The following is a 56,574-nucleotide window of genomic DNA, read 5'->3' as shown; positions in this document are numbered from 1 at the left end:
TGCTCGACGCGTTGGAGATGGCGTTGTGGGCCCGCGGGCACACGGGTCACCCGATCGCGGCAGGGTTGATTCACCACTCGGACGCGGGCAGTCAAGGTGGATTCAACTGGTCGTCGCAACACCCTGATCTCGGAGGTGTGCGACGTGGTGACGGCGGACTGGAGTAAGAAGACCGGTGATGTTCCCGAGGGCTTGCGTCGGCAGTGGCGTGCTGATCGGGCACTTCGGCCGGCGATGCGCTCGCCTGGCCGGCCGGACCCGTCACGGGTGGTGCAACGCCAGTTCTGGCGGCTGATCGCCACGGGGGTCACGACGGTGGAGGCATCGTTGGCGGTCGGCGTGTCGTGGCCGGTGGGTATCCGCTGGTTTCGTCACGCTGGCGGCATGCCGCCGATCTCGCTGGCTGAGCCTGCGGGCCGCTACCTGACGTTCGAGGAGCGTGAGGAGATCGCGATCCTGCGTGCGAAGGGCGCCGGGGTGCGCCGGATCGCCCGCTCTCTGCAGCGAGACCCGGGGACGATCTCCCGTGAACTGCGCCGTAACGCCGCCACGCGCGGTGGGCGGCAGGACTACCGCGCGACGGTCGCCCAGTGGAAGGCACAGCAGGCCGCCAAGCGCCCGAAGGTCTCCAGGCTCGTCACCAACGACCGGCTGCGCGAGTACGTCCAGGAGCGTCTGGACGGCACTCTGCGCGGCGCTGACGGCACGGTCGTGGCAGGGCCGGGCGCAGCCGGGTGGAAAGGGCGCAAGATGAAGCCCCACCGAGCAGATCGGCACTGGGCGACGGCCTGGAGCCCGCAACAGATCAGCCACCGCGTCAGGCTCGACTTCCCCGATGATGAGTCCATGCGGATCAGCCACGAGGCGATCTGAAGCGCTCCGGTTGTGGTGGAGGTTCCATTCCTTGAGAGGATGGAGTCATAGCACGACCTTCACGGCACCCGGTCGAGGTGCGGGAGGGCGCGGTACGTCTGATTCGGGAGCACCGTGACGAGTACCGGTCGGAGTGGGCGGCGATCTGCTCGATCGCGGAGAAGTTCGGGGTTTCCGGTGAGACGCTGCGCAACTGGGTGCGGCAGGCCGAGGTCGATGGCGGACAACGTCCGGGGACCACGACGGACTAGGCGGCGGAACTCAAGCGGTTGCGGCGCGAGAACGCGGAATTGAAGCGGGCCAACGAGATCCTGAAGTCCGCGGCCAGCTTCTTCGCGGCGGAGCTCGACCGCCCACACACCAGGTGACCGCCTACATCGACGAGTACAGGGAGCGATTCGGGGTCGAGCCGATCTGCGCCGTCCTGCGTCAGGCGGGAGTCGCGATCGCCCTGAGCACCTACTACGCGGCCAAGTCGCGTCCGCCGTCGGCGCGGGCTCGCCGTGACGAGCGGCTGTCGGTCGAGATCACGAACGTGTGGAAGGACAACTACGAGGTCTACGGGGCGCGGAAGGTATGGCAGGCGTTGTGCCGCAAGGAGATCGGTGTGGCCAGGTGCACGGTCGAGCGGTCGATGCGCAAGTTGGGCATCACCGGCGCCACGCGCGGCAGGGGCCAGGCGCACCACCGTTCCCGCCGCGGACGGCGTGCGCGCGGGTGACCTGGTCAATCGGAGGTTCACCGCAGAACGACCGAATGCCTTGTGGGTGGCCGACTTCACCTATGTGGCCACCCGGTCGGGCACCGTCTATGTCGCGTTCGTGATCGACGTGTTCTCCCGCCGGATCGTGGGCTGGAAGGCCGACACCCGGATGCGGACCGGCCCGGTGCTCGACGCGCTGGAGATAGCCTTGTGGACCCGCGACCACGCCGGCCGTCCCGCAGGCCCCGGCCTGGTCCACCACTCCGACGCGGCAGTCCGGCGGCGTCGGCGAGTTGGTGGAAGTGCCGGAGGACGTTGTGCTTGCCGAAAATGTCGTCCGTGCAGTTCAGGCGGCAACCTCGACCATGATCAAGGCGCAGGGCACGCAGCGTCGACCAGACCAAGAAGTTGATCAGTTAAACAGCGGCAGATCCACTCGTTCTACAGTTCCTGGTCGAAAGCGTCGAGTTGCCGTTGTACGCGTTGGGCGTCGGTGTCGCGGCCTTGTTCCCGATACAGTTCCAGCGCTTCCCTCCACACTGCGCGGGCCTGCTCGTGCTCGCCGAGGGCGCTGTAGGGATGACCGAGGCTGTCGAGGGTATTGGCAGTCTGGTAGGTGTGACCGAGAGCGCGGTCCAGGTCGAGGGCTTGGCGGTAGTGGTGGACGGCCTGCCGGTGGTTACCTGTGTGGTGCTCGATGTAGCCAAGGCTGTCCAGGGTATCGGCCTCGCCGTCGGGGTTTCGGTGGCGGCGGTGCAGAGCCAGGGCGGCTTGGCAGTGTTCGCGAGCGGTTTCGTAGTCGTCCAGGCGGGCGGCGAACCATCCCACCATGTTGAGCGTCGATGCTTCCCATACCGGGTTGTCTAGAACGCGGTAGAGGTTCAGAGCGCTTCGGGTGTGTTCGAGGGCCGTGCGGTCGTCGCCGCGCTGTTCCCACGCCTGTGCGAGCTCGTGGTGGGTGTGTGCTTCCTGGGTGGTGTCGTGGTGCTGCTTGGCCAGAGCGAGTGCTTGGTGCAGGTGCCGAATAGCCTCGTCGTGTCGGACTAGCCGGGCCTGGGCGGCGCCGAGGTGTCGATGGGTGCGGATGAGGATGCTGGGGTCGGACAGATGGCCGGCCGAGTCCAGCGCGGCCCGCCACGCCGCCACGTCGTCATGCAGGTGTCCCCGTCGTCGGTGGAAGTCGGTCAGGATCCACGCCAGGCACCAGGCGGTGTGGTGCTGGTGCTGTGCAGCGGCGGTGTGCTGGGCGGCGAGTAGGTGGGGGTGATCGGCATCGAGCCAGGCCAGTGCGGCTTGCTGGTCGGGCAGTGGGTGTGGGCGCACGTCGGGTGCGGGTGGCCCCAACGGGGTCAAGGCGGTGTGGGGATCCACGAGTCGGGCGGCGGCGTCCGCGGTGTGGAGATAGAAGTCGACCACCCGCTCCAGCGCGGCCCGCCGGACTGGTTGGGGTAGGTCTTGGGCAAGAGTGGTGGCGTAGGAGCGGATGAGGTCGTGCATGGCGTAGCGGCCATGCGGGCGCCGGTCGATCAAAGAGGTGTCTTCGAGGACGCGCAGCACTTGGCGCGTTCGTGCCGCCGACATCCCGATGAGGCAGGCGGCGGCGGACATGCCGGTGTCAGGGCCAGGGGTTATGCCCAGCAGCATGAACGCCTGCCGCTGTTCGGGTGTCAGATGACGAAGGGACCAGGACAGCACGCTGGGAAGACTGGCGGAGGGATCGGTGTCGTGGTCGAGTATCTCCAAGCCCAGCTCGCGAAGTTCTGTGGCGAACTCGGCCAGCGGGACAGTCGGATGGGTGGAGGCTTGGCGGGCGATGATCGACAGCGCCAGCGGATAACGCCCGCACAACCGGATCAGTTCGTCCGTCGCCTCGATTTCGGTGGCCACTCGGGCCTCTCCTAGGCGTTCGGCCAGTAGGGCACGGGCTTCTTCTCGAGACAGGATGTCCAGTTGCAGGTGGCGGGCACCGTGCCGCTCGATCAGCGAGGCGAGACTGCTGCGACCGGTGATCAAGGCCATACAGGTGGGAGTACCGGGCAGCAGCGGGATGACTTGGTCGGCGGTGGCGGCGTTGTCCAGCACGATCAGCATTCGCCGTCCGGCGATCAGGCTGCGGTACAGCGCTGTTTGGGTGTCGAGGCCGACCGGTAGGCGGTCGGGGTCGACGCCGAGCGCGTCGAGGAAGCCGCGTACCGCCACCGCCGGGTCGAGAGGCGGGCTGTCGGGACTGAAGCCGCGCAGATCGACAAACAGCTGCCCGTCGGGGAACTGATCGGCGTGGCGATGGGCCCAATGCAGCGCCAGCCAGGTCTTGCCAATTCCTCCGGCTCCGCCCAGCGCGGAGACCACCACCGCCCTGTCCGTCCCAGGGGCGCCGTCGGCGGGTATCAAGGCGCGGTCCAGGACGGCCAAGTACTCCTCACGCCCGACGAACAGCGCCGGCGCCCCGGGTAGTTGCCGGGGCATCACGCCACTGCCGCCGGATGCGACCGGGTTCGCCGGACGATCGAGCACGGCCGAGTCGGCAGGGTAGGGATGGTCGGGCAGGGCGACCCAGGCGGTGTCACGGACCTCCTTTACCTCCACCGCCACCGGTCGGAAAGTGGCCGGGTCGAGCACGGCGGAGTGGCGGACGACCTCGTCGAAAATCCAGCGCGACACGACCAGCGCGACCAGAGCCGGCGAGCCCGCGAGTGCTTCCTTGACCGGCGGTGCGTTCAGTAGCCGGAAGGCCGTCGTCACCGCAGTCGAGGTGACGCCGTGGCCGTCGAAGACCACCTCGCCGGCGTGCACCGCCAGCCGCAGCCGGGTGTACTGCGGGACTGGGCTGGTGTCGTTGTGTTGCCGTAAGGCTTCCGCTAACACCCCCGGTAGTACCTCCACCAACGGCGCCTTGGCGAACTCGGGAGGTATGAGCACGAACACGCTGTCGCCGCGGTCCTCGTGATAGCAATCCACCCACGCCACCCCGGCCGCACGCAGCGCGTCGGCCATCACCCGGTATAGACCCGCCCGGGTGCCGATCTGGTGAGGCAGCGTCCGACGCGGATCACCGAACCCCTCCACGTCCACTACGACGATCGTGCGGTGTACGGCCTGACCGGAATCCACCGTCTCCGCCCTCCAGGGCGTCCTGTCGGGTCTGCTGGCGAAGTCGGTTGTACCGCACAACCGACTGCCTTCATTCCCGAACCAGTACACACATCGCCCGATCGGTCGCACAGGTTCACCTGCATGGCTAGGCGGCATCGGTCCTTCCTCCACGCCAAGCTCCGCAGCGAACCAGTTCAATGCTTAGTACGGCTGAGGTTCCGACTTGTATGTAGGTACCGGCCAGGCTGACTGGATGATCACCAGTTGTAGCTTGCCGGAGGCGCTGGGCCGGGCTCGCTCGTGAGGCGAACGAGGTCGCGCCCAGGACGAAGGGGACGCGGGAGACGCCCCCTTGCCCCGGGCCCCGGGTCAGGCCGTCTGGCCGCACGTGGGGCAGTCAGGCCTGGGCGAGTCCGGACCGAGCGCGTAGTTGTCCTGCATCGTGACGAGGTTGAGCCCGTACTCGCAGTTCGTGCGCAGGGCTGGTGCGCTGGTGATCAAAGCCATGGCGGCATGAGCCACCGCCATCAGGTGGCCCGCGATCCCGGCGGTCACGGCGTTTACGGCGCTGTGGCGGACCATCCCGGCCGCCGACGACTAGAACGTCCGTGCCGGCAGCGTGGCGAGGCGTTCGTGCTCGGCGGTCCGGGCGCAGTCGTGCCGTGGCGTGGGGCAGGTGGTTCTGCCCCACGCCAGGGGTCGGTCAGAGTTCTGCTCGTGGGGGGAAGGTGTTGATGGCGTCGGCGAGGTGTTGGGCGATCTTGTGGTGGTAGGCCTCGTTGGGGACGCCGTTGGTGAGGTATTGCGGGGCGATGCGGTTCGGGTTGGAGGGGTCGCGGACGGCTTCGTCGAAGTCGACCGCGTAGTCGGCTTCGTACACGTGGAAGTTGGCCATGATGTCCTGGTTGAGCTGACGGCGTTGTGCTTCTCGTGGGTCGTTGGCGTCCAGGCCCAGCGGTGGCACGGTGGTGAGGATGACGTGGATCGGTGTGCCGTCCGGGCGTGGGTGGCGTTTGAGGCCTTCCGGGCTGTTGACGCTGGTGAGTGCGGTGAGGCCGGTGCGGACGTCGGTGGCGGTGGCGCCGCGGAGGAGGCTGTTGGCTCCTGTGGCGATGAGGACGGTGCGGGTGTTGGGTGCGTTGAGTGCGGTGCGGTGGAGGTCGGTGCGGGCGTTGCCCGCTCCGATGGCGCCGGTGTCGGGGTAGGTGCCGAAGTCGCGTTGGTTGTAGGCGAAGACGATGTCGTTCTGGGTGATGGTCCACTGTTGGACGCGGACGTCGGCGATGGAGCCGTGGAGGTGGGCGGTGTCGTTGTTGGCGTGGCGGGCGCGTCCGAGGGCGAGTGGGCCATTGGCGGCGAACGGTGCGACGTTGGCAGTGGACGTTTGTAGGGCTCCGTCGACGTAGAGCCTTGCCATGTGGCTGTGTGCGTCGTAGGTGGCGGTGAGGTAGGTCCAGGTGTTGAGTGCGGGTTTGTTCTTGGACAGGACCTGCCAGGTGGTGGGGTTGGCGGAGTCGGCGGAGCGGGTGGTGAAGGACCAGCGTTGGGCGGTGGTGCTGTAGTGGAGTTGGAGGGCGCTGGTGGTGTTGCCGTCCTGGCTGACGGCGGTGTGGTCGGTGTCGTGGGATGTGATCTTGATCCAGGTGGAGACGCTGAGGTTTTTGGTGGTGTCGAGGACTTTTTCGGCGGTCTGGAAGTGGCCGGTGCCGTTGAGGACGGCGGAGCCGTTGTGGTCGGTGCTCCAGGTGACGCCGCCGTGTGCGGTGGCGTGGGCGTTGCCGGTGGAGTCGCGGGCGGTGGTGCCGGTGCCGTCGGTGAGTCGCCAGCGGGCGGTGTCGGGGATGCCGGCGCGGCTGGCGTTGATCAGGCCGCCGGGCAGGGTGGTGCCGTTGGCGGCGAGTGTGGCGGGCAGTTCGTCGACCCAGGTGTCGCGTTGGGTGCTGCCGGGCGGTGCGGTGGCCGACAGCTGGTCGCCGAGGACGACGACGGTGCCGGCGCCGGGGTCGGTGGTGGAGACGTCGACACCGGTGATGTAGTGGCTGCCGGGCAGGGTCGTGGTGAACGGTGTGCCGGTGGTGTTGGCGACCGTGTTGCCTGGGGCGAGGTAGGTCGGTGCGGTGGGGTGGCCGTGCATGGGTGCCTGGGTGGTGGCGGTGGGCAGGTGGATGCTGACGACGAGGTTGCCGTTGCCGCTGGTGGGGAACGCGACGGGGTCGCTGAGCGCCTCGCCGCCTGCGGGGAGGGTGACGGTGGTGGCGCCGGCGAAGCGCAGTGGGGTGCTGGGGCCGGTGGCGGAGTCGGTGCCGATCTGGGCGGCGATGGCGGCGGCGTCGATGGTGACGGGTGTGGTGGCCAGTGCGTTGGACAGTGTCACCCTGGTCTGGCCGCCGGTGACGGTGGGGCGCAGCACGGTGCGCAGTGTCTTGTCGGCGAAGCCGTGTCCGCCCGGTGGGACGACGGCGGCGTCGGAGGGTGCGGCCCAGGCGCCGACCCAGCCGGTGTGGACCGGTCGGGGTGCGATGGACAGCACGTGCAGCGCGGGTGCGCAGGTGTTGGGCAGCAGCGACGAGCCGTAGTTCGGCAGCGTGAGCGACTTGACGGTCTTGGTGGGGTCGGCGGGCGCGAAGATCGGGTAAATGACCGGTTGCAGGGTCTTGTCGGGGTTCGGGCCGGTGAGTCGGTGGGGCAGGGTGATGCCGGTCGGGTCCCAGGGCAGGTCGATCCAGCTGTTCACGGAGGGAAACTGCGGGTTCGAGGTGGTGCCGTCGGTGTAGGTGATGGTGCCGTGGCGTGCGGGGCTGCCTCCGCAGGTGCTGACGGCCAGCAGTCCGACCGCGCTCGCTTTGACCTGGTGGGCGGTGGGGAAGGGGATGGTCTGGCCGACGGCGACGATGTTGTCGTTGCCGGTGGTCGGGTTGGGCAGCGGCATGGTGAACGGGGCGCCGCCGACGACGGCGGTCCGGCCCGGTGCGAGACCGGCGGCGGTCAAGGTCTGGGCGGAGAGCCCGTTGCCGATGAAGTTGACGTCGGCTGCGGTGGTGCCGTCGTTGCCGATGCCCTTGTTGTTCATCGCTGCCGTGAAGTCGACCGCGGTCACGTTGTTGACCGGCTGGAACGTGAGGTAGTCCAACGCGATGCGGTACCTCAGTTGGGTGGAGTCGGGGTGGGTGCTGATGGTGCGGAACGTGATGGTGTGTTTCCCGGCGGTCAGGTGGGTGCCGCCGAGGCCGGTGTAGCGGGTGACGGCGCCGGGGTCGTAGCCGTCCACGGGTGTGGTGTCGGTCTGGCCGATGACGGTGTCGTCGATGCTGACGCTGTAGTTGCCGTAGTGGAACGCCTTGGTGATACCCGCACCGACGGCATAGTCCGCCTCGATGGGCACGGTGACCTCGAGGCTGAGTTCCTGACCGACGTCGTCGCCTTCGAAGCGCATCTGGGCGCCGCTGTTGAACACCAGACCGCCGCAGCAGTCGCCCATGTGCACGAGCGGCTTGTCGCTGGAGATCAGGGGCATGGCCTCGGCGTCGAGCTTGACCGTCGGCGACAGCTCCAGGTAGTCGAGACCGACCTTGAACGCGGTGGCGGTCGATCCGGTCTTCTTGACGATCTTGATGTCGAGCTGGTGCGCGCCCGCGGTCAGGTGTACCCCGGCGAGCTGTTTGTCCAGCGTGGTGGTCGACGCCCCGGTGCCGCCCTGGAAAGCGTTGGCGACCAGCTTGCCGTCCAACGTGAACACCGCGGCGTCCGGCACGGCAGCGTTGTCGATCAGACCGGCGTCGACGTTGTAGTAGCCGGCCGTGGGTGCGGTGAACGGAACGGTGAGTGTCGCGCCGTCGGTAGTGGTGGTCGCGGCACGGTACTTACCGCCCGATGCCGCCGCGTCGTTGACCACCGTCGTGGTCACGCCGCTACCGGTCGGGGTCAGCGACTCGGCCTCGATCCGCGTGGTCGGAGCCGGTGCGACGTACGACGGTGCGACGTAGAAGGTGTAGGCCTCGGATTCGGGGGACAGTTTGTGGGCGTCGTCGAAGCTGCGCACGTGCAGGGTGTGGTAGCCAGGGCTCAACGTCGGCGGCACGGTGATCCGTGCGGTGCCCCCGTTGTTGGCCACCCATCCGCCGGTGGTGCCGAAGGTCTGGTTGTAGTCGCAGTCGGTGGTCGTCGGCACGCGTTCGGTGCCCGCGCCGGAGAAGGTGTAGGTGAACCCGGCGATGTGCGGCGCTCCACTGGCGTTGAACGTGAACCTGCCCGGCTGGTTCTGCGGACGCCCCCAGTAGTCGGCGGGGTAATCGGTGCTGGTGATCGTGGGCCGTTGGCCGATCGGCACCGCTCGTGTGGTGAACCACAACCAGCTCGAATATCCGCTGGCACCCCGGTTCAGGGAGGAGTCACCGGGGAACTGGTTCCACGCCGCGACGCGGTAGGCCCAGTCTCCGTTGCCGAGGTTGACGGTGCTGTTCCATGACCCCTGGCTGCCCGAGGCGATGACGACCGGCGAGTTCATGCTGGCCTTGAGCGTGGTGCCGGTGCTGTTCCAGATCTCGTAGAACAGGCCGATGTTCAGCGGCGGGTTGTTGTTGTCGGAGGCCGACGCGTACAGCATGGGGTACGCGTCCGGGGTGACGATCCGGTTGTCGCAGGTGACCGCGTTGCCGACCGCGAGGCTGTGGGGGACGTTCGGGGGGAAGGCGAAGACCACGTCCAGGTGCGGGTTGTTGGCGAACTTCTTCCACTGCATCCGGTTCGTCTCGTCCGGTGAGCGCAGGCCGAAGTTGACCTCGGACCAGTTGTTGTCCACCGCGCCGACCGCCGTGCCGTACACGTCGAACCGCACCGCACCGGCGCTGTCACAGCCGACACCGGCCTTGGACGAGCGGGTGTCGAGGGCGAATCCGTTGGGGCCGGGCCAGCGGGTCGCCGAGCTGATCGGGTCGACCTGGTAGACCGCCACCGGGTACTCCACGCTGCACGACGTCCCGTGCACCTGCGTGGCGTAGAGGTAGGCCGCGAAGACCTGGGCCTTCGTGCCGTTGCGCTGCTGCAGGTCGGTGCTGGTGAAACGGAAGAACGAGCGGGCCGTCCAGCTGCCGTTGCAGCCGGCCCAGTTGTCGCAGAAGCCGACCTGGGCGTCCATGTTGGCGTTCCAGTAGTACCAGCCGTTGCTCGTGACCTCGGCCCACGCGTCGTGGTAGCGCGACATCACCGGGTCGATGTACACCGGGTACTCCACGTCCCCGCCCGTGAGCGCCGCGGCGTCCGGCGTGACCGTCAGATCGACCGTGCTGGACCGGCTGGCGGGGTCGGTCGCGACCGTCTCGGCCGTCACGTCCAGCTTGGACACCCTGCCACTGCCCGGATCCGTGGCCGTCGGCGCCGGGCCCACCTTGGCGTCACTGCTGGAGTCCCACATGATCGGCGTCGAACCCTGGAACACCACCCGACCCTCGGCGTCCACAGCGCTGAGCACATCGTGCCCGTCGCTGCGCACATCGAGACCGGTCGTCGTGGCCGTCAGTTCCACTGTGGACAAATCAGGGTTGGCGGCGGCCTGGGCATCCCTCACGACCAGGACCTCGGAGTAGCCCGCGGCGCTCGCGGTCAGTTGCAGATCGACGCCCGGGAACACGCCGGGGTAGGTGGCGGTCGAACCGTCCACCACCGGCGCGGGCAGTGGGGACGGCCAGTTCAGGGCGAACTGCTTGTCCCCGTCCCGCATCGTCACCAGCGGTGCCGTACCGCCACCGGAGAACGTGACCCCGACCGGGCTCGCCACAGGAGCAAGCCCTCCGTCGGAGGTCCGGGTGAGCGTGCTGTCGACGTCCCGCCATGCACCGTCACGCTTCACCCGCACCGGCTGGACGTGCGTCCGCATGGTGAAGGTGCCGTCCGGATTCGCCAACACCTCACTGGTCTCGGTGTACTCGTCCACCACCGCCACCGGCTGCCCCGTGCGCTGTGCCTCCGTCAACGCTGTGGATTCGGCGGGCGTGTGCAGTTCCGCCGAACTGTCGACCATCGGCTGGGCGGACGACGGCTGTTCGGTGGGTGCGGGAGACGCGAATGCGGGTGTGGCCAGGCCGCAGAGCACCGCGCTCGCTGTCAAGAGTGTGATCACTGCGCGCCGTCTGGGCGCGGCGAAGCTGGACGGTCTGCGAAACACGTGTCCCCCCGGACGCTCGAAGCACAGCCGATCGCGACTGGCCGCCGGACCCTATCGGGCACGGTCTACCTGCGAAAAGACATCGATCTGAGACGAACGACACAGCAGTGCATGTAACGCTGCGCCGATCGGATGCATCCGCAGCGTGATCGCGGGGAAAGTCTTTCCGAGCACACAATCCGTGGCTATGGTTCCCCAGCCTGGGCCGATCACGGCCTTGTTCTCAGGGGGGCTTGAGACATGCTCGGTGGAGATTCCGCGCGCCCGCAACACAAGGGCGCGACCCGGTCCAGACGGTCACTGGCACTGTTGGTCGCCACGATGATGACCGCGTCGCTCGTCGTCGGCCTCACCGCCGACAGCGGCCCAACGGACTGGGCACCCCGGCTGGCCCAGGAACAACCGATCCCGCACACCGACTTCCCGCTGGCAGCGCAACCCGCGAACGCCCAACCGGCCGACACCGGTCTACGCGACGCGTCCTGGCCGCAGCCAGGCAAGGCCACCGTCACCGCAGGGGCGTCGGCCCAACCTGCGGGCGACCTGCCCGTGACGCTGACCTCGGAACAGCACGACCACTCCTTCACCGTCGAAGTACACGGCCAGGAGGACACGCAACGCGCCGGCGTCACCGGCGTGCTGTTCACCGTCACGCCGCAAGACGGTGCGCCTGAAGCGGACGTGTCGGTCGGGCTGGACTACTCCGACTTCACCAACGCCGCCGGCGCGGACTTCGGCTCCCGCCTCAAGATCGTGCGTCTACCCGACTGCGCGCTCACCACCCCCGACGCGGCCGAGTGCCAAACCCAGACCGCCCTGAAGTCGAGTAACGACCCGCAGGCGCGCACTGTCACCACCCGTACCGCCGTGGCCGAGCCGATGGTGTTCGCCGCGACCGCGGACAGCAGCGGCGCCAACGGCACCTTCGCAGCCAGCACCCTGGCACCCTCCGGCAGTTGGTCGGTGTCCGGAAGTGCGGGCGGTTTCAACTGGACCTACCCCCTCGTCCTGCCGCACTCCTCGTCGGGCTCCGCAGTCGCTCCGAAGGTCGCGCTGTCCTACAGCTCCGCCGGCGTCGACGGCCGCACGCTGGCGACCAACAACCAGTCCTCCTGGATCGGCCAAGGCTGGGACTACTCACCGGGCGCCATCGAACGCACCTACCGCAGCTGCGCCCAGGACAAGACGCTCCCCCAGCCGCAGCAGACCGGTGACCTGTGCTGGGCGGGCCAGATCGTCACGATGGTGCTGGACGGCAAGTCCACCGAGCTCGTGCGCGACGACGCCACCGGAACCTGGCGCGCCTCCACCGACGGCGGTGCCCGGATCGAGCTGGTCACCGGCGCGGTCAACGGCGTGCACAACGGCGAGCACTGGAAGGTCACCAACACCGCCGGTGTCAGCTACTACTTCGGCCGCAACCGCGGACCCGGTCACACCGACCAGGAGCAGACGAACTCCGCCTGGACCGTCCCGGTCTACGGTCCCCGCAACGGCGACCCCTGCTACAACCCCGGCGGTTTCGCGCAGTCGTCCTGCGCGCAGGCCTGGCGGTGGAACCTCGACTTCGTCGAGGACACCCACGGCAACGTTACCTCGTACTACTACACGCCGGAAACCAACCACTACGGCGCGAACAAGGCAACGGCGGGCGTCTCCTACATCCGCGGCGGGACGCTCAAGCGCGTCGACTACGGCCTACGCACCGTCGACGGCAGCATCTACGGTGCCGCAGCACCCAATCAGGTCGTGTTCGACGTCGCGGAGCGCTGCCTGCCGGACGTCGGTTTCGACTGCGACCCGGCCAAGTTCACCGCCGACAACGCCAGGCGCTGGCCGGACACCCCGCAGGACCAGCAGTGCAAGCCGGGCGCGGTGTGCAACAACCACTCGCCGTCCTTCTGGTCGACCAAACGACTTACCACGATCACCACGCAGTACAACCAGGGAACCGGACCGGTCACGGTCGACCGCTACCAGCTCGGCCACGAGTTCAAGGACATCGCGAACAAGGAACTCTGGCTCCAGTCGATCACCCGCACCGGCTTCGCCAAGGACGGCACGTCCCTGACCGTCCCGCCGGTCACCTTCACCGGCCAGGTGTTCGACAACCGCGTGCAGGGCTACAACAGCATGCCCGGGCTCGTGCACTGGCGGGTCACCAACATCGCCACCGAGACCGGCACGTCGATCAACGTGTTCTACAGCCGGCCCGACTGCGGCGCGACCGACGTCCCGACCGACCTGGCGAACAACAACCGCCGCTGCTACCCGGTCTACTGGACACTGCCGTTCAACGAGAATCCGACCCTGGACTACTTCCACAAGTACGTCGTCGACCGCGTCGAAGTCCAGGACCGTAACGGGATCTCCCCGACGCAGGTCACCGCCTACACCTACCTCGGCGCACCGGCCTGGCACTACGACGACAGCGAGATCGTCAAGCCCGAACACCGCACCTATGGCCAGTTCCGCGGCTACGGCCAGGTCGAGCAACGCACCGGAGACCCGAACCACACCGTCGACGGCGTCCACGACAAGCAGACGCTGACCCGCACCACCTACTTCCGCGGCATGGACGGCGACACCATGCCCGGCAACGCCCTCCGACCGGCCAAGGTGGCCAACTCGCTCACCGAGGAGATCACCGACCACCGCCAGTTCGCCGACATGACCCACGAGCAGGAGGTCTTCAACGGCGAAGGCGGGAACCGCATCTCCACCTCCATCACCGAACCACAGATCCTCGGCGCCACCGCCACCCGACAACGGCCGAACCTGCCCGCGCTGACCGCCGAGGTCGTCGGCGTGTCACGCGGCAGAACCCTGACCCACCTCGCCGCGGGCGGCACCCGGAAGGTGACGAACGAACACCGCTACGACGCGCTCGGAAGGCTGATCGCCAAGACCGAGTCCGGCGACGAGGTGCCCGACCTGTGCACAACGACCACATACGCCGACAACACCACCACCTGGGTGCGTGACCGCGTCGCCGAAACCACCGTCTCCCAACAGGCCTGCCCGACCGAAGGAACGCCGCAGAGCTCCATCCTGGGCTCCACCCGCACCTACTACGACGAGTCGACCGCACTCGCCGAGGTCACGTCCGGCAGCGCGACCCGAGTCGACGCCGCGACGGTCAACAACAACGACCAGCTGACCTATGAGACCACCGGGACGGCGGAGTTCGACGCCGCCGGCCGGTCCACCGAGGTGACCGACGCCATCGGCCGCGCCACCCGCACGGTCTACACGCCCACCGATGGCGGCATCCTCACCAAGACAGTCACCACCAACGCCAAGAACCAGACCAGCACGGTCGAGCTCGATCCCGCACGTGGCAACCCCGTGGTCAGCCTCGATGTCGGATCACGGCGCACCGACGCCACCTACGACCCGTTGGGCCGGCTGACCGCCGTCTGGAAACCCGGCCAGAGCAAGGGCTTCGACCCCGCCACGACGACCTACGACTACGTGCTCCGCACAGATGGCCCGCTGGCGGTCGCCAGCAAGACCTTCGTGGACTACCGGACCGGCACCAACTACGTCGCCAAGATCGACTTGTTCGACGCCTTCGGCCGGCTTCGGCAGTCCCAGACCGACGCACTCGACGGCGGACGCGTCGTCACGGACCTGTTCCACGACTCGCACGGCCGGGTCCGGCACACCAACGGCGGCTACATCGCCACCGGTGCCCCGGGCACCAACCTGATCTCCGTCGACCCCAAGTCGGTCGACAACCGCTCGGCCACCGACTACGACGGAGCCGGCCGCCCGGTGCTAGAAACGGCCTACAAGGGCGTCACCTCGACGTGGACCACCAAGACCGTGCACGGCGGCGACCGCGTCACGGTCATCCCACCCCAGGGTGGTGTCACGACCACCGTCGTCAGCGACGCACGAGGCCGCGCGACCGAGAACCACAAGTACACCGCACTGCCCGTGGTCAACGGCGATGTCGTATCCGGTGGCACCCACCAGACCGACACCACGGAATACACACCGCTCGGACAGACGAAGAAACTCACCGATTCCGTCGGCAACCAGTGGACCTTCACCTACGACCTGCTCGGCCGCAAGACAAGCCAGACCGACCCCGACACCGGCACCTCGACCACCACCTACGACCTCGCCGGGCAGATCCTCACCACGACCGACGCCCGCGGCAAGACGCTGGCCTACAAGTACGACGAACTCGGACGCAAGACCGCCCAACACGCCGACTCGACCAACGGGACCCTCCTGGCGTCCTGGCTGTACGACGGCGCCCAGAACGGCGTAGGCCTGCCCTGGTACTCCACCCGGCACACACCCGAGGGCAACTACATCTCCGGCGTCAGCGCCTACACCGGCGCCGGTTGGGTCGGCAAGACCATCGTCCAGATCCCGGCGGCCGAAACAGGGCTCAACGCCCTGTACACCACGACCTTCGGCTACACGACCACCGGCCTGCCGACAGCCGTCCAACCCCCCACCGCCAACAGGGGTGGCCTCCCCGGCGAGGTCATCGGCACCACCTACAACAAGTACGGCAAACCCGTCACGACCGCGGGTTACAACGCCTACGTCACCGCGTCCGTCTACACGCCCTACGGCGAATCCCGCCAGTTCACCCTCGGCCCGTCGAACAACACCGCCAAGCTCACCTACGACTACGACGCGCAGACCCGGCGCCTCACCCAGACCAACCTGTCCGCGCAACAAGCCGACCCGCAGATCGACGACACCCGCTACACCTACGACCCCGCGGGCAACGTCACCAAGACCGTCAACACCCAAGGCACCACGGGCCGCGGCGCCCCCGTCCGCACCCAGTGCTACTCCTACGACCCACTGCGCCGCCTGGACAACGCCTGGACCGCCACCGACGACTGCGCCGCCGCACCATCCACCACGCCAGGCAGCGCCAACGTCGGCGGACCCACCCCCTACTGGACATCATGGGCATTCGAACCCGGCGGCCTGCGCACCACCCAGACCCAGCACGCCCTACCCGGCTCCACAGGCGACACCACCACGACCTACACCTACCCCACCAGCGGCAGCCCCCGGCCCCACGCACTCACCAGCGCCACCACCACCGGACCGTCCGGTCAGACGCTGTCGACCTACGGCTACGACCCGTCCGGCAACACCACTCGCCGCACCCTGCCCACCGGTGACCACACCCTCGACTGGGACCGCGAAAACCGCCTCGACACAGTCACCTCACCGAACGGGCCCACCAAGTACGTCTACGACGCCGACGGCAACCAACTCATCCGCCGCGACCCCGGCAAGACCACCCTCTACCTCGCGGGCCAAGAACTGACCCGCGATAACACCACCGGCACCATCGTCGGCACCCGCTACTACACCCACAACGGCGTCGCCATCGCCCTGCGCGTCGGCAACACCAACCCCACCTACCTCGTCTCCGACCTGCACAACACCACGTCCCTCGCGGTCGAATCCGTCGGCTTCGCCGTCAGCCGCCGCACCATGGACCCCTACGGCAACCAACTGAACCCGACCGCAGGCCTCCCGTGGCCTGACCGCCACGGCTTCCTGAACAAACCCGTCAGCGACACCACCGGCCTCACCGACATCGGCGCCCGCAAATACGACCCCACCACCGGCCGCTTCATCAGCGTCGACCCCATCCTCGACCTCGAGAACGCCCAGCAGTGGACCGGCTACGCCTACGCCGACAACAACCCCACCACCTTCAGCGACCCCACCGGCCTCATCGCCAACTGCGGTCCCGACGGAGACGGCTGCAGCGCACCCAACTACGACAACGTCGGTGCCGACCCCGACAACATGGAAAACCCAGACAACTGGGGCACGGACTGGGGTGGCGGCTTCAGCACCGCCTACAACTACGAAACCGAAGAATATTACATCGGCAACTACTCACTGGGCAAGCACAGCGCCAAGTACGGTGCGCAACTGCGCCGCCAGATCATCAAACAGTTGCTGGGCGAGGATCACAACAGTCGCGCGCTCTACGGCGAACTCGACGAAGCCGAACTGCTCAGCCAACTCGACAAAGCCTGTTCCCGGGTCAAGGACTGCGAGCGCGAGATGTGGAGCGACGTAATCGCCCACAACTACGGTGTGTACGGCAGCCTTGGCGAAGGCATCCTCGGCTCGGTCGCTTCCTACAAGGCGCTGAAGCAGCTGCCGGGTGGATCCAAAGCTATGTGCCCGAACAGCTTCACCGGCGACACGCTGGTCCTGATGGCGGACGGCTCGACCAAGCGCATCGACCAGATCAAGGTCGGCGACAAAGTCGCCAACAGCGAACCGGAGAGCAAGCAGACCGAGCAGCACGACGTGTTGGTCGTCATCGTCACCGACGCCGACAAGGACTACGTCGATCTGACCATCAGCACCCCCGACGGCCCGAAGACCGTCAAGGCGACGGCGCACCACCCGTTTTACAACGCGACGACCGGCCTGTGGGTGGATGCCTCCGACCTCGAAACGAACACCCTGCTCGCCACCCCAGGTAACGGTCGGGCATCCATCGCCGCCGTCCGGCACTTCAGGGCCGAGATGCGTACCTACAACCTGACAGTCCAGTCGGTCCACACGTACTATGTACTGGCCGGGAACACGCCGGTACTGGTACACAACTGCGGCCCGGGACTGACCGGTGTCGGCGGCAAGCAGTTCGGGAAGAAGTGGAAGACCCATTCGAAGGATTACGGTCTCGACCCCAGTGACCCAGCTGCGCGGAAGTGGTTCGAGAATCGGATCCACGAAGTCCGGAGCGCGCATGATGAAGTCAGGCAAGGGCCGTGGAACCCCCAGGCTGGTGGCGGCAACGACTACTGGTTCTACCGTAGCGGCAACGACCTGCTCCTCACCAAGAGTGACGGTTCATTCGTCACCATGTTCCCGCTCGCCCCGCGAGGCAACGGCTGGTGGGACAGGGCAGCGAAACAGCAGTGCGACTGCTAAGCGGGACGCGGTCGCGGAGGATGAATGTGACGTAGCCGGCCATGGAGAGGTTTGAGATGGATTTCCGACCGAAGGGGGTGGACCCCCAGATCATCAATGGCTCCAGAGTGCGAGCGATTTCGAAGATCGTTGACGGCGAGGGCGAGGCCGTGGCGCTGCAGGTCGTCCTCGTGAACGGGTCGTCGCTGTTCTGTAACGTGTGGAGCGATTGGTCGTTGATCATCGAACACAGATCCGACTCGTCGATACCAGATTACTTCTGGCCACCTGAGGAATACTCCTCCAAGTCCCTCCTGTCGGACATTCCCGCAGACGGATTGGAGGTAGTTTCGGCCGTTGCTTCGACGGATGAAGTCGACACGGTGATGAGAATCGACATCAATTTCAGCGGCCATGTGATTTCCGCCCGGTCGTTCGGCGGGGAGATCGTCATCGCAGCGAATTTGTCTTGCTAACCGGCGCCAGCCATACAGATAGGTATCGCAGAGTATGCGATTGCACTGGCGACAGGATGGGTCAGCCGGCTCGCGCGGCGGAAGCCGGGTGCGGCGGGTTGTCCAATTGACGCATCCTGAAGCGGAACCTTATGCGTGGGATGGGCGAAATGTGGACCAGTAAGGAAAAGAACGCGACGGCAGTATCGTCCAGGCCTGGGCGGCTACGATCGTCCCGGGCCAAAATGGGCTGCATAAACGGCGTTCCCCATTGTTGGCCCGAACTAGGAGGTCAGATAGATGGGTTTTACGGTGTCATTCCTTCCGGCTCGGCCTTCTGGCGGCGAAGAGCCCGCTCCGGCGAGCCAGGAACTGGGTGACGATTGCGAGACTCTGGTGATGGAGGCATGTAGCGCACTCTCGGACTCCGGAGGCAGCTTCCATATCGGCGGTTTCGGAAGTGACGAGTGGCCACTCGATATCGCGTACGATTTGTCCGCTTTCATGGAGCAACTCCCTTCACTTATGACATGCCTGCGCGACCATCGCGAAGGCGAAGTCGACATGTACCCTGTGCCGCTCGAAAAGTCATCGCTACTGGTCAAGCGGCATGTCTGTATTCGTTGATGAGGCCGCCGAGGATGCGGGTGCGGAGCACTCTGTGGGTGTCGAGGTCGTGTTCTGCGGCAGGGTGCTGCTGGGTCTCGGGTGGTAGTTGATCGCGGGCTTGGTGGGGGCGGTGTCGGTTGTAGTGGTCTTCGTAGGTCTTGAGGACCTGTCGTGCGTGGGTTTCTCCCGTGATGAGGATGTGGTCGAGGAGTTCGCGTCGGAGGGTGCCGATGACTCGTTCGCAGTGGGCGTTCATCCGGGGTGCCTGCGGTGCGCTCTTGATTACGTGCAGGTCGTCGGCCTGGAAGACGGTGTCGAACGTCTGGCTGTACTTGCCGTCGCGGTCGCGGAGCAGGAAGCGCAGGGACTCCGTCCGGTGTCCGAGGTCGGCGGTGAGGTTTCTGGCCTGCTGTGTGGTCCATGCCTGTGTCGGGTGGGCGGTGACGCCGGTGATGTGCAGGCGTCTGGTGCCGTGTTCGAGGAACGCCAGTGCGTAGAGGCGTGTGCCGAGCATGGTGTCGAGGTGGAGGAAGTCCGCTGCGATGATGCCCTGGGCTTGGGCGGTGAGGAACTGCCGCCAGGTGGGGCCGGTGCGGCGGGGTGCCGGGTCGATGCCGGCGTCGTGCAGGATCCGCCAGACGGTCGAGTGGGCGATGTGGTGGCCGAGGCGGGCCAACTCGCCATGGATCCGGCGGTGTCCCCATCGTGGGTTCTCGCTGGCGAGCCGCAGTACGAGCGTCTTGATCGCCGTCCGGGTCGGTGGGCGCCCGATGCGTCGCCGCGCGCTGTAGTTCCACTTGCGGGCCACGAGTTTGCGGTGCCAGGCGAGCAGGGTGCCGGGCGTGATCGGGAAGACTTCCCGCCATCGGCGACGATCGAGCAGCTCGGACAGGGCGGCGAACCATAACCGGTCCGTGGGCTCGTAGCGGACCGGGCCCGTCAGTTGGCGGCGAAGGACCGCGTTCTCGTGCCGCAGCACGAGCAGTTCGGCATCCTTGGCCGCCTCGCTGCGGAGAAGCACCGCCGGGACGGACAACAGCTTCCGGGTCACTTTGTACAGCAGGGACATGATCACCCGTACATGGTCCCAACACTGTGGCGGCCTTGCTCTACCAGCGACGATGACTTTTCGAGCGGCACAGGATGGCAGCCGTGACCCTGAGCGCCTCGAGACCTCGGGCGCTGTGCGTCCTCTACCTGCATGGATGAGGATATCGGCAGGCACAGGGTCATTCGAGTGGGTGGTGGAGCGATTCCTGCGGGCGGAACCGCGTCGGCGGGCACATGCGTATGTGCGGGCACTATTCGCGCCGATCGCGGGGCGGGACTTCCTCCAAGCTCCGGTAAGGCCGGTCCCCGGTCAGGGGCGCAGCAGGTAGCGGAGCAGCTTGCGGCGCTCGGCGGTGTTGTCCGGCCGTGGGTTGAACACCGCGTCGAGCAGGGACAGCACCTGGTCGCGGGCCTCGCGGGTGCGCATGATCCGTTTCCACAGCACCAGGTTGAGGTCGTAGCGCCACTTCGGGGTGGTCGCGAGGCGCAGGACGTTGACGACGTTGCCGCGGGCCTTGGCAGGCAGCGCGTCCAAGTCCCCGGGCGTGGCGAGCAGCGTTTCGGGCAGCACGTCGAGGCCGTGCGCGGTCATGAACGCGAAGTCGGTCGGCCAGGCAGCCGCCCACAGGTAGTCGACCATCCGGCACCAGCCGCGCAGGAACGTGACCTCCAGGTCTGGCCAGGGGGTGGTGTCGACTGCGCCGAGCACGCCGACCACCACGTCCAGGCACGTCTTGTGCGCCTTCCACAGCGCCAAGCGCGCCGGTTCCGGGTCCGCCGGCCCGCTCGCGCCCAGCAGGGCGAAGTAGGCGCGCCAGTCGGCCACCGCCGCGACGAGCTCCTCCGGCACGACGCCGCCGACCACGTACCGGAACCGGGAGCTGGTCGGCGGGTCGGCGATGCGCAGGTCCGGCGCCACCCCGACGTCCACCGCCGCCAGCCACGGGATGACGTTGAGCGTGTAGTTGCCGTAACCCCAGGGTGAGTCCGGGTCGATCCGCCCGTCCCGCCGGGTGGTGGCGCCGAGCCGACCGGTGCGGAACTGCCACTGGTGCTGGAACATCAACCCCCACAACGGGTTGTGCCGGTTGTCGGCGCCGAACCTGTTGGCGGGGTTGGTGTTGTCGATCATCAGCCGGTAGGCGGCCATCCGCTGCTCGAAGGAGAACGGGTCGAACGCCTCCCGCAGGTCTTCCGCCGTCGTCCACACCGAGTACAGGTCCAGAGCGGTCAACTCGTCCGGGTGTGCCATGACCGGGATCCTCCGCGGTGGGTCGGCGGCCGAGTCCGACCAGACCCGCCGGAGTGACCGGAGTCCGCCTGGTCCGTGGCCGTGTGATGCGTGACGGGTTTGCCGGTCAGCGCTGTGTGGTGGTTGGTTCCGTCGTGGTGGGGACGGGGGACCGGCCTTCGGCTTCCCACCGTTCGCGCAGGTCGCTGGGGATGGTGAGGGTGGTGGACTGGCCGTTGGTGAGGTTGCGGACGCTGCCGCCGAGCAGGATGGTGCCGGCGCGGTCGAGGATGGTGGTGGCCAGGGTGCTGTTGTCCTCGGCGCGTTCCAGTGCCCGGACCAGGCGGGTGCCGGCGCGCACGACGCCGTTCCAGCCGCGGGACTTGGGCACTTCCATCCAGTCGGCGACCTCGGGGTTGACGACCTGGCGGATCATGGCGGCGACGATGCCGTCGAAGAGCTTGCCGGGGAAGAGCTTCTCGTAGAGGTCGATCAGGTGTCGGGTGAGCGCCACGCCCTCGGACGACGGCCCGTAGACGGACTCGACCATCGCGGCGCTGAGCTCGCGGGCCTCCTGGACGGACTCCGGCACGGCCTCGGCGGGGATGCCGAGCATGGCGCCCGCGGCGCGCCACACGTAGTAGTAGTCCTCGGCCTCCTGCTCGGTGACCGAGATGCCCATGCGGCGCATGCCCTCGATGACCTGGACGGAGAAGATGAGCAGGGCGCCGACCATGTCCTGCTGGCACACCGGCACGCCGTCCGCCTCGACGTCCCACCGGCCGGACTCGGTGAGGAAGTGGCGCACCGCGGCGTGGATCAGGCGCGTCTTCTGGATGGTGGGCACGAACGACCCGCCCGAGCCGAACGCGTCACGGCCCATCATGTTCATCACGAACTGCGAGGTCTCCGACAGCCGCCGGTGAGGCTGGTTCAGGCCGTGGGTCAGGGTGAGCGCCCGGGACGCGCGGGCGTGGGCGTAGCAGTTGACCATCGCGCCGAACGTCAGCACGGAGGCGACGTGCACGCCGTCGTCGACGAAGAACTCGTAGGCCCGCGCCACCCGGTCCTGGTCCACCCATGCTGGCGGGTTGTCGGTCGCGACCAGGAACTCCCGCACCGAGTCGGGCAGCTGCTCGGGGATGGGCTGGTCGTTGGCGCGGAAGTGGGCCAGCACTTCGTTGACCACGTCGACCCGACCGGTGGTGACCAGGTCTGCGACGACCGCGTCGGCGAGCGGGTCGCCCTGGAACTTCAGTGCCTCGAAAGCGGCTGCATCGACCACCGTGACCACCAATCACTCGGGAGTGATCACCAGCTCACTCCTCGTGCGCTTGGCATGCCAGAACACGATCCGGTGATGGATCATGCCGGGGTACTACTCCCCGTGTGTCAACCGCAGAAAACGGGTCTCGTTCGAGGGATGTGCCAGCGAAAGCGAAAGATGCTCGGCATATCGGGTCGGGTTCTGCTCGGCAACACTGACCGGGTGTTCGCGGCACTTCGATCGGAGATGGTGACGGCGGGATCTACCGGGGAGAGCTGGGATCCAGGATCAGAAGGTGGTCGAGGCGGTGTTCGCGGCGATGGACGTCGATGAGGGTGCAGACCCGACCTCGTCCTCGACGCCCTGCACGCGGCCGAGCGGACACGGGGCGGCCTGGCCGGGTCGGTGTTCCACAGCGACCACGGCGCGCAATTCGGCGCCAAACGAGTCTCGACACCTGCACCAACGTCGAGAACCAGGCCAACTGCGAACTGTGACGACAATCCACACCGCGGCGCACCGCTCGCCGCCGCAGTGTGTGGTCGGTGCCGTCAGCGTCTTGGACGCGGCAACACGCGAGAGCCGGGACTGGCCGCGTCACCGCGGCTCATTCGGGGCTGTGGACAGGCACACGATCCGTCAGCAACGGCACCGGCACAGTCGCCGCAGCATCCCACACCGGAGCAACCCGCACTTCACGGGAACACGCCCACTGAGAATTCGCCAAGTCCTCCGGGGGCGACTCAAAAGGGGCAACCGAAACACTCGTTCCGGGTATGTCAGCGCCTGTGTCGACTGCCAGAGAATCATGCGATGTCTCGAAATGCTGACGTGCACGGTTTGCCCAGCGTCATCGTCGTGGGCGCGGGGATGTCCGGGTTGGCCGCCGCGCGGGCACTGCGCGGACTCGGCCATGACGTGGTGGTGCTGGAGGGACGTGACCGCGTCGGCGGGCGGATCTGGACCGACGAGCACGGGGTCGATCTCGGCGCGCACTGGATCCACGGCACGGACGGCAACCCGATCACCGAACTGGTCGAGGACCTGGGCATCCCCTACAGCTACGTGGGCGGCGACAGCGCCTACACCGGGGGCTTCGACAGCCTGGACCTGTTCGGCGCGGACAACCGCCTGGCCAACCACCGCCACAAGAGCCGCACCCTGCAACTGGCCGACGACGTGCTGCACGAGCTCGAGCAGCGGGCCGCGATCGCGCGCAAGGGGCAGCACCCGGACACCTCGCTCGGCGAGGCCCTGCGCCAGATCCTCGCCGAGCGCCGGCTGTCGCCGGAGGACGAGCAGGCAGTCCGCTACCACCTCAACGTGCTCCTGCGCGAGGACGTCGCCGAGGACCCCGACAGGCTGTCCCTGCAGTTCTGGGAGGACGGCTACCTGGTCTACGGCTACGGCGACAGCGTCCTGCACCAGGGCTACCAGTCGGTGGTCGACGCCTTCGCCGAAGGGCTGGACGTCAGGCTGGGCCACGTGGTCACGCGGATCGACACCACCACCGGGCGGGTGCGGGTCACCACCGGGCGGGTGCGGGTCACGACCGACCGGGGTGACTTCGACGCGGACAGGGTGCTGGTGACCGTGCCGCTCGGTGTGCTGAAGTCCGAGGTGGTGCGCTTCGAGCCGCCACTGCCCGAGGCCAAGCGGTCGGCGATCGCCCGGTTGGGCTTCGGCACCCTCAACAAGATCGCCCTGCACTACCGCGAACCGTTCTGGCCGCGGGACCAGTACGTCTTCGGCTACCTGTGCCGCGACACCGACCGCTACCCCACGGCCGTCATCAGCATGTGGAAGTCCCACGGCAAGCCGGTCCTGGTGCTGCTGCTGGGTGCCTCGCTCGGCCGGGAGGCGGAGACCTGGTCCGACGAGGACGTCGCCGCCTACGCCGGAACCATCGTCGAGGACCTGTTCGGCGCCGACGCGCCCGCGCCCGAGCGCATCTCGCGCACCGCGTGGTCGTCTGACCCCTTCGCGCGAGGCTCGTACACCTGCATCGGTGTCGGCTCCTCGTCGAAGGACATCGGCACGCTGGCCGAGCCGGTCGGCGATCGGCTGTTCTTCGCCGGCGAGGGCACCAACCCCTACCACTGGGGCTGCGTGCACAGCGCCTACGAGTCCGGCCTGCGCGAAGCCGCGCGGATCAGCGGGGACACCACCCTCTACACCCCGCCGAGCGCCGGGACCTCCCGCCGCCAGTCGCGCAACACCGACCGCGTGCTGCGCTTCGCGCGGATGCGGATGACGCACATCGACGAGCGTGATCTGGCCGAGCGGGTGGCGTGCCTGCGCGAGGGAGTCGACCCGCACGGGCTGCGGCTGTTCGCCTCGTTGACGGACTCCGAGTTGGAGACGCTCGCCTCGATGTTCGACGAGATCCCGTTCACCGCGGGCGATGTCGTCTGCCGCGAGGACGACGCCGCGCACGGGGTGTTCATCGTCGCGGGCGGCGAGGTCGAGGTCGACTTCGGCGGCATCTACCAACGTGCGGCCATGGGTCGCGGGGCCGTGCTCGGTCACTACGACCTGTTCTTCAACGCCCGCACCACGTCGGTGACGGCGCTCGGTGACGACGTGGTCCTGTTCTACCTGGACCACTACCGGTACCAGAGCTTCCTGCACGCCTTCCCCGACGTGCTGATGCTGATGATGTCGGACCTGGTCACGCGATGGGAGCAACTCGAGGGCACGCTCGGGTCCACGACCCTGTCCGCTGCCGCCCCGACGACCGGAGCGGCCCGGGTGGCATTCGACGGCGGCTGACCGGAGTGTGGGGTGCCGATACTCTGCAAAGCTGCTTTGACCTGCGACTTGAACGTCGGCAGCCTCGTGCCTGTTGATCGGTCGGGGCGAGTCGTCGCGCTGTGGCCATGTTTGTTGTTGGCAGGACTTCGGCCCACTTGATTTGCGCACAGGCGTTCGACGCCCGCTGCGGTCGACACAGACCCGTTATGGGAGGAAGATGGGAGGAAATTGGGAGAAGTCAAGGTGGGACAACAGGATCGAGCTGCGCTCAAGTGCATCCAACGGTGCAGTCGCGACCTGCCGTTTCGACATTTTCGCAGGTCAGGCCATGATCCGATCCACCTGGGGGTCAAGGGGTCGCAGGTTCAAATCCTGTCGTCCCGACGGCCAAGAGGGTCTTCGCAGGTCAGACACTGCGGAGGCCCTCTTTTTGTGATCTTGGTTCGTTCTTCGAGGTCGAGCACGTCGCTCAGCGACACCTTGACTCGGAGGGACCACCGCGATGCCCCTGCTGGACCTGGACAAGATCACCACCGGCCTGTCGAAGACCTGGGCCGGCTACTTGCGGGACTGGGACCGGACCCTGCGTTCGGCCAACCACCCGGAGACGACCCGCTACAACTACCTGCTCGCCGCCGCCCAGTTGGCCCGGTACCTGGCCGAGCACTCGCCCGACCCGGACGCCGACGATGCGGCCGACGACCCGTGCGAGGTGACCAAGGGCCACGTCGAGGCGTTCCAGGCGTGGATGATCGACACCCGCTCGGCGGCCACCGCGCTGAACAAGCACAAGGGCCTGCAGCAGTTCTTCAAGTGGCTCATGGTCGACGAGGAGGACATCGACCGCTCGCCGATGGAACGGGTCAAGCAACCCAAGCCGGCCAAGAAGCTCATCCCCGTCATCCGCGACGACGACACCAAGAAGGTCCTGGGCACCTGCAAGGGCAAGGACTTCGTCCAGCTGCGCGACGAGGCGATCATCCGCCTCTACTACAACACCGGCGCCCGCCTGTCCGAGGTCGGCAACCTCAAGCTCGACGACCTCGACATGAACACCGACTCGGCGCACTACCACGGCAAGGGCAACAAGGACCGCCGCGTCCGCTTCGGCCCCAAGACCGCCCGCGCCCTGAGCCGCTACCTGCGAGCCCGCGCCAAGCACAAGGGAGCCCACCTACCGGACCTGTGGTTGGCCGATCGCGGCGTCCGCCGCCTGGCCCCCAACGGCATCAAGATCATGCTCAAGCGGCGCGGCCTGGCCGCCGGTCTGACCGGCGTCCACGCTCACCGCTGGCGCCACAACTTCGCCCATGAGTGGAAGAAGGCCGGTGGAGACACCGGCGACCTCATGCTCTTGCTTGGCTGGACCTCCGAGGACATGCCCCGCCACTACGGAGCCAGTGCGGCAGCCGAGCGGGCTCAGGAGACGCAACTCCGGATGGGGATCGGCGAACATGTCTGATATGCGAGGGCTCCTCGCGTAGGTGCGCAGGTTCGGATCCCCGGTGGCGGAAGGTGCTGGTTGATGAGTGGGTTCGACGCCTTCATCCTCCGTAGGGAGCCGCACCCATGCCGAGCGAGATCTGCACGATGATCAGTGTGATCCTGTGGGGTGTCAAAAGTCGGCCACAGGACCTGACCTGCGGTTAGGCGGCTGCGTCTTCGTACTCGTTGATCAGGCCGCCGAGGACTGGTCGGCGGCGTATCGAGGTGCAGTCTGGCTCTGCGATCGGATGGTCTGGTTGTGGTGGGGCGAGTTCTCGGGCTTGGTGTGGTCGGCGTGGTTGTAGTGGGTCGCGTAGCGGTCGAGTACCGACCGCAGGTGGTGTTTGTTGATGATGGGCAGTCGGTCGGTGGCTTCGCGTCTTGCGGTTCCGACGAACCGTTCGGCGTGGGCGTTGGCTCGCGGGCACCGTGGTGGGATCTTCACGACCTGGATGCCCGCGCCGGAGAAGATCGCGTCGAACGAGACGGTGAACTGGCCGGCCCGGTCGCGGATGAGGAACCGGAAGTCGTCGGCCCGGTCTCCGAGGTCCATAAGCAGGTTGCGGGCTTGTTGGGTGGTCCATGCCCCGTCGGGGTTCGTGGTGACGCCGAGGATGTGGATGTATCGGTGGCGACCTCCATCACGAAGAACACGTAGACCCGCTTGAGGGTGACGGCGCAGTCGAGGTGGAAGAAGTCGCAGGGCAACAGGCTGGCTGCCTGCGTGCGCAGGAACCGCCGCCACGAGGCGTCGCTGTGGCGTCGGGGCGCGGGCGGTACTCGCAGGCGCTTCAAGACGCGGTGAACTGTTGACGCGGCTACACGGTGTCCGAGCTTGAGCAGCTCGCCCTGGATCCGGCGGTAGCCCCAGCCCGCGTTCTCCTGGGCCATCCGTTCGATCATCGCCACGATGGTGTCGTCGAGCGGTGGGCGCCCGATCCGGTTCGGGTAGGTCCACTTCTTCGCGACCAGGCGCCGGTGCCGTCGAAGGACGGTGGCCGGCGTCACCAATCGGTGCTCGCGCAGCAGCGGAGGGAGTCGGCGAACCAGTGCGGAGCGCACCGCGCGGTCGGCCCACTCCAGCCGCGGGCGGGGGTTGGTACGGCGCAGTACGGCGACTTCGTGCCGCAGTACCAGCAGCTCGGCGTCCTTGGCCGCTGATGACCGGCCGAGCAGAACCAACCAGCCGATCACCCGGACGAAGATCAGGTACAGCAGTCGTGGCGCCACGCCTCACGATCATGCTCCTACGGCACGTGATGCGCGATCGCCGCAGCTCAGTGCCTCAGTGCAGAGTTCTGGCACCCCACACGGCACCATCAAGTCCATCATCAAAGGTCGTTACCCCGGTTGACCCACCGGTCCCGAATCTCGAAGATCGCATGCCCTGAACCGGGGTGTGGCGACGACTCCCAGGAACTGTGCGTGGGCGCCGCCGTAGCGTATGAGTCATACTAATCTGAGGACATCCGTCGTCCATTCAGCGGCCAATCAGTCGCCGCCCGGAGTGCGATCGGCCTACCGCAGAGAAGATCTTGAAAGTAGACGCATCTGGTTCCTTGACGTCGAGCATGGCCGAACGCTGTGATGAGAAGGCAGGACCACCGCAGAGCCGCGGAGTTCGAGACCGCGCACGCCGCCATCCAGCGCTCGACCGACCGAACCTGCACCACCGATGAGTAAGACACATCATCGCCACCAGCGTCGGCTGGCGGGCACCACAACGTAGTGGAGCAGCTAATGGCGGCCGAGGGCCGTGTGTTCGATGTGCCGGGATCACGTGAGGCTGCGGGTGTGTTGCGTCGCAGGCGGCGGCTCGTGTGCCGGCGGGTGCCCTCGCCACCGCTTCCCGCAGTCACCAGGTCACTCCGTGGAGCACACCGCCCGCAACCGGAGCCAGGGCCGGTACTCGCACCACCACACCGACGCATCCCGGTCCGGCCGCAGCGGCCTGGTTTCACCGCCGCCGACCTCGTGCCGCTGATCCTGTTACAGGCCAGGCCGGGGAACGAGGGTGTGCCACACCCCCGAACGCGGCCGGGATCCGGGCATCTCCGAGGAGGTGCAGCGGAGAAGCCGAGAGGCTGTGGGCGAGATGGTGTACCGCCGCCACGCGGTATCGGACATCTGACCACGCGGCCTGTGGCCCTTCCTGACGATGACGCCTTCCCTGCACCGGACGCCGTCCCGGCGGAAGCGGATCGAGGCGAAGAGCCGGAACTCGTTCACCGTGATGTCCACGAGCACGACATCTGGACGCCGGGACGTTCATACCGACCGCCTGCCCCGTGCCGTGCGACTTCCCGGACTCCGACAACACCTCCATCCGGCTCGGGCACTCACGTCGGCCAGGCCGCACCGCGAACGGCGAGAAGAAGGTAGTGCGGTATTCCCGCCCGTCAAACGAAAGGGCTCGCGTCATGAGACAACACCTTCGGCCGCGGCGCCGTCGACGTTTCACGCCGGTGTTGGCGGTGACCGCGGCGCTGCTCACCGCTGCGGTGGGAACCACCCCGGCCACGGCGGCGGGTCCACGCCCCACGGCGGCTGCGGCAGCCGTTCCCACCGCAGCGGCGCCAGGCGTCGACGGCTTCACCGCGGGCAACGCCGCGATCGGGTCGGTCGACCTGGCCGGGACGTGGAGCTTCACGCCGGCGGGTCGGGCCACGACGTCGATCACCGTGCCCGGCGGCGGCTGGTACAAGCAGGGGTTCACCGACGTGCACGAGGCGGTGTACTCGCGCAGCGTGACGGTGCCGGACACGGGTCAGCCGCAGTCGGTGTGGATCGAGTTCGGCGCGGTGAACCACCAGGCGACGCTGTCGGTGGACGGGCGGGTGGTCGCCACCCGGACCACCGCCTTCACCCCGTCGAACTTCGACATCACCGCGTACGCCGCCCCCGGCACCACGCACACGATCAGCGTGGCGGTGAAAGGCCGCGGCGCGTTGAAGAACAGCGCGGGGAAGTACCTGGTACCCATCGCCGCCGACTGGTCGGAGTCGGTCCCGCAGGGCATCTTCCGCTCGGCGTTCCTGCGGGCGTACCCGGCGGTGCACGTCAGTGACACGTTCATCCGCACGTCGGTGGCGAACCAGTCCCTCACCTACGACGTGTCCGTGACCAACACCTCCGCGAGTGCCCGGTCGGTGACGCTGACCGGGGCGCTCGCGTCGGACGGCGGCGGCTCGTTCACCTATCCCGCCCTGCCCGGCCGCACGGTCAGCGTGGCCGCCCGTTCGACGGTCAAGGTGACGGTCGGCCCGATCGCGTGGAACCTGGGCACGGCCTCGTACTGGTGGCCGAACGTGCCCTACCGCCAGGGCTACCGGGCGCAGCTGCACCGGCTGTCGGTGCACGCGGTCACCGACGACGGGCGCACCAGCGACGCCACGTACCGGTTCGGGTTCCGCGAGAGCACGCAGAACGGCGAGTACTTCCAGCTCAACGGCGTGCGCGTGAACTACCGCGGCGACAGCCTCCAGGGCGCCGACTACGACCGGGTCGACAACGGCGGGAAGGGCGACGCCTACGACACGCTGCCCGGGTTCCTGCCGCCGTCGCCGGGCAACCCGGGCTGGCCCCAGGCCGTCGACAACTACCAGCGGCTGAACTTCAACGTGGTGCGGATCCACCAGGAACCGGCCACCCCGTACATGCTGGACGTGGCCGACGAGATGGGCCTGATGATCATCGACGAGAGCGCGATCCGCAGTGGTTCGCAAGACCTCGTCGGTGGGCACGACAACATGGTGGACCACGACCGCGCGCTGACGCTGCGAGACCGCAACCACCCCGCGGTCGTCCGCTGGAGCCAGATCAACGAACCGAGCTTCGGCAACGACTCCGAGCAGTTCGAGCAGGACCTCTACGCGGCGATCAACGGCAACGACGGCACCCGGCCGATCAGCATCGACGCCGCGCCAGGCGCCGATTCGGCCAGCCGCTACCCCAACATGAACTACCCCAACTTCGCCATCTTCGCGCACTACCTCGACGGCACGGGCCAGTACGGCGAGCGGGTGCAGACCGTGAACGGCCGGCCCGACGGCGAGGGCGAGTTCATCTGGCCGAGGTGCAACACCAAGCAGGGCTTCGAGTGGTTCGCCACGGCAACGGCCGCCAAGCGCGGCAAGGGCGCCAACGACCTGCGCCCCTACACCCTGCTGTCGGCCTGGGTCGGTGTCGTGCCAGGGGTGCGGACCACCGATCTCGTCCCGGAAGAGGGCGGCCGTCCCCTCTACGGCGCGGACAACCTGCCCGACCCCTGGAGCAACCCGCAGATCCAGCGGGTCCAAGCCGCGTTCAACCCGGTCGCCGCGATCGACCTGCCCTACTGGTCGGCCTCCGGCGTGTCGGACTCCAACGGCACCTTCCCCCTGCCGCAGGCCGTGCCCAGCTACCCCGCCAACACCACGGTGAACCGAAACATCACCGTCTTCAACGACGACCTCACCAACACCGCCGTGGACTTCGCCTGGAGCGCCCGGCTCGACAGCCCCACCGGCGCCGTGATCGCGTCCGGCAGCACCACCCTCACGATCCCACTGGCTTCGCGGGTGACCCAACCCGTGTCCTTCACCACCCCTGCCACCGGCTCACGGGTGTACCTCGTCCTGTCGACCGGCAAGTCCGGCACGACCACGTTCAGCGACTCGGTCGAGTACTTCACCCTGGGCGGCGGGAGCACCGGCCCCACGCCGGGCACCTACCGCATCGTCAACCGCAACAGCGGCAAGCCGCTGGCCATCACCGGCAACTCCACGGCCGACGGCGCCAAGGCCGTCCAGCAGACCGGGAACGCAACCTGGACCCTCGGCACCGCCCCGGGCGGCACCTACACCCTGCGCTACACCGCGAGCGGCAAGATGCTCGACGTCAACGCCTCCTCCACCACTGCCGGACTGCAGTTGCAGCAGTGGTCCGCCAACGGCGGCACGAACCAGCAGTGGTACCTGCGACCCACCGGTGACGGCTACTACTCCATCGTCAACGTCGCCAGCGGCCTGGCCGCCGACGTGTACGGCCTGTCGACCAGCGACGGCGCGCAAGTCGTGCAATGGGCCGCCAACAACGGCACCAACCAGCAATGGCAACTGACACCGAGCTGAGTGACGCCACACCCGGGCACGACGCCGGACCGCCGCGGTGAACGCGGCGGCCCGGTAACCCGGCTTTGCACGCCCCTGGGAATACCAGATGAGCATCGGTAACCGCCGCGCGGCCCGGGTGGGTCGCGCGGCGGTCGAGCGTCATACCGTTGTGATGGTCCAGTGGTTGTTCGGGCTGGAGTTGGGGGCCCCACATGGCGCAGGTGGCGCCTGTGGTCGGGTCGCCCATGCCGTCCAACGCGGTGTTGGTGCCGCGGTTGATGATCTGGTAGCGGCCGTTGCCGACGCCGTTGAGCCGCCACTGCTGGTGCCGCCGTTCCACGGCGCCTGTCGGACGGGTGCCCCGTTGGTGGTGTCGCCCCAGCTGTCGGCGACCATGCCGTTCGTGCGGTTGACGATGCGGACGTAGCCGCTGCCCGCACCCACCAGTTGCCACTGCAGGTTGGTGCTGCTGTCCCAGCTCCACTGCTTGAGGATCGACCCGGAGCCGACGTCGCCGCCACCGTCGAGCACCAGTCCCGTGGTGGCGTTGGTGATCCGCGCCCAGCTCGTGGATACCGGACTCGACGCCAGGGCGGGGATCTGGCCGGAGAACGTCAGCTTCACCACGTAGGCCGGTGCGGCGAACGGGGGAGTGGACGACGGCATCGTCAGGTGCAGGGCCGTGCCGTCCTGGCTGCGGTTGGGCAGGTCGGTGTACGACCCCGCGGTGGGGTTCAGCAGGCGAGCCGACACCAGGGAGCCGAGGTTGATCCGGTTTGCGCCGAGCGTCGTGATGTCCAGCGTGGCGCCCGGCCAGCCCAGGACGGTGGCGTAGAGGACCGTGTTGTCCTTGCTGCGGGTGAACCGGATGTCGCGGTTGGTGCCCTCACGCGGCTCGGTGAATGAGCCGCCGCCCATCGGGGTCGGCCCTTCACCGAAGCTGCTCCACGCCCGCGTGGCGTAGATCGACTCGCCGAAGCGCTTGAGGTGTCGCCGATCCTCGACAGGATCGACCGCTGCCGTGACGGGATGGTGCCGTCGGCCATCGGTGCGATGTTCAGCAGTACGTTGCCGTTCTTGCTGATCCGGTCGATCAACGAGTGCACCATCGCGTTCTGCGAGTAGTACCCGATTCCGACCGTGTAGCACCAACTGGAGCTGGAGATGCTGTCGTCGGTCAGCCAGTATGGGTGCTGGATGCCCGCCGGACCGCCGCGTTCGAAGTCGTACACCTCGCCGCGGTCGTTGAAGCCGTCCTTGTAGGTGGCGACGACATCAAGATTCCAGGCGACGGCGCGGTTGTAGTAGTGGGCCAGGAACTCCAGCCGACGCGACTCGGACCGTGCAGCCGCAGTCTGTGTTCGAGGACTTCTTCGTCCAGTTCTTTCGTCTACTACCGTGAGCACCAGCCAACCCCGGCTGCAGCGATCCACTAATCGAGTCTCAGTCAATGCCGGAGCGCTTCAGTCTGGACCAAGGACGCCGACGAGATCCTCGACCGCATCGCCTCATATCTTGATCGGATTCCTGGCGCAGGACACTAGCGCGGTTGACCACCGCGTGTCTCATGCGATGGCGCGGCCGAAGCGGTCGATGAGCTTCCGCAGGTGCTCGGCGAAGTCCGGTGAGTCCACGATGTCGAAGTCGACGTCGAGCAGGCCCAGGTAGAGCGCCAGGTACTCCAGCGTGTCCGCGCCTGCCTTGAGCAGGCAGTGGTGCTCATCGACGGCCTGGACCGCCACCGCGGGCGGCACCTTGGCGGCGACGGCCGACGCCGGTGCGTGCACGCGGATCGTCGCGTGGTGGCGCCACAGGGCGGCGCCGACGCCGCGCTGGAGGTATTGGACGACACCGCCTTCGGGGGGCTGCCGAGGGGCGAACCGACGGCCGTTCGGGGTGCGCGGGCGGATCCGGTCGACGCGGAAGGTGCGCCAGTCCTGGCGGTCGACGTCCCAGGCGACGAGGTACCAACGGCGGCCCATGTGAACCACGCTGTGCGGCTCGGCCTGCCGCCGGGACTCCGAGCCGTCGTGGTTGGCGTAGTCGAAGCGGAGGGTCTCGCGGTCGCGGCAGGCGCCTGCGAGGACCGTGAGCACTCCCGGGTCGACGGTCGGGCCCGTGCCCCGGACGGCGATGGTCGAGGTCTGCAGGGCTTCCACCCGGTGCCGTAGCCGCGAGGGCAGCACCTGTTCCAGCTTCGCCAGCACGCGCACCGACGTCTCCGCAATGCCCTCGACGCCCGCCGCAGTGCGCAGGCCGACCACGATCGCGACCGCTTCCTCGTCGTCGAGCAGCAGCGGTGGCATGGCCGCCCCGGCGCCGAGGGTATAGCCGCCGGAGACGCCCGGGGTCGCGTCGACCGGGTAGCCGAGGCCGCGCAGCCGGTCCACGTCGTTGCGGATGGTCCTGGTCGTGACGTCGAGGCGGTCCGCGAGTTCGGGGCCGGTCCAGGTGCGCCGCGCCTGCAGGAGGGACAGCATGCGCAGCAGTCTCGCCGAGGTGTCCGTCATGAAATTCGATCCTGCCGAGTAATGCGGAACGATCCTTTCCGCGATTACTCGTAGCGTAGCCCCATGAGCGAAAACACCGAGATCACGCCCTTCCGCATCGCCATCGACCAGGCCGAGCTGGACGACCTCGCCGACCGCCTCGGCCGCACCCGCTGGCCGAACGACCCGGGCGCGGGCTGGAGCCGCGGCGTCCCGCTGGACTACCTCAAGGGCCTCGCCGCGTACTGGGCCAACGGCTTCGACTGGCGGGCCCAGGAGCGCGAGCTGAACGCGTTCCCGCAGTACCTGACCGAGATCGACGGCCAGCGGATCCACTTCCTGCACGTCCGCTCCCCCGAGCCGGACGCGCTGCCGCTGGTCCTCACGCACGGCTGGCCGAGCTCGCCGTTCGAGTTCCGCCGGGTGATCGCCGGGCTGACCGACCCGCGCTCGCACGGCGGCGACCCGGCCGACGCGTTCCACGTCGTCATCCCGTCTCTTCCGGGCTACGGCTTCTCGACGCCGGTACACGGCCAGGGCTGGGGCAACCTGTTCCGCGTCGCGCAGGCGTGGGTGACCCTGATGGACCGGCTCGGGTACGAGCGGTTCGCGGTGCACGGCACGGACGCGGGCGCGGGCGTCGCGGGCGCCCTGTCGATGATCGCCGCGCACCGCGTCGTCGGCGTGCACCTCACCGGAACCAGCGCGGGGATGCCCTTCGGCCCCGCCGTCGAGCTGGATGGGCTGTCCAATGCGGACCGCGAGCGCGGCGAGCGCTTCAACCGGTTCCAGGCCGACGGGCTCGGCTACCTGCACCTGCAGGCCACCCGCCCGCAGACGCTGGCCTACTCGCTGAACGACTCGCCCACCGGGCAGTTGGCGTGGATCGTCGAGAAGTTCGCCGAGTGGACCGACCCGGCCGCGGCCCGGCCCGACGACGCCGTCGACCGCGACCACCTGCTGGCCCTGGTCAGCCTGTTCTGGTTCACCGGGTCCGGCGCGTTCTCGGCGCACGCCACGTACGAGGGGATGGCGGCGTGGCGCCAAATGACGGAGTCCACCGACGGCTGGGCAGGCGAGATGCCTCCCGCTCCACCGCGTGGGATCGCCGTCTTCGCGGGCGACACGACCATCCGCTCCCTGCAGGACGGTCCGTTGGAGCACTGGTCGGAGTACGACGCGGGCGGGCACTTCCCGGCGATGGAGGTCCCCGAGCTGCTCGCCGGCGACCTCCGCGCCTTCCTGCGCGAGCACCGCTGACATGGTGGCCGAAGTCCTCACCCCGCGGGCGCTCAACCGGGCGACCCTGGCCCGCCGTGACGGCGGTCGAACGGCTCGCCGGGCTGCAGGGGCAGGCGCCGGACGCGCCTTACGTCGGCCTGTGGTCGCGGCTGCGGGACTTCCAGCCCGACGCGCTGGCGAACCCCCGCTGGCGGACCGGGAGTTGGTCCGGGCGCTGCTGATGCGGGGAACCGTTCACCTCGTCACCGCCGAGGACTGCCTCGCGCTGTGGCCCGCGATCAGCCCGGTGCTGGAACGCGGCCTGCGCGGGCACTACGCGAACGACATCGCCGGGCTCGACGTCGCCGCCGTCGCCGAAGCGGAGCGGGTGCTGCTCACCGAGCGCCCGCTCACCTGGTTAGGACACCGGGCGCCGAGCTGCCTTGTGCTTGCCGACAACCTTCGCGACCGCAAGTACAGCCAGGCGTTCGACGCCGTCTTCCACTCCGACGATCTCCACGTGATCAAGAGCGCGCTACAGGCACCGCGGATGAACGCCCACTGCGAACGGGTCATCGGCACCCTCCGACGCGAAGTCCTCGACCACATCCTGATCACCGGCGAAAGCCATGCACGCCATGTCCTCACGACCTACGAAGACCACTACAACCGGCACCGGCCTCACCAGGCACGCGACCAACTACCCCCCAACGTCCACCAGTGCCCCACCGCCGTGCACGACCTCGACACCCGCAGACTGCACCGCACCCGCATCCTCGGCGGCCTCATCAACGAGTACAGACATGCCGCTTGACCAGCGAAGATGACTTTTCGAGCGGCACGCCGGATCAGGTGCGCGGGGTGCTCGTCGTGTCGGACACCGCCATCGCCAAGGCCGACGACCGGCTGGAGGCGTTGATCGCCGGCAGCACGCCGATCGACGAGGTCGGTCGTTCCACCACGATCTTCCGCCGGCCGTGAATTCCACCTCGCACGGCACATTTGCGGAATCGTGAGTGGGTAGTGGCCGAGTCCGTTAATTGGCTACGGTGGCCGACGGTTTGGGGTGCCGCGGACGAATTGAGTCCGCGGCAGGGGGAACAGATTCGTGTGCGGGGGGATGACCATGCCTCGACCGGAACGGCCACTGGATCCGGACGACGGAGCCGTGCAGCGCTTCGCCGCCGAGTTACGCGAGCTCAGAAGCAAGGCGGGCCGGCTGACCTACCGGCAGCTGGCGGATCGCAGCGGCTATGCGGTGACGACACTTTCCGAGGCGGCGGGCGGACGAAGACTGCCCACGCTGGCCGTCGCACTCGCGTATGCCATGGCTTGTGGTGGTGACGAGCAGGAGTGGACGGCGAAGTGGCGTGCCGCCGCGGTCACCGCCGCCGAGTCGCGATATGAGCGATACTCGCAAGGAGGGGGCAGGTCGCCATATCGGGGATTGCACGGTTTTCGGACCGAGGACGAGGATCTCTTCTTCGGCCGCGAACGGCTGGTGGCCGACATCGTCGAGCGGGTGCGGGCTCATCCCGTCACGGTTGTGTGCGGTCCGTCCGGGGTGGGGAAGAGTTCGTTGCTGGCGGCGGGCGTCGTGCCCGCGCTGCGCGAGAGTCTGCGACCGGTCGTCGTAACGCCTGGTGACCTGCTCGGCGGGCTTCCGTCCGCAGACACGGCCGTGCTGCTCATCGTTGACCAGTTCGAGGAGCTGTACACCCGGTGCGATGCGAGTGAACGCAAGGAGTTCATCGACGGAATCCTCACGGACGGCCGATTCCGCCTGCTGCTGAGCGTGCGCACCGACTTCTCCGCGCGGCTGGCCGAGCACCCCGGGTTGGCCGAGGCGTTGCGGGACAACCAGGTGCTCGTCGGCCCGATGGACGAGCAGGCGTTGAGCGCGGCGGTGACCAAACCCGCGCTGGCGGTGGGGCTGTCGGTCGAGCGGGCGCTGCTGGTGACGGTGGTGAACGAGGCTGACGGACAGGTCGGTGCACTGCCGTTGCTGTCGCACGCCTTGCTGGAGACATGGCGGCGGCGTCGTGGCGATGTGCTGACACTGGCCGGTTTCACCGCGGTGGGCGGTATCAGCGCCGCGGTGGAGCAGACCGCGGAAGCGACCTACGGCGAGCTCGGCCCCACGTCACAACGGCTGGCCGCCGGGCTGCTGCTGAGGCTGCTCGCCGTCGACGAGGAGACCGGCGCCGTCACCCGTCGCCGCCTGGATCTGGCCGAGCTGCGCGAGGTCGATCCCGAGGTAGGGGAGGTGATCGACCGTCTCGCCGGCGCACGGCTCGTCGTCGTCGATCAGGACACCGCCGAGATCGCGCACGATTGCGTGCTCACGGCCTGGCCGCGGATGCGCTCGTGGATCGACGAGCACCACGACGCGCTGCGGGCACACCGGACGATCACCGAAGCGGCCAGGACCTGGGCCGGCGGCGGACGGGATCCCGCGGCACTGGCGACCGGCACCAGGCTGGGGTCGATGTGCTCGTACGCCGTCTCGGGGTCGGCGCCGTTCCGCCTGAGCCAGGTGGAACGCGCGTTCATCGAGGAGAGCGTCGCGCAGACCCGGCGTGCCGAGGCGGCGGCCAGGCGGCGGACCGGCAGGCTGCGCGTGGTGACCGCCGTGGCGGTCGTGTGCGCACTGGCCGCAGGCGTGCTCGCCGTCGTCGCCGGCAACGCCACGACCGAGGCGTTGATCGCCCGTGACAACGCCCTGTCCCGCCAGACCGCGTTGACCGCGGCGAAACTGCGGGCCACCGATCCGGGCCTCGCCGCACAGCTGGCGATCGCGGGCTACCGGATCGCGCGGACCGGCGAGGCACGATCGGAACTGCTCGAACGGTCGAGCGCACCCGCGCCGGCCAGATATCTCGGTGGCGCCGGTCCGACGGCCCTGGACGCCTCCCCCGACGGGAACCTGGTCGCGGTGAGCGACGCGACGGACGGCTCGGTTCGCCTGCTCGCCAGGACCGGCGCCGGCCTTGCTCGTGCGGGCGTGATCAAGCCCCGGCAACGGGACGGCGGCGATGCGAAGGGCGCCATGGTCTACGCGCTGGCGTTGTCACCCGACTCACGCACGCTCGTGATCGGTGACATGGAGTCGGCCATCACGATGTGGGACATCACCGACCGGTCCGACCCGCGGCGGCTGGCCGTGCCGATCGACGCGGGGGCGGGCCCGATCGAACGGCTCGACATCGACCCGAGCGGCAGGCAGCTCGCCGCGGCGGGCGGCGACAGGATCCTGCGGTGGAACATCGAGGACCCCGCGAACCCGCGGGCACTCACACCGTTGCCCGCCCCTGCGAAGACCAAGACCGTCGTCCACGGCGGTGCCGGCCTGCTGGCGTTCGGTACCGAGGCAGGCCGCGTGCACCTGTGGCAGGACGACGAGGACCCTGTGGAGCTGGCCGTGCTGGAGGCCGGCGACCGCGGCGTTCCCGCGGTCTCGTTCTCCCCGGACGGGAAGGTGCTCGTGGCGGGTTCGCTCGATCGCGCGCTGCGGTCGTGGGACATCTCCGCACCGCGCGAACCCAGAACGGTCAGGTCGCTCGCCGACCCGTTCGGCCACAAGATCACGACGACCGCGTTCAGCCCGGACGGCGCTCACCTGATCGTCGGCAGCGCCGACTCCACGCTGCGCGTGCTGGACGCCGTCACCTGGACGGCGGTGGAGGTCCTCAACCACCCCGACGTCGTCACCTGGGCGGTGTTCACCGACAACGGTGAGTCGATCGTGTCCGTGACGACCGACGGCGCCGCTCGCGTCTGGAAGCTGACGGCCGCGCTTCCCCCGCGCGCCGACGCACCGATCTTCGACACGCGGTTCAACGGAAGCGGCACGCAGCTCGCCGTCTTCGCCGAGGGCGGCTTCACGTTGTGGGACACCTCGGATCCGGATCGCCCTGAACCGCTGACGAGCACGATCACCGGCACGGATGCCGTGTTCAGCGGCTCGGGAGACCTGTCGGGCAACCTGGTCGCGGCGGGAACCACGGGAGGCGAGGTCCACCTGCTCGACGTGTCCGATCCGCGCCGTCCCCGGCTGCGCGCCCGGCTCGGCGGATCTGAGGAGGAGGTCGCCGCGGTGGCGTTCAATCCCGACCGCTCGAGGCTCGCGGCGGCGGGAAGGGACTCCTCGGTCCGGATCTGGGACGTGACCGGCAAGGAGCCACAGCTGATCACCGTGTTCGACGCCCCGCGCGAAGTGGTGCTCGACCTCGACTGGAACCCCGCCGGCACGCTGCTGGCCGCGGCGAGCGCCGACAGCGACGTGTACCTGTTCGACGTCTCCGGCACACCGAGCCGGCGCGCCCGTCTCGAAGGCCTGGACAGCTACGTGTACAGCGCCGAGTTCAGCCCGTCGGGGAAGGTGCTCGCCGTCGCCGGCGTCGATGGCGTCGTGATCCTCTGGGACGTCACGGACCCGGCCGCGCCACTGCGGATCGGGCAACCCGTCAGCGGCCCGGCGGGACGGATCCTCGATCTCGGCTTCCACCCGACGAGAGACCTGCTGGCGGCCGGCGTCATCGACGGCTCGACCTGGCTGTGGAACGTGTCGGACCCCGCGCACCCCGTCCGCACCGCGGTGCTGTCCGCCGCTACCTCGCCGCTCAACACCGCCGTGTTCCGCCCGACCGGCGACCTCCTCGTCAGCGGCGGCAGCGACGGGAGACTGCGCTCGTGGCGCACTGACGAGGACGCGGTGATCTCCGCGATCTGCGCCGGCGCCGGCGACCCGATCACCGAGCGGGAATGGCGCACCTACCTGCCCGATATCCCTTATGCGCCACCGTGCCCGCCCGCCTGACCTCGGGTTTGTCCGAGGCCCCGGTTGTCCCGGCACGGGTTGTCCGGACGTTTGGGTGGCTCCGGGACAACCTCGCCCCTCGTAGACATGACTCAGCGAACACCGGTTCGCGTCAGTCACGAGAAGGGATTCCGGTACATGCGGAAACTGTGAAGTCCAGTGGTGGGGCCGTGCTCGGCGCCGCGTTGGCGATGGCGGGCGCCGTCCTCGCCACGCCGACTTCCGCCTCCGACGTCGGCGTCGCGGTCTACACGCCGGAGGGACTCTGCGGCTCCGGCTACACACGGGCCGGTTCCCACGGGCTCTCCGGCGCGACCATCCAATTGATGAAGGCGTCGAGCAACCGGAAGTGCGTCGTCACCATCAAGACGGCGTCCGTCGGCACGGCGACCTACACGGCCGCGTACCTGGGGTCGGGGATCGACGACGGTGACTACCGCTACTACGCGGGCCCGGTGAAGCAGCAGGTGCGCTGCGCCTACTGGGGTGGACAGCACGGGACCTCGCGCTGGATCAGCCCGACGCAGTACCGCGCCTGATCCAGCCAGGGCGAGCCGGTTCGTTCTAGGGGGGTCGAACCGGCTCGCCCGCCCGCGCCGAGGTTCAGCGGACATCGACCAGTCTTCGCGCGCGCCACCCGCGGGCACGGTCACTGTCTCAGCGTTCGCTGTTGAGCACTCCGTCCCACCCCATCCCCCAGAACGGTCCGGTCGTGATCGAGCGTGAGGACCGCCCGGACGCCAGCAGTCGTCGCGGCGGATTTGAACTGACTCGAATGCTCTCCGGCGCGAGGTCCACGTGGGGTTGGATGGTGTTGCCGAACAACAGCAACAACTTCACTGCTCGTGCGGAGGCGTTCGCCTGCGCACGACGGTGACACGTCGCTTGTGCACCCGTTGCTCGAAGAACCCGGGAGGGGTTGTCATGGTGAGGTTGAAGGGCACAACGAAGACGAAGAGTGGCACGAGGAAGGTCGGCGCGGTCGTGGCCGCGGTGGCGCTGGTCGCGGGGGTGGCTCCCGCCGCCCAAGCCGCCACGTCGAGCTATCCGCCGCCCACTCCGTTCCGCGTCGACTACGGGGCCACCTACACGGCGGGCACGGTGACCTTCTACAACCGGGCGGTCCGGGTCAGCGGGGAGCAGAAGGCCGTCGCATCCAGCGGCTGCCGCTACACCTGGGCGAAGGCCTTCAACGCGGCGGCCTTCCTCGCTGACAGGACCAGTCCTGTCACCTGCGGCAAGTCCGAGCAGTACACCATCGATGTGCCGGCCGACGTCGTCGGCGGCGCGACTCATGTCGAGGTTTCCCTGATGTACTACGACGGAACCTCTCGCGAACTCGGCGAGATCACCGTTTGGCGGTAGACGAAGAGTCCCGGGCTTGCGAGGAACACGGCCGGCCGTCTGCGGTTGAGGATCCGTGAATGTGCTGGTGAGGTGGGCTTGCCTGTTCGACGCTCTGGGTGACCGGGTGGCGTGGCCGGTGAGCGCGAGGCGCACCAGCTCGATGCACTCGGTCTGGCGCGGGCCGTAGGGGCTGCCGAGCTTGCTGTTCGCGCCGTGCCCACAGATCACGGTTCCGACGAACGCGCCGTCTTCCGACACGCCGGAGATGGCGATCTTGCATAGTGTCCGTGCGGGTCACGGAAGCCGACACGGTCAACCGGTGACTGATCGCGCGCGGCAAAGGCACGCTGTCGCGCACCATTACCACCACTCGCACTTGACACTGCCGCGGCTTGGCAGGGCTTCAACGACCGTGGCGAGCGGTGCCGCTGTCGGCGGCACGGGCGTCGAAGCGACGGCGGTACTCCGATGGGGAGGTGTCGAAGGCCGCGGCGAACCGCTGCCGCATGGTGACCGTGCTGCCGAAGCCACAGGCGGCGGCGACTTGGTCGATCGGCAGGTCCGTGGACTCCAGCAGCCGACGGGCCTCGTCGAGGCGTTGTCGCCTCACCCACGCCGCCGGAGTGGTCCCGGTGGAAGCCTGGAACGCGCGGATGAAGGTACGCCGACTCAGGTGTGCGACATCGGCCAGCCGTTCGACCGGCAGCGGTTCCGCCAGGTGCCGCAACGCCCACTCGATGACGCCGGCGATCGGGTCGTTCACCGACTGCGCGGGCAGCGGCCGTTCGATGTACTGCGCCTGGCCGCCCTCGCGGTGCGGGGCCACCACGAGGCTGCGTGCGACCCGGTTGGCCGCCGCAGCGCCGAGCCTGCCGCGGACCAGGTGCAGGCAGGCATCGATCGCCGAGGCGGTACCGGCGGAGGTCAGCACGTCGCCGTGGTCGATGTACAGCACGGAGGCGTCGACGCCGACGTCGCGGTGGCGGGCGGCGAGCATGTCGACAGCCTGCCAGTGCGTCACCGCGGTGCGCCTCGACAGCAGACCCGCGTCCGCGACGGCGACCGCCCCCAGGCACAGCCCGGCGATCGTGGCACCGCGGCCGTGGGCTTTCGTCAAGGTCCTCCGCAGCGCCGGGCCGGCGGCGCGACCGTCCTCGAACCAGGAGGGGACGACCACGACATCGGCGTCCTCGGCCGCTGCAAGACCCGCCACGCCGCCGATCGGATACCCCTCGGCGGTGCGGATCGACCCGGCACGGTCGGAGAACAGCACCGTCGTCCAAGAGCTCAGCCCTTGACGCGCGACCTCGTCGAAGACGAGCTGCGGCACGGAGAGGTGGAACATCGTCACGCCGTCGAAGGCGTAGACAGCGACCCGCAGGGCTCCTCCTGGAGTTGGCACGATTTCATCGTAACGCCGCACCTGTGCCAATGGCATGTCGAGTGCCAAGCCCGCACACTCGACATGCCGCCCACCGAAGCGGCGTCCCCACATCAAGGAGTCCACCGGTCATGACCGCCCCGCGCCGCGCCCTCATCGTCATCGACGTGCAGCAGGAGTACTTCGGCGGACCGCTGGAGATCCAGTACCCGCCACACACCGACTCGCTGCCACGGATCGCGCGGACGATCGACGCGGCCACCGCCGCCGGCATCCCCGTCGTCGCGGTCCAGCACACGGCGGGTGACGACGCACCCGTGTTCAACCCCACCCAGCCGGGCTTCCAGCTGCACCCGGAAGTCGCGAGCCGCCGCACGGACGAGTGGAAGTCGATCATCAAGCAGTACGGCACCGTGTTCGCCGGCACCGACCTCCTCGCCTGGCTGCGGGAACGCGAGATCGACACCATCACTCTCGTCGGCTACATGACCAACAACTGCGTGCTCGCTTCCGCCGCCGAAGCCGAGACCCACGGACTGACCGCCGAGGTGCTCTCCGACGCCACCGGCGCGATCAACATCGCCAACGACGCAGGCTTCGCCGACGCCAAGACCGTCCACACCACGCTGATGGCACTGTTCAACTCGAACTTCGCCGCCGTCACCGACACCACGACCTGGTCCGACGCCGCCGCTGCCGGCCAGTCGCTGCCCAAATCCGACCTCGGCACATCCGCCGTGACGGGTGCACAGCGCGCCGGACGGGCATGACCTGCGCCGGTACCTCTCAACGCCTTCACCCCTGCCGTTGTGGCGTTCCCGACCGGCTTCGCTGAACACTGGCGGCATCGGCCGCCGGGCTGGTCAGTTCCGGTGAGGGGCCCTCTATGGGGCGAACGTTCGGCGGTCACCTGCTGCGGCGGTCGGGTGCTTGGTGCCAGCGCAGGGTGGTCTCCGGACGCACCAGCAGCCGGAGTCGACGAGGTGCGTCGTTCGGGAGTCGGTGCGGCAGTGCTGCGAGGAACGCCCGACCGGCGGGGGAGAACCGCGGACGGGCGTTACCCGGTTGGCGTTCCAAATCGTGGATCGGTGTGGCAGCGCCAGGATCTCCCCCTCCTTGTCCCGGTCGCTCATGGACAGCAGGCGTAGCAAGGTGAACGCTCGGTCACGCTCAGGTAGGCCAGTCGGAGCAGCACGGCCGGCCGTCATGCCGCGTCGATCGGTCACCGTCGACCCGCGACCGCGAGTTCGAGATCCGGACGTCCGGCTCAGGCGAGGATGGGCTCGCGCATGCGCAGCAGCTGTGTCAGCTTGTCCCTGGTTTCCGACAGCCTGCACGGCACGTGCAGGAACAGGCGGATGTCCAGGCCGTCGAGTTGCCAGGACTGGATCTCGAAGTTGAGCCTGCCGACGTAGGGGTGGTCGAGTTCCTTGGCCTTGAGCCGCGTGTCGAGCACTTCGTGGCCGTGCCACAGGGTGGCGAACTCGTCGCTGTGCTGGCACAGCGTGGCGACCAGGTCGGTGAACCGGGGGTCGTCGTAGCGGGCCGCCGCGCCCGTGCGGAACTGGGCGACGGCGAGCTCGGCAGTGCAGTGCGGGTCGACATAGCGAGACCGCATCTCGGTGTCGGTGAAGAAGCTCACAAGCAAATTCGTATCCGATTTCGCGAAACCGTACACAAGCGCTGCCGATGTGTTGTAGCAGATCAAGTTCCACAGGCTGTCGATCACCAGCGCGGGACTCGGCATCCATTCGTCGACGAGCTGCCGCAGATCCATGCCGAGGTGGTCGTCCACGGCGTTGTGAGGAGGCGGCGTGATACCGAGCAGTTGGTAGAGATAGCGCTTCTCCGGTTCGGTCAGCCGCAGGGCCGCCGAGATGGCGCGCGCGACCGATTCGGATACGTTGATGTCACGGCCCTGTTCCAGCCACGTGTACCAGGAGGTGCCGATCCCCGCCAGCACGGCAACCTCCTCCCGGCGCAGTCCGGGCGTACGCCGCTTTCCGGTGGAAGCGGACAATCCGCAATCCTCGGGCCTTAGTCGCGACCGCCGGTTGCGTAAGAAATGGCCTAACTCTTCACGTTTACGGCTAGTGCCCCCTGATCTACCCATGCCCGGGAGCATGTCCGCACATCTGGTAAATGTCAAGGGATTGTGCTAGGTGTGACCGCTTGTTGTCAGCGGGCCCGGCGGAATGGTGTGGACCTTTATCTACATTTATGATTCCTCCTCATGAAACCCATCCGATGATTGGCTACTCACGCGTACACCAAACGGCCAGCGCGGCCGCGGCGAACATCGCCCCGGCCCCGCACACGGCGAGCCAGCCGCCCATCGCGAAGGCCGCGCCGGAGACGGCGGCCCCGACCGCGCCGCCGAAGAAGTACGTACCCGTGTAGGCCATGGTGATGCGGTTGCGCGCCTCCGGGCGCAGCCGGTAGACGGCCGCGAGGTTGGCCACCTGCACGCCCTGGACGCCCAGGTCCAGCGCGACCACGCCCACCACGAGCGCGGCGAGCCAGTGGCCGCGGCCGAGCGCCATGGCGCCCCAGCTGACCAGCACGACGGCGAGCAGGACCCCGGTCGTCGCCTTCTCCCAGCCCCGGTCGACGAACTGCCCCGTGACCCGCGCCGCGACCGCGCCCACCACGCCGAGCAGGCCGAACGCGCCGATCAGCGACTCCCCGAACAGGTACGGCGGGGCGGTGAGCAGGAACGCCATCGATGCCCACAGCGCGCTGAACCCGGCGAAGCTGAGGAACCCGTAGACGCACCGCAACCGCAGCACGGGCTCCTCCCGGACGATCGACACCACGGAGCGGAGCAGGTCGCGGTAGCTGATCCGGTCCGCCACGGCCACATCGGGCAGGGTCCGGTGCAGGGTCACGGCGAGCGCGACCATCAGGACGGCCGCGGTCGCGTAGACCGCGCGCCAGGTGCCCGCCCAGTCCGCGATGAGGCCGCCGCCGGTCCTGGCCAGCAGCACGCCGACGAGCACGCCGCTCATCACCGAGCCGGTGACCCGACCGCGCTGGTCGGGGCTCGCCAGGGTGGCGGTGAACGCGACCATGATCGGCGCGACGACGGCGCTCACCGCGAGCACGGCCGACAGCGCGGTGAGGGTGGTCAGGTCGGGTGCGGCCGCCGAGCAGCCCTGCACGACCGCGACGACCGACAGCAGCGTGACGACCAGCCGCCGGCGGTTGCGGATGTCGGCCAGCGGCACGACCAGCACCAACCCGACGGCGTACCCGGCGGTGGTGACCGTGACCAGCAGCGCCGCCGAGCCGCTCCCGACGCCGAACTCGCGGGCGATCGAGGTCAGCAGGGGCTGCGCGTAGTAGATGTTGGCCACCGCGAGACCCGCGGCGACGGCGAACAAGGTCACCATCCCGCTCGACATGCCCGCGCCGGCGCGCATCCGCGTCGTCATGGTTCCACCGTGCCCGCAAGAGCGGTGGACAGCCAGACTGCTGTCGATCCCCGGTCCCGGGGTACTGGTAACAACAGAGCCAGGCAGCACGGCACCGGGAACCGGAGACTGGACGGTGAAGCCCGCCCCGCCTGGAGTCCACCATGCGCCTTCGCCCGCTCCTCGCGGTCGCCCTGCTGGCCGCGGCCTGCGCCGCGCCGCCGCCGCCGCTGCCCGCCTACACCCCGCCCGCCTACACCCCGCCCGCCTACACCCCGCCCGCCGACATCCCGTCCGCAACCGCGACCCCGCCGTCCCCGACGACGGCGACGACACCCGCGACGCCGCAGTGGCGGGCGCTGGCGGACGCGCCGACGCCGCGGACCGAGGTCACCGCCACCCGGGTGGCGGGTGAGGTCGTGGTGGTGGGCGGGATGATCGACAGTTGGACGCCGCTGCCGCTCACCGAGGTCTACGACATCGCCGCCGACCGCTGGCGGACCGGTCCGGACCTGCCGGTCGGCGCGCACCACGCCATGTCCGCCACCGTCGGGCACGCGGCGTACGTCTTCGGCGGCTATGACGGCGCCCGCGACCCGATGACCGGGGTGTACCGCCTGGACGGGGATGCCTGGACCGCGCTGGCGCCGATGCCGGAGGCGCGCGCGGCGGGCGTGGCGGTCGCCTTGGACGGCCGGGTGTTCGTCGTGGGCGGCATCGGGCCGGGCGGAGTGGCCGACCACATGCTGGTCTACGACGTCGCGGCCGACCACTGGTCCGCGGCGGCAGGCCCACCGACGCCGCGTGAGCACCTGGCGGGGACCGCCGTCGACGGCCGGGTGCACACCTTCGGCGGCCGGGTCGGCGGGAACCTGTCCGCGCACGAGGTCTACGACCCCGCGGCACGCACCTGGTCCGCGCTTGCGCCACTGCCGACCGCGCGCAGCGGTCTCGGCTCCGCCTCACCGTGTCCGGGGATGGCGGTGGTCATCGGCGGTGAGGGCGCGAACACCTTCGCCGAAGTGGAGGTGTACTCGGCCGGCGCCGACTCGTGGTCGGCACTGCCGCCGTCCCCGCACCCCCGGCACGGCCTGGGGGTGGTGTCGGTCGACGGAGCGGTGCTGACCCTGGTGGGCGGACCGCGGCCGGGGCTGACCGCGTCAGTGGTCGCCGAGGCGATCAACGTCCCGTGTGGACGGTGATCAGCGCTTGCGGACCGGCCTGCTGATGGCGCACGTCAGCCGGGCGGTGCAGGTGCGGCGGCCCGCGTCGTCGGTGATCGCGATCTCGTAGGTGGCGCTGGAGCGGCCTTCGTGCAGGGGTGTCGCCACCCCGGTCACCAGTCCGGACGCGACCCAGCGGTGGTGGGTGCAGGACAGGTCGGTGCCGACGACCTGTCCACCGTCCCCGGCGTGCAGCCAGGCGGCGAACGAGCCCAGCGTCTCCGCCAGCGCCGCGTTCGCGCCGCCGTGCATGATGCCGACGGGTTGCCGGTTCCCGGCCACCGGCATCCGGCCGACGACCCGTCCGGGCCTGCATTCGACGAGTGTGATCCCGAGCTTGGTGATGAGCTGCTCGGCTTGGTAGTCGGCGTGGACGCGGACCGGGAACAGGTCTGTGGCCATGACGGACCCTCCACAGTGGGGAATCGGACGGTCCAGTGTGCACACCCGCGACGGACCGTCCGCTATTCGATGTCAGCCAGATCACCATGGTGCTGGAAGTACTCGTTTGGCGGTACATGTACAAACTAACGCAGGTTGATTGATGACTCTGCGTGTTAGCTTTTCGGCGAGCGGGGTCCAATGGGTGACTAAGTCCGCTCATCCCATGTTTCTCAGTGTGATCACTGTGGTGAACCCGTTCTCGGCGATTGGACTGCCCGGATGACGAATCAGATCCTCCAGCGCGTGACCGTGGACGACTACCTCGGCGACGGCGCGAAGCGCTTCTTCGCCACCGGGTACCGCCGCGTCGGCTACACCTTCGACCCGGTCACGGTGGCCGTCCGCGGAGCCGCGGACGCGACCGTCGGCACCACGGTCGGGCTCACCTACCCGGCCGACTGGTCCAAGAAGGCGGCGGGCACCGACCTGCGGCCGCACCTGAGCACCATCGACGCGATCCTGCTCGGCGTCCAGCTCGCCGAACTGTGCCTGGTCACCGCGTTCCGCCCGGACCCGGCCGCGCACCGCGCGATGTGGGTGCGACGGGTCAAGATCCGGGCGGGGCAGCGCCCCGAGGAGGACCTGGACGCGTTGCCCCTCGGCGCCCGGCTGCGCGGGACCGAGTCCGGCACAGGCGGCACGGTGTCCGTGGTGGACAGTCAGGTCGGCGCGATGCGGGTGCGCTGCGAGGTGGTGCACGCGGGCGGCGAAGTCCACACCGGACAGTCCACCCTCTCCGGCCCGGACGACGTCCTCGGCCCGGCCGAGGGGCGTTACTACGGCTCTGGCTTCGCCTCCGCGGAGCACCGCATCGACGCCCTCACCGTCGACGGTCTGCGCGCCGCGGGCACCGTCCGGCTCGCGCAGGCGAGCGCGAACCAGGGCATCGAGGGCGCCTACCACCCGGCCCCGACGATGGTCGACGCCTTCGCCACCGGGCTGCAGCTGGCCCAGATCCTGCTCTACGAACTGGACTCCATGCGCCGGGGCGACAGCAACACGCTGTGGATGCGGTCCACCACCCTGGACGTCGTCCACCCGCGTCGCCCGATGGCGGACGCCCTGCCGCTGGTCACCACCCTCACCAACACCGACCTGATCGACATGGACGGCGGCCGCTGGCGCACCGCCGACATCGTCACCGACCTCGCGGGCATCACGTTCACCTGCGCGGTCGCCCACGCCCTCCCGTCGGCCAACTGAAACGGACCACCGATGAAGCTCGCCATCTCCGGCACCTACTCATCCGGCAAGACGCTGACCTCCTACGCGCTCTCGCACTACATCGGCGTCCCTCGCACCCGCGCCCGCACCATGCGTGAACTGCTGCCCTTCGCCGTGCCCGGCAAGACGCTCGAGCAGTGCAACGGCGCCGAGCTGATCCAGCTGATCGTGCGCAGGCACGTCGAGCGCGTCGTGCACGAGAGCCACCTGACCAACGGGTTCATCTCCGACGGGTCGTCCCTGCAGGAGTGGCTCTACGGCTCCGTCCGGGTGATCGTCGGCATCAACCCCAACGAGTCGGTCCACCTCGACGACACGCAGACCGTCGAGAAGACGCCCGAGATGCTGTTCTTCGAGCAGGTCATGGACCAGCTCGGCGTCGCCATCAAGCAGCACGTGCGCGACACCTACGACGCGTTCGTGCACCTGCCCAACGAGCTGGAGCTGGCCAAGGACGGCCACCGGCCGGTCAACGAGCGCTTCCGCACGCTCGCCGACCAGGGCATCGCCGCCGCCATCGACGAACTGGGCATCCCGCGCCACGTCGTGGGCGGCACGCTCACCGAGCGCCTCGACCGCATCGTGGAGATCTTCGGGTTCTCGACCGTCACCGATGTGGACACGGCCATCGAACGCGCGCAGGAGGAGTACCGGGCTGTCGACATGACGATCGAGTCCGACCGCGCGTGGGCCGTCGGCCAGGCGTCGTGATGGGGCGCGCCGCGGTCATCACCGGGATCGGGTCCGCGCTGCCCGATCGGGTCGTCACCAACGACATGCTCGCCGCCCGGATGGACACCAGCGACGAGTGGATCCGCACCCGCACCGGCATCCGCGAACGCCGTGTCGTCGACCCGGGCACGGCGACCAGCGACCTGGCCGTGGCGGCCGGTGAACGGGCGCTGAAGTCGGCGGGAGTGGACGGCGTCGACGCGGTCGTGCTGGCCACCACCACCCCCGACCACCCCTGCCCGGCGACCGCGCCCGCCGTGGCGGCCAGGCTCGGCCTGGGCACGGTGGCCGCCTACGACGTGGCCGCGGTGTGCTCGGGCTTCCTCTACGGGCTGGCGAGCGCGAGCGGGCTCATCGCCACGGGGCTGGCCGAGCGGGTGCTGATGATCGGCGCGGAGGCGTTCACCACGATCATCGACCAGGGCGACCGCAACACCGCGCCGATCTTCGGCGACGGCGCGGGCGCGGTCGTGCTGACCGCGGGGGAGCAGTCCCAGCGCGGCGCGCTGCTCGGCTTCGACCTGGGCAGCGACGGCGCGCTCGCGGACCTGATCATCGTGCCGTCGGGCGGGTCGCGGGACAAGGACGGGACCCGCCGCCACATGGACATGCGCGGCAAGGCCGTGTTCGTGCAGGCGGTCCAACGCATGACGGAGTCGTCGCGGACCGTGCTCGCCCGCACGGGCTGGTCGGCCGACACCGTCGACTGGCTGGTCGGCCACCAGGCCAACGCGCGCATCCTGCACGCGGTGGCCGAGCACCTGGGGCTGGCGCAGGAGAAGGCGTTCGTCAACGTCGGGAAGTACGGCAACACCGCGGGCGCGTCCATCCCGATCGCCCTCGCCGACGCCGCGGGCGCCGGTCTCATCACACCGGGCGACCGCGTCCTGCTCACCGCCTTCGGCGGCGGCGCGACGTGGGGCGCGGTGACGCTGGAGTGGCCGGACATCACGCCCGGCTGACAACAAGGAGGAACCACAATGGAACTGACCGTCAACGAGCGCATCCTGGAAGTGTTCGCGGCCAAGGCCGAGGTGCCGATCGCCGAGCTGGACCTCGACCGCACCTTCGAGGAGATCGGCCTGGACTCGCTGCACCTGATGGAGGTCGCGCTCTGGATGCACAAGGAGTTCGGCGCGGTGATCCCCGAGGGCGACCTGCACCACGAGCAGACCGTCCGCGAGGCGCTGGCCTACCTCGATGCCCAGACCCGCTGAAGCCGTGGCCGACCGAGCCGCCTTCTTCGACGTCGATGGCACGCTGATCACCACCACCAGCCTGTTCCGCTTCCTGGACCACGACTTGGCCGTGCGCGGACAGCCCGAGCGCCGCCACCACGACGCGATGGCGGCGCTGGACAGGCTCAAGGCCGGCGGCGCGACCCGGGAGCAGGCCAACCGCGCGTTCTACCGCAACTTCGCCGGGCGCTCGGTCGCCGAGCTGGCCGACGAGGGGAAGCGCTGGTTCGCCGCGGCGAACGCCGCGGGTGGGTTGTTCCACCCGGACGTGCTGGCCCGGTTGCGCGCACACTCCGACAACGGCGAGGTGGTGGTGCTGCTGTCCGCCTCGTTCCCGGCGTGCGTCGACCCGATCGCCGGGTTCGTCGGGGCGGACCTGGTGGTGTGCACCGAACTCGAGCAGGTGGGCGGGTTCTACACCGGTGAGGTCGAGCGGTCGATGGTCGGTGCGCACAAGGCGCGGGCGATCCACGACCTGGCCGTGCGCTTGGACCTCGACCTGGACGGCTCCTACGCCTACGGCGACGACTCCTCCGACCTCGCCGCGCTCACCTCGGTGGGCCGTCCGGTCGTGGTCGGCGACGACCCGGTCCTGGTCGCGCACGCCACCCGGCACGGCTGGGCGCGGGTGCCCGCCGTCGCCAAGCCCCAACCCCTGACCGCGTCGGCCGCACCGCCCGGTCGGATCTGAGAGGACGGACGATGCCCGAGCAGATGAGGGTCATGCTGACCACGGCGGCAGGGGAGGCGCACGCGGTGTTCCGAACCGCGGTCGTCGACCGGCCCGCGCCCCTGCCGACGGAGGTCGGCGTCGCCGTCCACGCGGCCGGGGTCAACCCGGTGGACTGGAAGATCCGCGGCGGGGTGTTCCCGACGGGCGCGCTGGGCGCGCACCCGTTCGTCCAGGGCTGGGACGTGGCCGGTGTGGTCGACGCCGGACCGAGGGTGACCCGGTTCCAGCCGGGTGACGAGGTGCTGGGCCTGCTGTGGTTCCCGCGCCGGGCGGGCGGCTACGGCGAGTACGTCACCGCGCCCGCCCGGCAGTTCGTCCGCAAGCCCGAGGCGATGACCATGGTCGAGGCGGCCGCGCTGCCGATGGCCGGCCTGACCGCCTGGCAGACCCTGGTCGACGTCGCGGGCGTCCGCCTCGGCCACCGCGTGCTCATCACCGCGGCTGCGGGCGGGGTCGGGCACCTGGCCGCGCAGATCGCCAGGGCGCGGGGCGCGGTCGTCACGGGCACGGCCCGCGCGGACAAGCACGGGTTCCTCGCCGGTGTCGGCGTGGACGAAGCCCTGGACTACACCGCTGTCGACGTGGCGCGGACCGTCCGGGACCAGGATGTCGTGCTCGACCTGCTCGGCGGCGAGCACACCATCGGCCTGCTGGAGTGCCTGAAGCCGGGCGGGCTGCTCATCCTCACCATCGGGCTCGTCAGCCCGGAGGTGGCCGCGCGGGCCGCCGACCTCGGCGTGCGGGTCAGCCCCTTCCTGGTCGAGCCCGACCACGCCGGGCTCACCGCGCTGACCGGGCTGGTCGAGGACGGCGCGCTGCGCGTGCACGTCGAGCACGTCTTCCCGCTCGCCGACGTCGCCAAGGCGCACGAGGTCGGCGAGACCAACCGCACGACCGGCAAGATCGTCCTGTCCGTCGCCTGATTCCCAGACACCGCAAGGAGAACCGATGTCCACACCGACGAGCGTTCGTGACACGGCGGACACGATCAACCTGTTCTTCACCCGATTCGGCGCAGGCGACCGGCCGGGGATGGTCGACCTGTTCGCGCCCGGCGCCGACTTCGCCGTGGCGGGCGCGGAGTCCGTCCCCTGGACCGGCGAGCGCGCCGACGCCGCCGCGATCGACGAGTTCCTGCGCATCGCCATCGAGGACATCAGCACCGAGGCGTTCGACATCGCGCAGGTCGTCGTCGACGGCGAGGACGGGATCGTGCTCGGCGAGTTCGCGCACCGGATCACCCGCACCGGCAAGGTCTTCGCCAGCCGGTTCGCCCTGCACATCCGGGTCGTGGACGGCCTGATCACCCGCTACCACATGTTCGAGGACAGCTACCGCGCCGCGCTGGCCTGGCAGGCCTGACGTGGGCGGTTGAGGGACCCGCCTGGTCGTCGCCTCCTGCCCGGGTCGCCGCTGCACCGCCGGCCTCCGGGTGGCCGAGACCCTCGTCGGACCGGGGTGCACCGATGTCCGACGCCACCGCGGGGTCTCAGCGATCGGGTCGACGCCAGGCTGCCGTTCGAGCCGTCCGACTCCCCCGGGTTGACCGCTCGAACAGACCCGACCTCCCGCCACCTGTGGCGGGAGGTCGGGTCCTTCGCGCTGTCCGGCTCTGGCTGTCGGACGTTCAGCTTTCCTGCTTGACCTCGGCGGACGCGGACGCGCGGTCGGCGGTCGGAGACGTCCACATCGCCAGCAGTTCCAACGCCGACGCCGCCGGGCTCGCCGGTTCCGGGCTGAACGTCACGAGCCGCTGCCCGTTCTCGCCGCAGATGTCGAAGTTCTCGAAGCGCAGCGGCAGCTCGCCGACCAGCGGGTGGTGGAAGCGCTTCGTGCCGTGCGTGCGCTGCTTGACGTCCCGGCCCGCCCACAGCGTGCGGAACACCGCGCTCTTCATCGTGAGCTCGCCCAGCAGCGTCGCCAGCGCCTCGTCGTCGGCGTGCCTGCCCGCCGCCAGGCGCAGTTGGCCGACGGTCGCCCGGGCGACGTCGTTCCAGTCCGGGAAGCGGCTCTTGCTGTCCTCGTCGAGGAAGGCGAACCGGGCGAGGTTGCGGTCGCGCGGGTGCGCCGCGGCGAAGTCGAAGAACAGCTGGGGCGAGAGCTGGTTCCACGCCAACACGTCAAGACGGTGGTTGAGCACCAGCGCGGGTACGCGGTCCAGCAGCTGCACCAGCTGCACCAGCTCGGCGCGCGGCCGTTCGGCCCGGGGGACGCGCGTCGCGGCTGCCCGCGGGCGGGCCAGGTCGTCGAGGTAGCGGCGCTCGACGTCGTCGAGGTCCAACGCGCGGCCCAGGGCGTCGAGGACGGCGTCGGACGGCTTGCTCGCACGGCCCTGTTCGAGGCGCATGTAGTACTCGACGCTGATGCCCGCGAGTGCGGCGACCTCCTCTCGCCGCAGACCCTCGACCCGGCGGCGGGTCAGCACGTCGATGCCCGACTGCTCAGGGCTCAGGCGCGCACGCCGGGACTTGAGGAACCGGCCCAACTCGTTGTGATCGGCCATGTCCCCAGTGTGCCCGACATCGAGGGATCCAGCCTGGGTCTGTGAGTACCAGCTGGGCCACCCCCGGCGCGGGGGGTGGCCCAGCCTGGCCGCTCACGCGCGGGCGGCGCGGCGCAGGGCGAGGCCGATCACGATGGCGCCCACCAGCACGATCAGCGCGTCGACGGCCAGCGCGGTGCTGGTACCGCCGAGCACCGCGGCGGCCCGCGGCTCGGTGGCCGAGAGCTCATCGATGCGGGCGGTGGCGACCGCGCTCATGATCGGGATGCCGATGGTGATGCCCACCTGCTGGGTCAGCGAGGTCATGCCGGTGGCCAGGCCCTGCTCCTGGTCGGACAGCCCGGACGTCGCGGTCACCATGAACGACACGACGCTCAGCACGTGCGCGAACCCGCCCACCGCGGTCGCGATGACGACCAGGGCGAGCGAGTCCCGGCTGTCCCCGGCCAGCAGCAGGGCGCCCGTCGCCGCGGCCTGCAGGACCAGGCCGCCGACGAGGGTGGCCCGACTGGACCCGAAGCGGCCGATCAGCTTGGGCGCGAACACCCCGGCGAAGAACGCCGTGACGCCCTGCACGCCGAAGGCCAACCCGGTCACCAGCGGCGAGTAGCCGAGGACCTCTTGCAGGTACAGCGTCATGAGGAAGATCACCGCGCTGAACATGGTGAACGTCAGCAGGCCGCCCGCGTTGCCCCACTTGACCGTGGACCGGCGCAGCACGCGCGGGGACACCAATGGCTGCTCGACGCGCAGCTCGATCAGCCAGAACGCGGCCAGCAGCACGACCGCGGCGGCCAGCGGAACCAGCGTCGTGGCGCTGGCCCAGCCGCTGTGCCCGGCCGACGTGACGCCGAAGACCAGCGCCACCAGGCCGGTGGTGATGGTCAGCGTCCCGCCGATGTCCAGCCGAGCCCGCTCGCGCTCCTGGTTCCTCGGGATCAGCACAGGCGCGGCGAGCAGCACCACCAGGCACAGCGGCACGTTGATCAGGAACGCCCACCGCCAGCTCAGCAGGCCGGTCAGCACGCCGCCGAGCACCGCGCCGACGGTGAAGCCCGCCGACAGCATCGCCCCGCCGAGCCCGATCGCGCGCTGCCGTTGCGGACCCTCTGGGAACGACGTGGTCAGCAGCGCCATCGCCACCGGCGCCAGAACCGCCGTGGCCAGCCCCTGCCCGACGCGGGCGACCAGCACCGTGGTGACGTCGTCGGCCAGCCCGCCCAGCAACGAGGACACGCCCAGCAGCACGACGCCGGCGAGGAACATCGGCCGGCGCCCCAGCAGGTCGGCGACCCGGCCGAACAGCAGGGTGAAACCCGCCGAGGTGAGGGCGAAGACGGTCACCACCCACTGCAGGTCCGACAGCGACATGCCCAGCCCGGCGCCGATGTCGGGCAGGGCGACGTTGAGGATGGAGAAGTCCAGCGCGACGGTGAACTGGGCGACCAGCAGGATCGCCAGCAGCAGGCCCGGGCGCCTACCGGTGTCCGGCTGCGCCGGGCCCGGTCGGATGGCGAGGTTTTCGGACATAGGTGTGCCCCACAATGCGAGAGTGAATAGGATGGAATCGCGCCCAGTGTCCGGCCGTGGTCAGTCCGGCAACAAGGGACGCCTATTCCTGGTTTGCGTTATCCTGGGATTGACAAGACCACCCGAGAATGGGCGATCGTGGTCGATACTGACAGGTATGGACCAACGTGCCGAGCTCCGGGAATTCCTGCGATCCCGCCGCGCGCGGCTGCGACCGGAGGACGCCGGGCTGCCGGAGCGGTCCGCCGGACGCCGGGTCGCGGGCCTGCGCCGCGAGGAGGTCGCCCGGCTGGCGGGGATCAGCAGCGACTACTACGTGCGCCTGGAACAGGGTCGGACCAGGCAGGTATCGGACAGCGTGCTCGACGCGGTCGCCGCCGCCCTGCGCTTGGACGACGCCGAGCGTGCCTACCTGGGCACCCTTGTCGCGAGCTTGCCCGTCTACGCGGTGCGCGCCGCGCTGGCCAGGACGGTGGCCGGTATCGAGACGGGTCCGGCCTACCTGGCGGACCGGCGAATGGACGTGCTCGCCTGGAACGACCTCGCCGGGCTCTTTTTCTCCGCGCTCGTCGACAAA

The 56,574-nt window shown here is 68.9% G+C and carries 38 protein-coding genes, 3 pseudogenes and 1 other annotated feature (1 of these 42 cut by a window edge); of the genes and pseudogenes, 24 read left to right on the top strand and 17 right to left on the bottom strand.

The annotated features are described in order from the left end of the window. Window positions 1-384: 384 nt before the first annotated feature. Both AB0K14_RS30655 and AB0K14_RS30650 read left to right on the top strand, forming a co-directional pair. Window positions 385-870 (top strand): annotated as a pseudogene (locus AB0K14_RS30655) (helix-turn-helix domain-containing protein); the annotation flags it as partial. Window positions 871-920: 50 nt separating this feature from the next. After that, window positions 921-1,844 (top strand): annotated as a pseudogene (locus AB0K14_RS30650) (IS3 family transposase); the annotation flags it as partial. Beyond that, window positions 1,200-1,327: a sequence feature (AL1L pseudoknot), on the top strand. Its footprint overlaps the pseudogene before it by 128 nt. Window positions 1,845-2,017: 173 nt before the next feature. Here AB0K14_RS30650 and AB0K14_RS30645 read toward each other — a convergent pair. The 3 genes from AB0K14_RS30645 to AB0K14_RS30635 form a co-directional block, all read right to left on the bottom strand. Next, entirely contained in the window at window positions 2,018-4,648 is a 2,631-nt protein-coding gene (locus AB0K14_RS30645) for a tetratricopeptide repeat protein (RefSeq protein ID WP_360456477.1), read from the bottom strand. 390 nt (window positions 4,649-5,038) lie between these two features. Continuing rightward, window positions 5,039-5,224: a hypothetical protein gene (locus AB0K14_RS30640; protein WP_360456474.1), complete on the bottom strand. Its 186-nt coding sequence runs from the start codon at window positions 5,222-5,224 to the stop codon at window positions 5,039-5,041. 148 nt (window positions 5,225-5,372) lie between these two features. Beyond that, window positions 5,373-10,685: a LamG-like jellyroll fold domain-containing protein gene (locus AB0K14_RS30635; protein ID WP_360456471.1), complete on the bottom strand. Its 5,313-nt coding sequence runs from the start codon at window positions 10,683-10,685 to the stop codon at window positions 5,373-5,375. Window positions 10,686-11,150: 465 nt separating this feature from the next. Here AB0K14_RS30635 and AB0K14_RS30630 point away from each other — a divergent pair, with 465 nt between their 5' ends. Both AB0K14_RS30630 and AB0K14_RS30625 read left to right on the top strand, forming a co-directional pair. Then, window positions 11,151-17,777, top strand: a complete 6,627-nt coding sequence (locus AB0K14_RS30630) for a polymorphic toxin-type HINT domain-containing protein (protein WP_360456468.1) — start codon at window positions 11,151-11,153, stop codon at window positions 17,775-17,777. A 56-nt stretch (window positions 17,778-17,833) separates the two neighbouring features. Continuing rightward, on the top strand, window positions 17,834-18,232 hold the full coding sequence (locus tag AB0K14_RS30625; RefSeq protein ID WP_360456465.1) for a hypothetical protein: 399 nt from the start codon (window positions 17,834-17,836) through the stop codon (window positions 18,230-18,232). A 580-nt stretch (window positions 18,233-18,812) separates the two neighbouring features. On the opposite strand, the gene AB0K14_RS30620 is transcribed toward AB0K14_RS30625, so the two are convergent. The 3 genes from AB0K14_RS30620 to AB0K14_RS30610 form a co-directional block, all read right to left on the bottom strand. Further along, the gene (locus tag AB0K14_RS30620) at window positions 18,813-19,889 is read right to left on the bottom strand and encodes an integrase core domain-containing protein (protein WP_360456489.1); all 1,077 of its coding nucleotides are present in this window, start codon (window positions 19,887-19,889) and stop codon (window positions 18,813-18,815) included. Window positions 19,890-20,180: 291 nt separating this feature from the next. Next, on the bottom strand, window positions 20,181-21,122 hold the full coding sequence (locus tag AB0K14_RS30615; protein ID WP_360456462.1) for a Leg1-related protein: 942 nt from the start codon (window positions 21,120-21,122) through the stop codon (window positions 20,181-20,183). 106 nt (window positions 21,123-21,228) lie between these two features. Continuing rightward, on the bottom strand, window positions 21,229-22,386 hold the full coding sequence (locus AB0K14_RS30610) for an oxygenase MpaB family protein (protein WP_360456459.1): 1,158 nt from the start codon (window positions 22,384-22,386) through the stop codon (window positions 21,229-21,231). 795 nt (window positions 22,387-23,181) lie between these two features. Here AB0K14_RS30610 and AB0K14_RS30605 point away from each other — a divergent pair. Both AB0K14_RS30605 and AB0K14_RS30600 read left to right on the top strand, forming a co-directional pair. Continuing rightward, window positions 23,182-25,140, top strand: a complete 1,959-nt coding sequence (locus AB0K14_RS30605) for an FAD-dependent oxidoreductase (RefSeq protein WP_360456456.1) — start codon at window positions 23,182-23,184, stop codon at window positions 25,138-25,140. 484 nt (window positions 25,141-25,624) lie between these two features. After that, entirely contained in the window at window positions 25,625-26,584 is a 960-nt protein-coding gene (locus AB0K14_RS30600) for a tyrosine-type recombinase/integrase (RefSeq protein ID WP_360456453.1), read from the top strand. 213 nt (window positions 26,585-26,797) lie between these two features. Here AB0K14_RS30600 and AB0K14_RS30595 read toward each other — a convergent pair whose 3' ends face one another. Then, the gene (locus tag AB0K14_RS30595) at window positions 26,798-27,160 is read right to left on the bottom strand and encodes an integrase core domain-containing protein (protein ID WP_360456486.1); all 363 of its coding nucleotides are present in this window, start codon (window positions 27,158-27,160) and stop codon (window positions 26,798-26,800) included. Further along, window positions 27,049-27,801 (bottom strand): hypothetical protein, encoded by a 753-nt coding sequence (locus AB0K14_RS30590; protein WP_360456492.1) that lies wholly within the window; start codon window positions 27,799-27,801, stop codon window positions 27,049-27,051. Before AB0K14_RS30590 ends, AB0K14_RS30595 begins: the two co-directional genes overlap by 112 nt. A 1,226-nt stretch (window positions 27,802-29,027) precedes the next feature. Here AB0K14_RS30590 and AB0K14_RS30585 point away from each other — a divergent pair. Continuing rightward, window positions 29,028-31,718: an RICIN domain-containing protein gene (locus AB0K14_RS30585; RefSeq protein WP_360456450.1), complete on the top strand. Its 2,691-nt coding sequence runs from the start codon at window positions 29,028-29,030 to the stop codon at window positions 31,716-31,718. A 141-nt stretch (window positions 31,719-31,859) separates the two neighbouring features. On the opposite strand, the gene AB0K14_RS30580 is transcribed toward AB0K14_RS30585, so the two are convergent. From AB0K14_RS30580 to AB0K14_RS30570, 3 genes and pseudogenes are all read right to left on the bottom strand, one after another. Beyond that, complete coding sequence (locus AB0K14_RS30580) at window positions 31,860-32,618, bottom strand: RICIN domain-containing protein (protein ID WP_360456447.1); 759 nt, start codon at window positions 32,616-32,618, stop codon at window positions 31,860-31,862. 131 nt (window positions 32,619-32,749) lie between these two features. Then, a pseudogene (locus tag AB0K14_RS30575) lies at window positions 32,750-33,106 on the bottom strand (alpha-L-fucosidase); the annotation flags it as partial. Window positions 33,107-33,265: 159 nt separating this feature from the next. After that, window positions 33,266-34,210, bottom strand: a complete 945-nt coding sequence (locus AB0K14_RS30570; RefSeq protein ID WP_360456444.1) for a YafY family protein — start codon at window positions 34,208-34,210, stop codon at window positions 33,266-33,268. A gap of 63 nt (window positions 34,211-34,273) precedes the next feature. Here AB0K14_RS30570 and AB0K14_RS30565 point away from each other — a divergent pair, with 63 nt between their 5' ends. From AB0K14_RS30565 to AB0K14_RS30535, 7 genes are all read left to right on the top strand, one after another. Beyond that, window positions 34,274-35,449, top strand: coding sequence for an epoxide hydrolase family protein (locus AB0K14_RS30565; RefSeq protein WP_360456441.1), 1,176 nt, complete (start codon window positions 34,274-34,276; stop codon window positions 35,447-35,449). A gap of 56 nt (window positions 35,450-35,505) precedes the next feature. Next, window positions 35,506-35,652 carry a crosslink repair DNA glycosylase YcaQ family protein gene (locus AB0K14_RS30560; RefSeq protein WP_360456438.1) on the top strand — a complete coding sequence of 49 codons (147 nt, stop codon included), beginning with the start codon at window positions 35,506-35,508 and terminating at the stop codon, window positions 35,650-35,652. Beyond that, entirely contained in the window at window positions 35,634-36,224 is a 591-nt protein-coding gene (locus tag AB0K14_RS30555; RefSeq protein WP_360456436.1) for a crosslink repair DNA glycosylase YcaQ family protein, read from the top strand. Before AB0K14_RS30560 ends, AB0K14_RS30555 begins: the two co-directional genes overlap by 19 nt. Beyond that, complete coding sequence (locus AB0K14_RS30550) at window positions 36,221-36,391, top strand: hypothetical protein (RefSeq protein ID WP_360456434.1); 171 nt, start codon at window positions 36,221-36,223, stop codon at window positions 36,389-36,391. The genes AB0K14_RS30555 and AB0K14_RS30550 overlap by 4 nt, the downstream gene beginning before the upstream one ends. A 139-nt stretch (window positions 36,392-36,530) precedes the next feature. Further along, window positions 36,531-40,229 (top strand): helix-turn-helix domain-containing protein, encoded by a 3,699-nt coding sequence (locus AB0K14_RS30545; protein WP_364339469.1) that lies wholly within the window; start codon window positions 36,531-36,533, stop codon window positions 40,227-40,229. A gap of 149 nt (window positions 40,230-40,378) precedes the next feature. Continuing rightward, window positions 40,379-40,768 carry a hypothetical protein gene (locus tag AB0K14_RS30540; protein ID WP_360456431.1) on the top strand — a complete coding sequence of 130 codons (390 nt, stop codon included), beginning with the start codon at window positions 40,379-40,381 and terminating at the stop codon, window positions 40,766-40,768. A gap of 385 nt (window positions 40,769-41,153) precedes the next feature. Further along, window positions 41,154-41,594 (top strand): hypothetical protein, encoded by a 441-nt coding sequence (locus tag AB0K14_RS30535; RefSeq protein WP_360456429.1) that lies wholly within the window; start codon window positions 41,154-41,156, stop codon window positions 41,592-41,594. A gap of 385 nt (window positions 41,595-41,979) precedes the next feature. Here the strand turns inward: AB0K14_RS30535 and AB0K14_RS30530 are convergent, their stop codons facing one another. Further along, on the bottom strand, window positions 41,980-42,978 hold the full coding sequence (locus tag AB0K14_RS30530; protein WP_360456426.1) for a helix-turn-helix domain-containing protein: 999 nt from the start codon (window positions 42,976-42,978) through the stop codon (window positions 41,980-41,982). A gap of 110 nt (window positions 42,979-43,088) precedes the next feature. Here AB0K14_RS30530 and AB0K14_RS30525 point away from each other — a divergent pair, with 110 nt between their 5' ends. After that, window positions 43,089-43,727 (top strand): isochorismatase family protein, encoded by a 639-nt coding sequence (locus AB0K14_RS30525; protein WP_360456423.1) that lies wholly within the window; start codon window positions 43,089-43,091, stop codon window positions 43,725-43,727. Between the two features lie 497 nt (window positions 43,728-44,224). Here AB0K14_RS30525 and AB0K14_RS30520 read toward each other — a convergent pair whose 3' ends face one another. Together AB0K14_RS30520 and AB0K14_RS30515 are read right to left on the bottom strand one after the other, a co-directional pair. Next, on the bottom strand, window positions 44,225-45,070 hold the full coding sequence (locus AB0K14_RS30520) for a helix-turn-helix transcriptional regulator (RefSeq protein ID WP_360456420.1): 846 nt from the start codon (window positions 45,068-45,070) through the stop codon (window positions 44,225-44,227). Window positions 45,071-45,212: 142 nt separating this feature from the next. Next, a complete protein-coding gene (locus AB0K14_RS30515) occupies window positions 45,213-46,391 on the bottom strand; it encodes an MFS transporter (protein ID WP_360456418.1) in 1,179 nt (392 codons plus the stop codon). A 143-nt stretch (window positions 46,392-46,534) separates the two neighbouring features. Here AB0K14_RS30515 and AB0K14_RS30510 point away from each other — a divergent pair, with 143 nt between their 5' ends. Continuing rightward, window positions 46,535-47,572, top strand: a complete 1,038-nt coding sequence (locus AB0K14_RS30510) for a kelch repeat-containing protein (protein ID WP_360456415.1) — start codon at window positions 46,535-46,537, stop codon at window positions 47,570-47,572. On the opposite strand, the gene AB0K14_RS30505 is transcribed toward AB0K14_RS30510, so the two are convergent. After that, window positions 47,573-47,995, bottom strand: coding sequence for a hotdog fold thioesterase (locus AB0K14_RS30505; RefSeq protein ID WP_360456412.1), 423 nt, complete (start codon window positions 47,993-47,995; stop codon window positions 47,573-47,575). A gap of 261 nt (window positions 47,996-48,256) precedes the next feature. Between AB0K14_RS30505 and AB0K14_RS30500 the strand changes: the two genes are divergently transcribed. Genes AB0K14_RS30500 through AB0K14_RS30470 form a run of 7 tightly spaced genes read left to right on the top strand, consistent with a single transcriptional unit; the run spans window position 48,257 to window position 53,326 of the window. Further along, complete coding sequence (locus AB0K14_RS30500) at window positions 48,257-49,240, top strand: AvrD family protein (RefSeq protein WP_360456409.1); 984 nt, start codon at window positions 48,257-48,259, stop codon at window positions 49,238-49,240. Between the two features lie 12 nt (window positions 49,241-49,252). Continuing rightward, a complete protein-coding gene (locus AB0K14_RS30495) occupies window positions 49,253-49,972 on the top strand; it encodes an AAA family ATPase (RefSeq protein WP_360456406.1) in 720 nt (239 codons plus the stop codon). Further along, window positions 49,972-50,955, top strand: a complete 984-nt coding sequence (locus AB0K14_RS30490; RefSeq protein WP_360456403.1) for a beta-ketoacyl-ACP synthase III — start codon at window positions 49,972-49,974, stop codon at window positions 50,953-50,955. Before AB0K14_RS30495 ends, AB0K14_RS30490 begins: the two co-directional genes overlap by 1 nt. 18 nt (window positions 50,956-50,973) lie before the next feature. Further along, entirely contained in the window at window positions 50,974-51,210 is a 237-nt protein-coding gene (locus tag AB0K14_RS30485) for an acyl carrier protein (protein WP_360456400.1), read from the top strand. Beyond that, a complete protein-coding gene (locus AB0K14_RS30480; RefSeq protein WP_360456397.1) occupies window positions 51,194-51,922 on the top strand; it encodes an HAD-IB family hydrolase in 729 nt (242 codons plus the stop codon). The genes AB0K14_RS30485 and AB0K14_RS30480 overlap by 17 nt, the downstream gene beginning before the upstream one ends. Window positions 51,923-51,933: 11 nt before the next feature. Continuing rightward, the gene (locus AB0K14_RS30475; RefSeq protein ID WP_360456394.1) at window positions 51,934-52,887 is read left to right on the top strand and encodes an NADP-dependent oxidoreductase; all 954 of its coding nucleotides are present in this window, start codon (window positions 51,934-51,936) and stop codon (window positions 52,885-52,887) included. Window positions 52,888-52,912: 25 nt separating this feature from the next. Next, complete coding sequence (locus AB0K14_RS30470) at window positions 52,913-53,326, top strand: nuclear transport factor 2 family protein (protein ID WP_360456391.1); 414 nt, start codon at window positions 52,913-52,915, stop codon at window positions 53,324-53,326. Between the two features lie 265 nt (window positions 53,327-53,591). Here AB0K14_RS30470 and AB0K14_RS30465 read toward each other — a convergent pair whose 3' ends face one another. Further along, on the bottom strand, window positions 53,592-54,467 hold the full coding sequence (locus AB0K14_RS30465; RefSeq protein ID WP_360456388.1) for a helix-turn-helix transcriptional regulator: 876 nt from the start codon (window positions 54,465-54,467) through the stop codon (window positions 53,592-53,594). Window positions 54,468-54,560: 93 nt separating this feature from the next. Then, complete coding sequence (locus AB0K14_RS30460) at window positions 54,561-55,997, bottom strand: MFS transporter (protein ID WP_360456385.1); 1,437 nt, start codon at window positions 55,995-55,997, stop codon at window positions 54,561-54,563. Window positions 55,998-56,154: 157 nt separating this feature from the next. Here AB0K14_RS30460 and AB0K14_RS30455 point away from each other — a divergent pair, with 157 nt between their 5' ends. Further along, window positions 56,155-56,574, top strand: the 5' portion of a protein-coding gene (locus AB0K14_RS30455) for a helix-turn-helix transcriptional regulator (RefSeq protein WP_360456382.1). Its footprint extends 399 nt past the window's final position; 420 of the gene's 819 nt are visible here — the first part of the coding sequence; the start codon lies at window positions 56,155-56,157; its stop codon lies beyond the right edge, outside the window.

This window comes from Actinosynnema sp. NPDC050801 (genome assembly GCF_040673975.1).
Lineage (GTDB): Bacteria > Actinomycetota > Actinomycetes > Mycobacteriales > Pseudonocardiaceae > Actinosynnema.
Note: the sequence above shows the minus strand (reverse complement) of the source record. Positions and strands in the feature narration are given on the sequence as shown.

Excerpts from the sequence above, each read along its gene's own strand:
- AB0K14_RS30635 (WP_360456471.1), bottom strand. The coding sequence starts at position 10,685 with ATGGTCGACAGTTCGGCGGAACTGCACACGCCCGCCGAATCCACAGCG.
- AB0K14_RS30630 (WP_360456468.1), top strand. The coding sequence starts at position 11,151 with ATGATGACCGCGTCGCTCGTCGTCGGCCTCACCGCCGACAGCGGCCCA.
- AB0K14_RS30625 (WP_360456465.1), top strand. The coding sequence starts at position 17,834 with ATGGATTTCCGACCGAAGGGGGTGGACCCCCAGATCATCAATGGCTCC.
- AB0K14_RS30620 (WP_360456489.1), bottom strand. The coding sequence starts at position 19,889 with ATGTCCCTGCTGTACAAAGTGACCCGGAAGCTGTTGTCCGTCCCGGCG.
- AB0K14_RS30615 (WP_360456462.1), bottom strand. The coding sequence starts at position 21,122 with ATGGCACACCCGGACGAGTTGACCGCTCTGGACCTGTACTCGGTGTGG.
- AB0K14_RS30605 (WP_360456456.1), top strand. The coding sequence starts at position 23,182 with ATGTCTCGAAATGCTGACGTGCACGGTTTGCCCAGCGTCATCGTCGTG.
- AB0K14_RS30600 (WP_360456453.1), top strand. The coding sequence starts at position 25,625 with ATGCCCCTGCTGGACCTGGACAAGATCACCACCGGCCTGTCGAAGACC.
- AB0K14_RS30595 (WP_360456486.1), bottom strand. The coding sequence starts at position 27,160 with ATGGACCTCGGAGACCGGGCCGACGACTTCCGGTTCCTCATCCGCGAC.
- AB0K14_RS30585 (WP_360456450.1), top strand. The coding sequence starts at position 29,028 with ATGAGACAACACCTTCGGCCGCGGCGCCGTCGACGTTTCACGCCGGTG.
- AB0K14_RS30580 (WP_360456447.1), bottom strand. The coding sequence starts at position 32,618 with ATGGGCGGCGGCTCATTCACCGAGCCGCGTGAGGGCACCAACCGCGAC.
- AB0K14_RS30570 (WP_360456444.1), bottom strand. The coding sequence starts at position 34,210 with ATGACGGACACCTCGGCGAGACTGCTGCGCATGCTGTCCCTCCTGCAG.
- AB0K14_RS30565 (WP_360456441.1), top strand. The coding sequence starts at position 34,274 with ATGAGCGAAAACACCGAGATCACGCCCTTCCGCATCGCCATCGACCAG.
- AB0K14_RS30545 (WP_364339469.1), top strand. The coding sequence starts at position 36,531 with ATGACCATGCCTCGACCGGAACGGCCACTGGATCCGGACGACGGAGCC.
- AB0K14_RS30535 (WP_360456429.1), top strand. The coding sequence starts at position 41,154 with ATGGTGAGGTTGAAGGGCACAACGAAGACGAAGAGTGGCACGAGGAAG.
- AB0K14_RS30525 (WP_360456423.1), top strand. The coding sequence starts at position 43,089 with ATGACCGCCCCGCGCCGCGCCCTCATCGTCATCGACGTGCAGCAGGAG.
- AB0K14_RS30520 (WP_360456420.1), bottom strand. The coding sequence starts at position 45,070 with ATGGGTAGATCAGGGGGCACTAGCCGTAAACGTGAAGAGTTAGGCCAT.
- AB0K14_RS30515 (WP_360456418.1), bottom strand. The coding sequence starts at position 46,391 with ATGACGACGCGGATGCGCGCCGGCGCGGGCATGTCGAGCGGGATGGTG.
- AB0K14_RS30510 (WP_360456415.1), top strand. The coding sequence starts at position 46,535 with ATGCGCCTTCGCCCGCTCCTCGCGGTCGCCCTGCTGGCCGCGGCCTGC.
- AB0K14_RS30505 (WP_360456412.1), bottom strand. The coding sequence starts at position 47,995 with ATGGCCACAGACCTGTTCCCGGTCCGCGTCCACGCCGACTACCAAGCC.
- AB0K14_RS30500 (WP_360456409.1), top strand. The coding sequence starts at position 48,257 with ATGACGAATCAGATCCTCCAGCGCGTGACCGTGGACGACTACCTCGGC.
- AB0K14_RS30495 (WP_360456406.1), top strand. The coding sequence starts at position 49,253 with ATGAAGCTCGCCATCTCCGGCACCTACTCATCCGGCAAGACGCTGACC.
- AB0K14_RS30490 (WP_360456403.1), top strand. The coding sequence starts at position 49,972 with ATGGGGCGCGCCGCGGTCATCACCGGGATCGGGTCCGCGCTGCCCGAT.
- AB0K14_RS30485 (WP_360456400.1), top strand. The coding sequence starts at position 50,974 with ATGGAACTGACCGTCAACGAGCGCATCCTGGAAGTGTTCGCGGCCAAG.
- AB0K14_RS30480 (WP_360456397.1), top strand. The coding sequence starts at position 51,194 with ATGCCCAGACCCGCTGAAGCCGTGGCCGACCGAGCCGCCTTCTTCGAC.
- AB0K14_RS30475 (WP_360456394.1), top strand. The coding sequence starts at position 51,934 with ATGCCCGAGCAGATGAGGGTCATGCTGACCACGGCGGCAGGGGAGGCG.
- AB0K14_RS30470 (WP_360456391.1), top strand. The coding sequence starts at position 52,913 with ATGTCCACACCGACGAGCGTTCGTGACACGGCGGACACGATCAACCTG.
- AB0K14_RS30465 (WP_360456388.1), bottom strand. The coding sequence starts at position 54,467 with ATGGCCGATCACAACGAGTTGGGCCGGTTCCTCAAGTCCCGGCGTGCG.
- AB0K14_RS30460 (WP_360456385.1), bottom strand. The coding sequence starts at position 55,997 with ATGTCCGAAAACCTCGCCATCCGACCGGGCCCGGCGCAGCCGGACACC.